This is a genomic window from Gordonia sp. KTR9 (genome assembly GCF_000143885.2).
GTDB lineage: Bacteria > Actinomycetota > Actinomycetes > Mycobacteriales > Mycobacteriaceae > Gordonia.
The window spans coordinates 3,736,379-3,794,049 of record NC_018581.1 but is presented as its reverse complement, the minus strand read 5'-3'; the positions used below and the strand labels follow the sequence as shown (position 1 = coordinate 3,794,049).

The following is a 57,671-nucleotide window of genomic DNA, read 5'->3' as shown; positions in this document are numbered from 1 at the left end:
TGAGCTCGCGACACAGCGTACTGCGCGGCAGTGTCCTTCGACACCATGAACGGCCAGTCCGACGACACGGTCAGCAGCGCCTCCCGCACGATCTGATCGGCCACGCGACTGCGCTCGCCGCCCCGGTGCCGCAGCTTGGCGACGGCGTCGAGGGCCGTCTCGGTGACCTCGGCGTTCAGGTCGACCAGGTGTTGCACGGCCGGGCCGTTCCACACCCGCCAGTCCTTGCCCGACCCCCACGACGACCGGGGAAGGTCGAACGGTGCACCGACGAACCCGGCTCGTGTCGCGCCCGCGAGTGTTCCGACGGTGACCCCGACCTCGGGCAGGCGGCGGAGCACGCGTTCGAGCCAGACCGGCCCCTCGTGCCACCAGTGGCCGAACAGCTCGGTGTCGAACGCCGCGACGACCAGCGCCGGGCGGCCGATCCGGTCGGACTCGTCGACGAGGCGGGTGCGCACGTGCGCGACGAAGTCCTCGACGTGCCGGTCGAGGACCGCGTCGACCCGTGCCGGGTCATAGGGCTTCTTGTCCTCGCCCGACACGGTCCGGCCGGTGACGCGGAACCGCTTGAGCCCGGTCTCGTGGTCGTACGTGTGGAAGTCGCGGTAGGCGGCGTGGCCCGGATAGCCCGACTTGGGTGACCAGACGCGGTAACTCACCGTCAGGTCACGCCCGTAGGCGATGACGGCGGCATCACCGACGGGGCGCCCGAGCGCGGTGTCGCCCTGCAATGCCGGTCCGTCGACCAGGAAGTGACGCACGCCCGCGCGGTCGTACTCGGTCTCCATCCCCGGCGCGAAGGCACATTCGGGCGCCCAGATGCCGGACGGGTCGAGACCCCAGCGCGCGTGCGCGTCCGCGAGCCCCTCATCGAGCGAGAAGCGGCGTAATCGCGGATCGAGCAGCGGCGCGAACGGGTGGGCGAGCGGACCGCCCAGGATCTCGGCGACGCCGCTCGAGGCCAGCCCGCGGATCAGCGGCGACGCACCGTGACGCCATCGGCTCGCGAAGGTGTCGAGAGCGCGCTGGGCGTCGAGGTACTCGCGGCGTCCGGCCGCCGCACGGTCGGCGTCCCGGGACATCGCGGCCTGGGTGGCCCGCAGTTGCCAGTCCGCGAGCCACTCGTACATCGACGACGCGCAGTGCGGGTCGTCGAGCTGCGCGGCCAGTACCGGCGTGATGCCCAGGGAGAGCTGATCGGTGAAGCCGTCGGCGGCCAGACGCTCGAGCATGTCGACCAACGGCAGATACGACGCCGCCCACGACTGATACAGCCACTCCTCGCCGACCGGCCAGCGGCCGTGATTGGCCAGCCACGGCAGATGCGAATGCAGGACCAGCGTGAACTGGCCGGGAACGGGCGCGGTACCGGTGGCCACCCCTCAGCCCCGCAACGCGACCGCGAACAGGTCGAGGGAGGCGTCGATGTCGCACTCGCCCGAGTCGACGACCTCGAAGTCCTCGGCGACCACGCCGGCGACATCCGCGGTCAGCTCGTCCGGCCACGGCTCGCCGGCGAGCGCGCGCTCGATCTGGGCGTCGATGAGTGAACCGCCCCACTTGGTGTCGAGCGCCCGCAGCCGCGGACCGTGCACGACGCCCAGCATCGCGTCGACCACGAAGTCCCCGCCGAGAAGCAGGTCGGTGAGTTCGGCCGCGTCGAGCTCACGGGTGTGGAACGGGTTGAGCGGTGTGTCGCGACCGGGGGAGAAGGTGATGCGGTTGGGCGTCGACATCAGCAACAGCCCGCCGGGGCGCAGCACGCGGTGGCACTCGGCGACGAAACGTGGCTGATCCCAGAGGTGCTCGATCACCTGGAAGTTGACCACCACGTCGACCGAGGCGTCGTCGAGCGGGAGGTCGACGAGATTGCCCTGGTGGACGACGAGTTCGGGGTAGCGGCGACGGGTGTGCTCGACCGCGACGGTGTCGTAGTCGACGCAGACCACCGACGACGCCCCGGCGTCGGCGATCATCGCGGCGCCGTAACCCTCGCCGGACCCGGCTTCGAGGACGTCACGGCCCGCGCACCGGTCGGCGATGTGGCGATAGGCGATCTCGTGGCGCCGGAACCAGTAGTTCTCGGCGGGGATCCCCGGGACCGTGCGCTCGCCGGTGAGCGCGAGCTGCTCGTCGGTGTCGAGCGCCTCGAGACCAGTGGTTGCCGTCCCGCGCGACGATCCGAGGTCTGCGTCAGTCATCTGAGAGAGACTAGGGCATGCCCCGCCGGTCACCGGGTCCGTCGTACCGAGCGAGCGAACGGTCGCCGCATTGTGTGAGGTAGTCGATGTTTAGTGAGAGGATAGGAGACGCTAAAGTGGTGGGGACCCATGGCCTTACCCGCCGGTAAGTTGCCGAACCCGATGCAGGAGGTCGACGAAGACCCATGACAAACATTGTCGTACTGATCAAGCAGGTTCCCGACACGTGGTCCGAGCGCAAGTTGTCCGACGACGACTACACCCTGGACCGTGAAGCCGCTGACGCCGTCCTGGACGAGATCAACGAGCGCGCCGTCGAGGAAGCGCTGAAGATCAAGGAGGCAGACGGCGGTGAAGTCACCATCCTGACTGCGGGACCCGAGCGCGCGACCGACGCCATCCGCAAGGCGCTGTCGATGGGTGCGGACAAGGCGATCCACATCAAGGACGACCTCATGCACGGCTCGGACGCGGTCCAGACCGCATACGTGCTCGCGCGGGCACTCGGCACGGTCGAGGGTGTCGAGCTGGTCATCGCCGGCAACGAGGCCACCGACGGTCGCGTCGGCGCCATCCCGGCCATGATCGCCGAGTACCTCGAGCTCCCGCACCTGACGCACCTGCGCAAGCTGACCCTCGAGGGCGAGACCCTCAAGGGCGAGCGCGAGACCGACGACGGCATCTTCCACGTCGAGGCCACCCTGCCGGCCATCGTCAGCGTCAACGAGAAGATCAACGAGCCGCGCTTCCCGTCCTTCAAGGGCATCATGGCCGCCAAGAAGAAGGAAGTCACCGTCCTCACCCTCGCCGAGATCGACGTCGAGGCGAGCGACGTGGGCCTGGAGAACGCCGGCTCGGTCGTGACGGCGAACACCCCGAAGCCGCCGAAGACCGCGGGTGAGCGCGTCACCGACGAAGGCGACGGCGGCACCAAGGTCGCCGAGTACCTGGTCGGCCAGAAGATCATCTGACCTTCTCGACGCAGACCACCGGCGAACCCCCAGACATTCAGGAGAGAACCACCATGTCAGAAGTACTCGTGCTCGTGGAGCAGGACGCCGAAGGCGCCCTGAAGAAGGTCACCAGCGAGCTCATCACCGCCGCCCGCGCTCTCGGCACCCCGTCGGCAGTCGTGGTCGGCAAGCCCGGCTCGGCCGACGGCATCCTCGACGGCCTCAAGGAGGCCGGCGCGGAAAAGGTCTACGTCGCCGAGTCCGACGACGCGGGCAACTACCTCATCACCCCGCAGGTCGACGTGCTGGCCTCGATCGCCGAGTCGGCCTCGCCGGCCGGGATCCTGGTCGCGGCGACCGCCGACGGCAAGGAGATCGCCGGCCGGTTGGCCGTGCGTCTCGGCTCCGGCGTCCTCGCCGACATCGTCGACGTCAAGGAGGGTGGCGTGGGCGTCCACTCCATCTTCGGTGGCGCCTTCACCGTCGACGCGCAGGCCAAGGGAGACGTGCCCGTCTTCTCGATCCGCCCCGGTGGTGTCGAGGCGGCTCCGCAGGCCGGCGCCGGCGAGCGTGTCGACGTCGAGGTCCCCGCTCAGGGCGAGGGTGCGGTCAAGATCACCAAGGTCGAGCCGAACGTCGGCGGCGACCGCCCGGAGCTGACCGAGGCGTCGATCGTCGTCTCGGGTGGCCGCGGTGTCGGCAGCGCCGAGAAGTTCTCGGTCGTCGAGGAACTCGCCGACGTGCTCGGTGCCGCTGTGGGCGCCTCGCGTGCGGCCGTCGACTCCGGCTACTACCCGGGCCAGTTCCAGGTCGGCCAGACCGGCAAGACCGTGTCGCCGCAGCTGTACGTCGCCCTGGGCATCTCGGGCGCCATCCAGCACCGCGCCGGCATGCAGACCTCGAAGACGATCGTCGCCGTCAACAAGGACGAAGAGGCTCCGATCTTCGAGATCGCCGACTACGGCATCGTCGGTGACCTGTTCAACGTCGCGCCGCAGCTGACCGAAGAGGTCAAGAAGCGCAAGTGATCATGCGCTGATCCGCTCAGAAACCCGGTGACCCCCGACCCCGCGTCGGGGGTCACCGTGCGTTCGGGGGTCGTTCACCCGCTCGTGGCCGTCGCGGGTCATGTTCACCCGGTGGCGGCCCGAGTTCACCGAACCCGCACCGACACGACACACTGCGGTGGTCCCGCCGATGCCCGGTCTGGCTTTCATTCGAGTCATGAACGCCATGCAGTCGCCAGTCCGCACCAGCCACGTCTCGCGCGCACCGTTCACGCGAGCCGAGCCGAGGACCCTGCTCACCGCGGGGCCCATCCGCGTCCTCGTGTCCGACGACCCCGCCGACATCGTCGCCGCACAAGAGTTGCGGTACCGCGTCTTCGCCGACGAACCCGGTTTCTCCGATCGCATCGGTGACTCGGCCACCGGTCGCGACGCCGACCGCTTCGACGCCTTCTGCGAGCACCTCATCGTCCGCCACACCGACGACGGTGTCGTCGGATGCGCGCGAGTCCTCGCCCCGGCCCGGGCCATCGCCGCCGGCGGGTGGTACTCGGCGACCGAGTTCGATCTTCGAGAGATGAACGACATCGTCTCCGCCACAGTCGAATTGGGGCGTGCCTGCGTGCATTCCGGGTACCGCGACGGCTCGGTGACCGCGCTGATGTGGGCGGCGCTGCTCCAGTACATGGACGACGCCGACCTGCGCTACCTGATGGGGTGCGTGTCGGTGCCGCTGCACAGTCCGGGGGAGTGGCTGCCGGGGTCGTCGCTGCGCGCCCTGCGGGATCGACTGCGCGACGAGCATCGGGATGCACTGCGTCAGGCCCACCCGCTCGTGCCGGCACGCGTGGGCGGACGCCTGCTCGACGACATCGTGCCCTCGGACACGGTCGCGATGCCGCCGCTGATGCGCGGATACCTGCGCCTCGGTGCCCGGATCTGCGGCGAACCGGCGGTCGACGACGTCTTCGACGTCGCGGACTTCCTCACCCTGCTCGACCGCGAGGGCGCGAACAAGCGCTACCTGGACCGGCTGCGATCGAGTGCCAGACGGCTCGGCTCGCCCCGCATGGATGCCGCGCCGGAGCCCGGGGGCGCGGCACGATGACCGCGCTGCTGGCCGGTCCGGTCTCACCGCGCACGGCTGGTCCGCGACGCGGCCACTCACAGTGTCCGCCGGCCCGCCCGTCCGGCGCGCTCACGCATCCGTGGTTCCCGATCAGCACCTGCGGCGAAGGATGCCTCGGCCCGACGGTGGCGCGGCGCTTCGACGCGATCGCCGACGCGACGATCGTCGGGTGGCGCCTGTGCCGGCTCGCGGCGGTCGCGATGTGGATCGTCTGGGCCGTCCTGACCGCTCGGGCGGTGGCGGGTCTGCGTCGACGACCGCCACGTTCGCTCCGCGCCCCTGCATCGAGTGCACTGTTGGCGGCCCTGGGGATCTCCGTCGACGTCGAGGACCGCCGAGCAGACCCTGCCCGAGCGGGGCTGGTGGTCGCCAATCACATCTCCTTCCTCGACGTGCTCGCACTCGCGCTGATCAGCCCCGCGCACGTGGTGGCCAAATCCGATGTCGTCGGGATGCCGGTGGTGTCCTCCCTTGCGCGCAGGTTCGGCGTCATCGCCGTCGACCGCGGCACACTCCGCGGGTTACCGGAGACGGTCGGCGAGGTCGCCGGACGCCTGCACCGCGACTCGTCGGTGATCGTGTTCCCCGAGGGCACCACCTACTGCGGTCGATCCGGCGGCGCGTTCCGCCCGGCGTTCTTCCAGGCCGCGATCGACGCGGATGTCCCGGTGGTGCCGGTGAAGCTGCGATTCGTCGGCACCGACGGGACCACCGCGACGGCGCCGAGTTTCATCGGCGCCGACACCCCGGCCGACACCCTCCGGCGGGTTCTGCGGGCACGTGGCCTGGCCGTCACGATGGTCATCCACCCACCCGAGGCGCCCGGCCGGGATCGTCGCGAGCTGGCGGGTCGATGCGAGCGCGTCGTGGCGGGCCTTCCCGCCGCCGCGGAAAGTGACATCACCCGTTCTCTCATATAGGTTTCACCGGTAGCCGTCCGCAGGTCTGTGGACGATAACCGCGTACCTCCAGGAGGCGACGATGACGTCCACCCGAACCCGAGAAGCCGCGCGCACCAAGTTCTTCGAACTCCGCGATGTCGACGGCCGGGTCGACGACGCCGATCTCGACACCGTCTGGGCCGGATTGTCGACGCTCCGGCCCGAGGAGATGCTCGGCGCCTGGAAGGGTGGCGAGTTCACCACCGGACACGCCATCAACGGCACGCTCGCCAAGGCCAACTGGTTCGGCAAGACCTTCACCTCGCGCAGCGACGTCCAGCCTCTGGTGTGCCGTGACGACAACGGCAACCTCTTCTCCAACACCAAGCTCGGCAAGGGCGAGGCGAGCCTGTGGGCGATCGAGTTCCGCGGCGAGATCACCGCGTCGATGGTCTACGACGGCCAGCCGGTCATCGACCACTTCAAGCGGGTCGACGACACCACGGTGATGGGGATCATGAACGGTAAGGGCGGCGTCATCGACGGCCGTCACCTGTACTTCTATCTCGAGCGGGTCTGACCGCGACCGGTCGCCGGAGTGGCCTCACACCTCCCGACGTGCGCGTTCGGCGTCGTGCGGCCGCTACCGGGTCGGCAGGCCGGCGATCGGCGGCCCGATCGCGGAATTTGTCGGCGACCTAAGCGCGTTTATCCTTGCTAGCGATGCCCGTGCCAAGCCGACCGCCCGTGAAGGCGCCTGTCTACCTCGATCACGCCGCTTCGACGCAGATGCTGCCCGAAGCCGTCGAGGCGATGACGGCCGTCTTCGCCCAACCGGGTAACGCCTCGTCGCTGCACGGATCCGGCCGCACCGCGCGCCGTCGGCTCGAGGAGGCGCGCGAGGCCATCGCCGCGGCTGTCGGCGCCCGGCCGTCCGAGGTCGTGTTCACCGGGGGCGGGACGGAGTCCGACAACCTGGCGGTCAAGGGCATCTACTGGTCCCGGCGGAACGCCGACCCGCGCCGTCGCCGGATCATCACCTCCGCGGTCGAACACCATGCCGTCCTCGACCCCGCTCAGTGGCTCGCCGACGAGGCCGGCGCCGATCTCGTACTGCTACCCGTCGACGCCGACGGTGTGATCTCGCCGGCCGACCTGCGTGCTGAGCTCGAGGCGCACGCGGACGAGACCGCTCTCATCTCGGTCATGTGGGCCAACAACGAGGTCGGCACGATCCAGCCGATCACCGAGATCGCCGCGCTCGGGTCCGAGTTCGGCATCCCCGTGCATTCCGACGCGATCCAGGCCGTCGGCCATCTGCCGGTCGATTTCGCGGCCAGCGGCCTCTCGGCGCTCAGCCTGGCCGCCCACAAGTTCGGCGGGCCGCAGGGTGTCGGCGCCCTGCTGCTCGGTCGGGACGTCGGGTGTGTGCCGCTGCTGCACGGCGGCGGCCACGAACGCGACGTCCGGTCGGGAACGCAGGACGTCGCCGGCGCGGTCGGCATGGCCGCCGCGCTGTCGTGGTGCGTGCAGAACCTGGACACCAACACCGCCCACCTGCGGGCGCTGCAGACCCGGTTGACCGAGGTCCTGCTCGGCGTGGACGGAGCGGTGCGCAACGGGGCCGACGGTGCCGGCCGCCTCCCGGGCAACGTGCACGTGTCGTTCGCCGGATGCGAGGGTGACTCGTTGCTGATGCTCCTCGACGCCAAGGGTGTCGAATGCTCGACCGGATCGGCCTGCACCGCCGGGGTGGCGCAGGCCAGTCATGTGCTCCTCGCGATGGGGCTGGACATGGCCGACGCACGGTCGTCGTTGCGGTTCTCCCTCGGCCACACCACCACCGACGCCGACATCGACGCGGTCGCCGCGGTCATCGACGGGGTCGTCGACCGGGCACGAGCCGCGGGCCTGGTATCGGTCCCCGGCGGAAGGATCTCCTGATGCGAGTACTGGCGGCGATGAGTGGCGGCGTCGACTCGGCGGTCGCCGCGGCACGAGCGGTCGAGGCCGGTCACGAGGTGGTCGGTGTTCATCTGGCGCTGTCAACGGCTCCGGGTGCGCTGCGCACGGGGTCGCGCGGATGCTGTTCACGTGAGGACGCCTCCGACGCCCGCCGGGCGGCCGATGTCCTCGGAATCCCGTTCTACGTCTGGGATTTCGCCGACCGCTTCAAAGACGATGTGATCGACGAGTTCGTCGAGGCCTACGCGGCCGGACGCACACCGAACCCGTGCCTGACGTGCAACGAGAAGATCAAGTTCGCGGCCCTCGCCGACAAGGCGGTCGCCCTCGGTTTCGACGCGCTGGCCACCGGCCACTATGCCCAGCTCGTCGACGGGGAGCTACGGCGTGCGGTCGACGCCGACAAGGACCAGTCGTATGTGCTCGCCGTCCTGACGCGTGATCAGTTGTCGCGGGCGATGTTCCCGATCGGCGACACCCCGAAGACCGAAATCCGAGCCGAGGCGGCCCGCCGCGGGCTGGCCATCGCGGACAAGCCGGACTCCCACGACATCTGCTTCATCCCGAGCGGCGACACCCGCGCGTTCCTCGGTGCCCGCATCGGTGTTCGGCCGGGGGCGATCGTGGACGCGGCGTCGGGTGAGCGTCTCGCCGAGCACGACGGAGTCCACGGTTTCACCATCGGTCAGCGCAAGGGCCTCGGGGTCGAGGCGCCCGCCGCCGACGGCAAGCCGCGCTATGTCACCGAGATCGATCCCGATTCGGGGACGGTCACCGTCGGGACGGCAGCCGACCTGCAGGTCTGGGGGATCACCGCCACCCGCGCGGTCTGGACCTCGGGTGTCACTCCCGGCGAGCCCTTCGACGCGATGGTGCAGGTCCGCGCCCACGGCGGACTCGCGCCGGTGCGCGCGACCGCGACCACGATCGACGGGGGACCAGGTATCGAGATCGTCCTGCAGGAGCCACTCACCGGCGTCGCCCGCGGTCAGGCCGCGGTGCTGTACCTGCCCGATGCCCGGCGCGGCGACCAGGTCGTCGGGTGCGGGCGGATCGCCACCACCTCGTCGCAGCCGACTGTCGTGCCGACTCCGTGACCGGATCATCGGCTCTGCCCACCGGTGTGGGCACCGGTGTGGGATCGATGCCGGGCACCGACGCGCGAGCCGCGGCCGAGGTGGTCAACGGCGAACTCGACCTCACACACCTCGTCGAACTCCCCGGCCGAGGTATCGGCTCGGATCTGATCGGCCGGATGGCGGCGATCCTCGTCGATCTGCCGATGGATACCGCGACGTGGGGATACCGTCTCGCGCAACGCCACTCCCGCCTGGCACGGCGTGCATCCGACCTCCTCGCCGAGGACCTCGACGTCGTCGAGGAGCTCTGGGAGACCGCGGGTTTCGTCGGCACCGGACGCCCGTTCAAGGTGCAGGTCGCCGGTCCGTTCACCACGTCGGCGTCGGTCGAGCTGGCAAACGGGCAGCGAGTCCTCAAGGATCATGGCGCGGTCCGCGACATCGTCGAGTCGACGGCCGAGGGCGTGCGCGCGCACGTCGCCGAGGTACAACGCCGGCTCGGCGCGCGCGTGGTGGTCCAGCTCGACGAGCCGATGATCGGTCAGGTCATCGACGGCACGGTGAAGCCGCTGACGCGCTTCGACCCCATCCGGGCGATACCGGTGGTCGAGGTGGCCCGTGCACTCACCGAACTCATCGACCATGTCGGCGCACCGGTGATCCTGCACGACTGCGGCAGACCGCGATGGGAACTGATCGAACACCTTCCCGGCGTCGGCTATTCGATCGACCTGACCAAGCCCTCCCCGGCCGATCTCGACGGCATCGGCATGCTCGTCGATCGCGGCGGCGTGCTGCTCGCGGGACGCGTGCCGTCGACCGCACCCGATCGCCCGTTGGCCGCCGAACACGTGGCGACCGAACTCGCCGCGCTCACCGATCGCATCGGTCTGAGCCGGAAAGTGTTGTCGGACAACATCATCGTGACCCCGACCTGCGGTCTGGCCGGCGCGTCGACGAGCTGGGCCAAGACGGCGCTTGCGGTCACCGCGAAAGCCGGTCAGCTACTCGGCAGCGATCCGTCGGCACTCTGAAACCCCTGCAGGCCCGACCTCGCAGACCTATCCTCGTCGGTATGCCGCACCCGATCATGTTCGACGACGCGGACCCCTACCTGGTCCGCGTACGGACGATCGCGCTCGCGCTGCCCGACGCGACCGAGGTCGTCGCGCACGGCCGCCCGACCTTCCGCTGCGGCAAGATGTTCGGCAACTACGGCGGCGGGGTCAAGGGCAGCAAGATCCGTCACGACCAGTCGATCCTGGTCCTCGCCGACGATTCCGAACGGCCCGCCCTGCTGGACGATCCGCGATTCTTCCTGCCCGCCTACCTCGGCCCCGCCGGCTGGGTGGGCCTGATCCTCGACGACGACACCGACTGGGACGAGGTCGCCGAACTCCTCGACACGAGCTACCGCCAGATCGCACCGAAGCGGTCGCTGGCCAAGCTCGATTCCTTGTGAAGCGGACAGTCCTCTCGATCAGCAAGAGCGATTCCTGAGATGGTGGAACAGTGGCGGCAACCTACCGGGACTTTCTGTGGTTCAACGATGAAGAGTTCGCCGGCTGGCGAGCGAACGGCCACGTTGTCAGCCTGATTCGCGATGCCACTGCTGACGGTGTCCTTGATGCTCTGTCCGCCTACAGCCGACGTCCCCACGGGGTCGGCTTGGAGGGGTTCGGTAAACGGTCGACGGAGTTCGAACTGTTGGGCCTGGCTCCCATGATGTCGCAGGCCGTGCAAACCGTGGGGGTTGCCGACATCGGCGGCGGGTGGGTGCTGCTGATTCAGCACAACAGTGAGTACCTCGGCGTCACAGATGACCTGTACAAGTCCGTCATCGACAACCATGAGATCGTCAGCCACTTCAGCAACGTCAACGCAAACTCACGCTTTGTGTGGTGGCGCGATGGGCGGCAACAGATTTCGTTTGAGCCGATGTTCCCTTCCCGGGATCTCGACCGGGCCAGGTCGATTACGACCACCGGATCGTCGTCAGTGTTCGACCTGATGTCCGAAGTCGGCGGATTCGAGCTCGAGGAGACCGACGAACCCCGAGACGAGTTCTTCCACATCGAGGCCAGTTTCGCACTTGCCGAGCGGCGCACCGGGATTGCTGTCACCAAGGAGCTGATCGAGTCCGCGGAGTTCACCGTCGCTCTGGTGCCCACCACCACGGAGCCTCAGGCGCCCTACGCCCACGAGATGCCGCCCCGAGTTCCGCTGCTGGGGGAGCGAGCGACCTGGAGCGAGGTGCACCAGCTGTATCGGTCGGCCGGCGAGTCGACCGTCCACGCGACCATGGTGCTCTCCGAGGATCAGGGCGGTAGCGAGGAGCGCCTCGAGGTGGAGTTCTGGTACTCGCCGTTCGAGGGAGTGAGGCAGGCCGACGACGACGGGTTGCTCTCGGTGAGCGATTCCTCGGGGCGCCTCTGGCACCGCGGGCCTTATGCACCCAGTACGTGGCCCGATCAGCTGGTCGCGATTCATCGTCGCTGGGATCAGTTGACCTCGTTTCGTTTGGTGATCGATCCCACCGGTCTTGGAACGGTCACCGAGGTAGGCGGGCGCCGAGCGTGGGAGTTCGTATTTCCTCCCTATATCTTCGGCCCGGTGGCGGTTGCGTTCGACGCCAACACCGGCATCCCGCTGCGAGCCGAGAGCAGCGGCCGTACCGAAGAGCTCAGAAACGTGATACTCAACGAGTCGTTCTCCGAGAACCTCTTCATAGTCCCGGATTGACCGGCACAGATGTCGGCACTCGGATTCGTACTCTGGGGGCTGCAGGCGTTCCTGGTTGCGCGGCTTCAGGGTGCCTTCGGCGGCAATGTGACTGGTGAGGTTTCAGTCCACCACAGTCCACCACGGTTCACCGCTGAGGCGTGAGTGATATCAATTGCAGCGCAGTCATATTGGTCGAAGCGGGGTTGTGGAGAAATCTCGTCGTCGAACGTTCTGGCGAGTACCTTGGGTGTCATGCCCTCGATCACCGAGTTCCGCGACACCCTCGTCTTCCTCGCTCCACCGCCCGAGGACGGGAGTGGTCGCGCGGTGTTCGACCGACTCGACGAACTGCGTGTGTTGCGCAACGTGCTGGATCATCAGATCGCTGTGCACGTAGCTCTTCTGGACGCGTCGGGTGCGGCGGCCCGTGCGGGATCGACGACACGGTCGTGGCTGATCGAGATGGGGATGCCACCATCGGTCGCCCACCGTGGTGTGCGGATCGCCGGCGGCCTGGCCTTGTTGCCGAAGGTCGCCGACTGCGCCGCCGACGGGTACCTGGCTGCCGAGTGCGTCGACGCGGTCGTTCGAGGGATCGCTCTCATCGACCGACGCGCTGCAGCAGCGCTTTCCGACGACGACCGTCGGGCGTTCGAGACCGAACTGCTCACGCTGGCGTTCTCCGGTGCCACTCCCGCGGAGATCGACACCCGCGCACGGGGTGTCGCGGTGCGTGTCGCAGACGCTGATCCCGACACGGTTCCGGCGGCTGATGATGCGTCGTTGAACACCGTGCACACCAGGGTGACCGAGGAGGGGCGGGTCGCGATCAGCGCGGATGTGAGTGCGGTGATCGGGGAGAAGTTTCTGTCGATGATCGACGAACGATCCGGTCCGCGTCCCGAACCCGACGGAGCCGAGGATCGTCGCAGTGTCGGAGAACGCCGCGCGGACGGGTTGGAGTTGCTGCTGGATCAGGCGGCGATCGGCGCGGCGATGACCACCGCCGGAGCACCACGCACCCAAGTGCTGGTCACCGTTCCAGCCGACGGCGTCGATCCGGCACGGTTGCCGTGGGTCGGGGCAATATCGGCCGCGTCAGCGCAGCGGTTGTCGTGTGACAGCGGAGTCGCCGAGATCATTCTCGACACCGAGGGCGTGCCGTTGCGGATGGGCACCACGAAGCGGTTGTTTCCGCACCATCTGCGGCAGGCGATCATCGTGCGGGACTTGTGCTGTGTGAAATGTGGTGCACCAGCAGCACATTCACAAGTACATCACCTGGTCCACTGGGCTGACGGTGGCCCGACCGATCTGGACAACGGGTGCCTGCTGTGTCAACGATGTCACACTCAGGTCCACCACCACGGGTGGCAAGTGGTGATGGGTCCCGACCGGCATCCCTGGCTGATCCCGCCGGCCGACGTCGACCCGCGACGCTCACCCCGCCCGGCCTATAACCGGCGCACCATGCGACTCGACGACGCGCCCGTCTGACCGCCCCCCCTCAGACCCTCCGGCATCGACTCCGACGCCACACGACCTTTGACAACTCCACAGTGTGCAATGGACGACCAGACCCCCAGGTGTCTCGTGACAACAGGCCTGTGACAGCTGGTGTTCTGATCCAGGACGCAGGGCGACAGGCTCAGCCTTACGGCCAGGATCAGCCTTGGCGCAGCTCGGTCGTCGCGTCAACGACGATGACATGTGTCAGTGCCACGAAGGACAGGACCTGTCCTAACGCTCCGATACCCTCGGAACGTGGCAGAAACAACGGAGTCGGGTCAGCCGGTCACCGAGCAGTCGGGGCCCGAGGGCGATCTGCGCGAGGAGTGGACCGCCCTCGCCGAGGAGATTCGCGAGCACCAGTTCCGCTACTACGTCAAGGACGCGCCGGTCATCACCGACGGCGAGTTCGATCTGCTCCTGCGGCGTCTGCAGTCACTCGAGGACGCGCACCCGGAACTCGCGACCGCCGACTCACCCACCAAGCTCGTCGGTGGCGGCTTCTCGACGGCGTTCTCCCCGGTCGACCACCTCGAGCGAATGATGTCCCTGGACAACGTCTTCGACCACGACGAGATGCGCACCTGGGTCGACCGGGTGTTCGCCGACGCCGGGGCCAGGGCGGACTTCCTGTGTGAACTCAAGATCGACGGGGTGGCCCTCGCGCTGGTCTACCGCAACGGAGTCCTCGAGCGGGGTGTCACCCGTGGCGACGGCCGGACCGGCGAGGACGTGTCCCTCAACGCGCGCACCATCGACGACATCCCGATGCGACTGACCGAGTCCGCGGAGTACCCGATCCCCGACGTCCTCGAGGTGCGTGGTGAGGTCTTCTTCCGCGTGGAGGACTTCGAGGCGCTGAACGCCTCGCTCGTGGCGGAGGGCAAGGCGCCGTTCGCGAATCCGCGCAACTCGGCCGCAGGATCGCTACGCCAGAAGAACCCGCAGATCACGGCCCGTCGCAGGCTGCGGATGATCTGCCACGGCATCGGGCACACCGAGGGCTGGCGCCCGGCATCCCTGCACGACGCCTACCTGGCGCTCGGCGCGTGGGGTCTGCCGGTGTCCACGCACACCACCAAGGTGTCCGGCGCCGAGGAGATCATCGACAAGATCACCTACTGGGGCGAGCACCGCCACGACGTCGAGCACGAGATCGACGGCATCGTGGTCAAGGTCGACGACTTCGGGGTGCAGCGACGCCTCGGTTCCACCTCGCGGGCGCCGCGGTGGGCGATCGCCTACAAGTACCCGCCCGAGGAAGCCACCACCAAGCTCTCCGACATCCAGGTCAACGTCGGGCGCACCGGCCGCGTCACCCCTTTCGCGGTCCTCGAACCCGTGCTCGTCGCCGGGTCCACGGTCTCGCGTGCGACCCTGCACAACGGTTCGGAGGTCAAGCGCAAGGGCGTGCTGATCGGCGACACCGTCACCATCCGCAAGGCGGGCGACGTGATCCCCGAGGTCCTCGGGCCCGTCGTCGATCTACGCGACGGCACCGAGGTCGAGTTCGAGATGCCGGAGCTGTGTCCGGCATGCCAGACGCCGCTGCGACCGGAGAAGGAGAGCGACGCAGACCTCCGCTGCCCGAACCAGGAGAGCTGCCCGGCTCAGCTGCGCGAGCGGCTCTTCCATCTCGCCGGCCGGGGCTCCTTCGACATCGAGGCGCTCGGTTACGAAGCCGCGTCGGCCCTGCTGTCGGCGGGTGTGCTCACCAACGAGGGTGATCTCTTCTCGCTGACCGCCGACGATCTGGTCCGCACCGACCTGTTCACCACCAAGGCGGGGGCGCTCTCGGCGAATGGCAAGAGGCTGCTGGCGAACCTCGACAAGGCCAAGGACGTGGCGTTGTGGCGCGTGCTGGTCGGGCTGTCGATCCGCCATGTCGGGCCCACCGCGGCCCGGGCCCTGGCCACCGAGTTCGGTTCGCTCGAGGCGATCGAGGCCGCCGACATCGACCAGCTCGCCGGCGTCGAAGGGCTGGGGATGACCCTCGCGCAGTCCATACACGACTGGTTCACCGTCGACTGGCATCGGGACATCGTCGAGAAGTGGCGCGCCGCAGGCGTTTCCATGGAAGACGAGCGGGACGAGTCGATCCCGCGGACCCTCGAGGGCAAGACGATCGTCGTGACCGGATCGCTGGTGGACTTCTCGCGCGACGGCGCCAAGGAGGCCATCCTGCAGCGCGGCGGCAAGGCGTCGGGTTCGGTGTCGAAGAAGACCGACTACGTGGTGGTGGGGGAGTCGCCGGGCACCAAGGCCGACAAGGCCGAACAGCTCGGCGTGCCGGTGCTGGACGAGGACGCGTTCAAGAAATTGCTGGAGACCGGCAGCCCGGAGTGACCGATCAGGCCAGTGCGGCCTCGAACGCTCGGTAGGCGCGCTGGTCGAAGAGGACGAACCGGACCTCCTCGATCGAGGTGTCCGGCACCGCGGCACGGACCGTGTCGACCGCCTTGCGGGCGCCGTCCTCCATCGGCCAGCCGTAGACGCCGGTCGAGATCGCCGGGAAGGCGATCGTGGTGGCCCCGAGTTCGGTTGCGACACGAAGTGATTCGCGGTAGCAGGAGACGAGGAGGGTGGAGCGGTCCTCGTCGTAGGAGTGGACCGGTCCGACGGTGTGGATGACCCAGCGCGCAGGCAGGTCTCCCGCGGTGGTGGCCACCGCCTCGCCGACCGGCAGTCCGCGGCGGTAGGCGCCCGCGCGTAGCTCCTTGCACTCCGCGAGGATCGCCGGGCCGCCGCGCCGGTGGATCGCGCCGTCGACCCCGCCGCCACCGAGCAGGGTGGAATTGGCGGCATTGACGATCGCGTCGACGGACTGCGTCGTGATGTCGCCCTGAACCAGCGTGATGGACGTCATATGTCCATGATGCCCGACGACCGTCGGGACTAACTCTCGGCGCGTAGGACGGTGCTGACGATCCCGGCGAGGTAACCGAGCCGGGCGACCTCCGACGGCCGGAAGTCCGGCCCGCCGATGCGTCCGAGCAGGATCGCCTTCGACTCCGAACCCAGCGGCGCCGCGGCAAGGCGGGTGTCCATCTCCTGCCACGCACCCGGAACCCAGTCACCCTCGGCGTCGAGCTCGGTGGCTCTCTCCAGAGGAAGCCAGTCGGCCCTGGTCAACGGGGTCTCCGGGGCTCCCGATGAGCCGAAGAGTTGCAGCACGCCGCCGCTGGCGGGGGTGATCACCATCGCCCACGAGACGCGCAGCACCCGAGGTGCGTTGTCCACCAGGACCTGTAGCCGGTCACGACCGGCGGTGGCCACCCGGTCGACCAGCTCGAGTTCGCGGTGGGTGTCCAGGACACCGGAGTAGGGCCGGATCGAGTCGACGCGGACACCGTTGACCTTCTCGGCCGCGGTGATCAGGCTGTCGGGAAGCGAACCGGGCGCCACCTCGACGACGAGATCGTCCACGGCGTAGCCGTTGCCGCGCTCGACGACCTCGAGTGACAGGATGTCTGCACCGACCGAGCCGAGCTGCACGGCGAGCACGCCGAGGCTGCCCGGCCGGTCTTCGAGGTAGACCCGCAACAGGTAGGACACGTGCGACATTCTCGCACCCGCGTGCGTGCCGCGCGCAGCGCCCGCGGCGCAACCGGTGGCTGGGGTGAGTCCCTCTCGTGGGTTCCCATAGTCTGGAGACGTTGTGCGAGCCGTGTCTACGACGCGATGAGGCGAGCACAGATGACGACAGACGAACGAACAGTGATGTGAGGAAGGACGCTGCAGTGGCTGGCGAACCGAAGTCCATATCGCGGGATGAGGTCGCGCATCTGGCGCGATTGTCACGACTGGCCCTGAGCGAGGACGAACTCGATGTCTACGCCGAGCAGCTGGACTCGATCCTGACTCACGTCGCGTCGGTGTCGGAGGTGGCAGCCGACGACGTGCCCGGTACCGCTCACCCGGCCGAACTCGCGAATGTGCTGCGTCCGGATGTCGTGGTCCCCGGGCTGACGACCGACGCCGCCCTGTCCGGTGCACCGGCGGTGGAGCAGGACCGTTTCGCCGTCCCGCAGATCCTGGGAGAAGAACAGTGAGTCCCGAGGCCAGTGCCGCAACCCCGCGTCCCGCTGGTGATCTGACCGGGTTGTCCGCCGCCGAACTCGCCACCAAGATCGGCGCGCGCGAGGTCAGCTCGGTGGAGGTCACCCAGGCCCACCTCGACCGCATCGCCGAGATCGACGACCAGCTCGGCGCGTTCCTGCATGTGAGCGGTGCCGAAGCGCTGGTCGCCGCCAAGGCGGCCGACGATGCGATCGCCGCCGGCGAGACCCCATCGGCGCTCGCGGGTGTGCCCATCGCACTCAAGGACGTCTTCACCACCACCGACGCGCCGACGACCTGCGGCTCCAAGATCCTCGAGGGATGGGTTCCGCCCTACGACGCAGCGGTCACCGAACGTCTTCGCGCCGCGGGCATCCCGATCCTGGGCAAGACCAACATGGACGAGTTCGCCATGGGCAGCTCGACCGAGAACTCGGCGTACCAGTTGACCCGGAACCCGTGGGATCTCACCAAGATCCCGGGCGGCTCGGGTGGCGGTAGCGCGGCGGCACTGGCGTCGTACGAGGCCCCGCTGGCGATCGGTACCGACACCGGCGGCTCCATCCGCCAGCCGGCCGCGGTCACCGCGACCGTCGGCGTCAAGCCGACCTACGGCACCGTCTCGCGCTACGGCCTCGTCGCCTGCGCGTCGTCGCTCGACCAGGGCGGCCCGTGTGGCCGCACGGTTCTCGACACCGCGATGCTGCACGAGGTCATCGCCGGGCACGACCCGCGCGACTCGACGTCGATCAACGTCCCGGTCCCCAACGTCGTCGCGGCCGCCCGCGAGGGCGCCGAGCAGGACCTCAAGGGCGTGAAGATCGGTGTCGTCACCGAACTGCAGGGCGAGGGTTACCAGTCGGGCGTACTCGACTCCTTCCACCAGGCGGTGAAGTTGCTCACCGAGCGTGGCGCCGAGGTCATCGAGGTGAGCTGCCCGCACTTCACCTACGCGCTCGGCGCGTACTATCTGATCCTTCCGTCGGAGGTGTCGTCGAACCTCGCACGGTTCGACGCGATGCGCTACGGGTTGCGTGTCGGCGACGACGGTTCGCATTCCGCCGACGAGGTCATGGCGCTGTCCCGCGAAGCCGGTTTCGGCCCAGAGGTCAAGCGCCGCATCATGATCGGCACCTACGCCTTGTCGTCGGGTTACTACGACGCGTACTACGGTCAGGCGCAGAAGGTCCGCACCCTGATCTCGCGCGACTTCGCCACGGCCTTCGAGAAGGTGGACGTGCTGATCTCGCCGACCACGCCGACCACCGCGTTCCCGATCGGGGAGAAGGTCGACGATCCGCTCGCGATGTACCTGTTCGACCTGTGCACGCTGCCGGTGAACCTCGCCGGCATCGGCTCGATGTCGGTGCCCTCGGGCCTGTCGGTCGATGACGGGATGCCCGTCGGTCTGCAGATCATGGCTCCCGCCCTCGCCGACGACCGCCTGTACCGGGTCGGCGCCTCCTACGAAGCGGCTCGCGGCCCGATCGTCTGACCGGCACTGCACGGCTCATCGGTGTGCCGGCCGGCGGACCGTCAGCCGCGCAACGGATGTGGCGGCCCGGCCTGTTCCGACCCGTATCGGTGGCCGACGCCGGCCGCCCCGTCGAGCGCGCCGAGCAGGTCGATGCTCGTCTGCACGAAGCTGACCACGGGTAGCCACGGTGCGTCGGGCACCCGCGGACCACGGATGTGGGTGTCGCCGGTCGCCCGGTGCGGTCGCCACAGTTCGGCGAACGACCAGCGCACGACCGGATCGCTGGAATTGGCGAGGACCGCTCGCGGGGTACGGGACACCGCGGCGACGGTGCCCGCCGGCGGCGCGACCAGCACGGTCTCGTCGAGCAGCGCGGGATGTTCGTTCTCCAGCCACACCCGGGCGGCGTCGGCACCCACGGCGCCGAGACTCTGCCCGTAGAGAACCACTCGCGGACGTTCGTGCTCGGGCACACGATCCAGTACGGTCGCCAGCGCCGACACCACGGCGATCGCCGATTCCGCGGCCCTGGTCCGGTCGGACAGGAAGGCCTGCCAGGACGGCACCTGGGCGTACGGGAGGGTGAGAACCCGGACATCGTCGGCGAAACGGCTGGCGTAACCGTCGACGGCTGCGGAATCGACCCACCCCGATCCGGTCGGCACCGCGACCACGACCGCGCGCGCCGAGGGTCCGTCCGACACCGCCCACGTCCGCGTCAGTTCCGCTGCGGCATCGTCGAATCGGCCGTCCCTGAGCTCGCCGCGCAGCACGATACCCGAATCCTGCTGCGCCGACGACGAGACCGGCAACGGCTGCCCGTCGGCCCCGGCGTCGGCGGGCGCCAGCAATCCGGCCGTGAGTGCGAGGCCACCGGCAGCGGCCATCGCGGTGATCCGCGGGACGGCCACGATCGCCGCCACGATCAGCGCGGACGGCAACGCCGCCGCAGCGCACCACCCGAGACCCGCGGGTGCGGCGTCGACCGCCGACCGGATGAGGTTCTGCCACCAGAGCGCTACGCCGACCGCGCATCCGAGGATCACCACGCACGAGCCGAAGACGACGCGTCGGGCCTGTTCCTCCGGCTGCCGACGGGTACGCCGCGCGAGAATCATGCCGGTGCACGCTCCCAAAGCGCTGAGCACAACGGTCAGGATCGCCGTCGTCGTCGCGTCGCGTGGCAGTGTGCCCGGGTAGAGCGCGACGAGGTGACCGAGCGTGGCGGTGACACTGACGGCCGGGTGCGGCCACGATCGGAAAGTGCTGTCGCGCAACCACCGCGCGTCCCGGTGCGACGTCATCGCCGCACCTCGTACTCGTCGGGGTCGACCAGGGCGCGCTCGATGGTCGTGCCGACCAGCGCGGGCAGCGACTCGCCCCGGGCCGGGGGACCGCCGTACTGACGCCAGGTGTTCCACGCCAGCCCGATGCGGGCCCCGTGCGCGGCGATCGTGCAGGCGGGCGAGCCGCAGGAGGCGTACATCCGGTCGATCAGCATGCGGTCCAGCGCGATCCGGGCCCACGCGCCGAGCGGTGCACCGTCTCGCTCGGCCACCCGCAGCAGGTCGTAGCCGAGATCATGGGTGCGACACAGGGATGTGAACTGCGCCGGCAGGGGGACCGGTGACGAGCAGTCCCCGTCCGGGTCGACCGGGTATCCGTCGACGATCCGGGGCGAGTATCCCTGCGCCACGACGAAGGTCGGAGGAAGGAGCGTCACCGCGGTGGCCGGGTGCGGTCCCACGAGGGCGACGACCACGGCCGCGTAGGGGTTGTGCGCATCGTCCGATGGCGCCGCCACCGACGTGCTCGTCGCTCTGAGAAGCGGACCCGCCACGGCGTGCGCGGTCGAGACCCACTGCCCGGCGAGGAGCGCGGTGAGGGTGAGCATCGCGGCCCACCAGTGCGAGCGCCGCCGGCGGCCCGGTGCGAAGGAATCGAGGGAACCGTGGAAGCCGTTGTCCGAAGGTGGTTTTCGGAAGTCCTGTGATCCGGTCATGGTCATCGACGCTATGAGGTCGGACCCGACCGGCACATCGCTCCGCGGAGCCGTCCGAGGTCGTCCCCAGGCCGGTCCGCCGGCGCCGGACCCGTACGCCGGTATCGGGTCGTCTCCCTCGAAAGTATGAGGTCTTCGGGTGGTCGACGGGCCTAGGGTGAGTGCATGTTCGGATACCGTAAGAAGCTCCGCGCGGTGGGGGCGTCCTCACTGGAATGGGTGTCGACCGCACCCGTGGCCCAGGACCCCGCGGTGCGGCACTACTTCTCGTCGCGCCTGAACTGGTTCTTCCTGTTCGTGGCGCTCGTCATGTACTCGGTCGCCTGGCCGACACTGCCCATCACCCACTCCATGCCGGTGTTCGTGCTCCCCGTGGTCGCCGCCTTCGCCGCCCTGCCGATCGCCCTCGCGTGGTCGGCCCCGCTGCTGGGATGGGCGATCTCGGTGGTCTCCGCGCAACTGATCGGCATCGTCGTCCCGGTTCGGGGTACGTGGGAGCTGACGATCCAGGTGACCCATCTCATCGAACTGCTGGTCCTCACGTTCATGGCCTTTCTCAAGTGCCCGCTGCGGTGGATTCCGGTGGTCTGGGTCTCGACCTCCATCGTCATCGCGTTCGCCGTGCAGCCGACCGCGCGCGTCGGGTGGGTCTTCGGGATCTCCGTGCTCGCGGTCGTGGTCGCGTTGTTGCGCGGCCTGATGGCCTCCCGCCGGCAGCTGGCGGTTCGCACCGAGCAGACCGAGGCCGCCGAAGCAGAGGCAGCCGTTCTCCAGGAGCGGGCACGCATCGCCCGGGACCTGCACGACGTGGTCGCTCACCGGATGTCGATGGTGGTGGTGATGTCGCAGACCGCGAGATATCGCCTGCCGGATGTGAGTCCCTCGGCCGCAGCGGAATTCGACGCGATCGCCGACGCGGCACGTACGTCCCTCGATGAGGTCCGGCAACTGCTCGGGGTCCTGCGCGTCGAGGGTACGGACGCCTCGCCGGCACCGAATCCGGGCCTGGGCGAACTCGATTCGCTGGTCGCCGAGACACGACGCGCCGGCGCCGAGGTCGCGCTCGTACTCGACGTCGACGCGGACGAGGTCGGTGAATCGGCTGCCCTGGTGATCTATCGAATCGTGCAGGAGTCGCTGGCCAACGCGACCCGACACGCCCCCGGCGGACGCGTGGACGTCGAGGTGTCGCGGACCGACGACGGCCTCGTCGACGTCGCCGTCGTCAACACTGCCGCGACCGCCGAGCCGCTGCAGATCGGTGGGAGCGGTGTGGGTATCCCCGGGATGATCGATCGTGCTCAGGCAGTGGGCGGTTCGCTCATCGCCTCGCCGACCCCGGCCGGGGGATTCGAGGTACGCGCCCGAATCCCGGCGTCGCCGCGACGTGAGGTCGTCGTTCCCGAGCCGATCGTGACCTCGTCGGGTTCCGGTGAGCCGCGGTCGCGACGACGGTAGCGTAACGGCGTGCCGATCACCGTAGTCATCGCAGATGACCAGGCCATGGTGCGTCAGGGCTTTTCGGCTCTGCTCGCCGCGCAGCCCGATCTCTCGGTCCTCGGCGACGCCGCCGACGGGGTCGAGGCCGTCGAGGTGTGTCGCCGCGTCCGTCCCGACGTCGTCCTGATGGATGTGCGCATGCCGCGCAAGGACGGTTTGTGGGCGGCCGAACAGATCCTCGCGTCGTCGTCGGAACCGCCCACGCGTGTGCTGATGCTCACGACCTTCGACATCGACGACTACGTGTACGAAGCCCTGCGGATCGGTGCCTCGGGCTTCCTGCTCAAGGACGCACCCGCCGACGAGCTGGTGCGGGCGGTGCGGGTGGTGGCCGCGGGCGAGGCTTTGCTGGCGCCGTCGATCACGCGGCGCCTGATCACCGAGGTCACCGCCAACCGTCGTCGACCGTCGCGGGACGACAAGCTCGACACCCTGACCCCGAGGGAACGCGAGGTCCTCGATCTGGTGGCGGACGGCAAGTCCAACGCAGAGATCGGTGCCGACCTGTTCGTCACCGAACAGACGGTCAAGACGCACGTGAGCAGCCTCCTGAACAAACTCCGACTCCGGGACCGAGCCCAGGCGGTCGTGTTCGCCTACGAGAACGGCATCAAGTGATTTCGCGGCCAGCGCCCGGCTCACCGGGGCACTAGATTGGGGATGTTCGTGCCGCGTGCTCGGCACCGGCCGTGTCCCGGAGATGACGTCAAGGCTCCGGAGATGATGCAGGTTCGACGGATGACGACAGGGAGGGTGGTCTCACCAGATGGCCAAGAGGTTCGGCATTCTGACGTCCGGGGGAGACTGCCCCGGACTGAACGCGGTGATCCGCGGCGCAGTGCTCAAAGGTGAGACCGTGTACGGCCACGAGTTCGTCGGGTTCCGGGACGGCTGGGCCGGACTCGTCTACGGCGACATCGTCGAACTGAACCGGTCGACGGTACGCGGCCTGTCCAACCAGGGCGGCACCATCCTGGGCACGAGCCGGTTCGGTCCCTACTCCGAACCCGACGGCGGACCCGAGAACATCAAGAAGGTGCTGAAGAACCTCGAGATCGACGGCGTGATCGCGATCGGCGGCGAGGGCACAGCGGCGGCGTCGAAGAGACTGTTCGACGACGGCATCAACATCGTCGGGGTTCCCAAGACCATCGACAACGACATCGCCGCCACCGACTACACGTTCGGGTTCAACACGGCCGTGGAGATCGCCACCGAGGCCATCGACCGGCTTCGCACCACCGGCAATTCGCACAAGCGGTGCATGGTGCTCGAGGTGATGGGCCGCCACGCCGGCTGGATCGCCCTGCACTCCGGGATCGCGGGCGGCGCGCACGTGATCCTGATCCCGGAGAATCCGGAGAGCCTCGACCAGATCTGCGCCTGGGTCACCAGCGTCAAGTCGCGCGGCCGTTCACCGATGGTCGTCGTCGCCGAGGGCTTCACCCTCCCGGAGATGAAGGAGGCCCACTCCACCAAGGGCCTCGACGGCTTCAACCGCCCCCGGCTCGGCGGTGTGGCCGAGGTGCTCGCCCCGCTCATCGAGGAGCGGACCGGCATCGAGACCCGCGCCACCGTTCTCGGGCACATCCAGCGCGGCGGGGTGCCGTCGGCCTACGACCGGGTCCTGGCGACACGGATGGGGATGGCGACCGCCGACCTCGTCGCCGAGAAGGGCTGGGGGCAGATGGTCGCCCTGCACGGCACCGAGATCGCGCGGATCACCTTCGACGAGGCGCTCGGCGAACTCAAGACCGTGCCGCTGGATCAGTACAAGGAGATCCGGGTCATCTTCGGTTGAGCTCGGTGGCCGCGTCAGGCGACGGGCGCGGCCGTCGCGGCGGGCTCGCGCGGGATGATGATCCAGAGTGCCAGGTAGAGCAGCACCTGGGGTCCCGGCAGCAGCATCGACAGGATGAACAGGACGCGGACGAGCGTCGGGTCCCAGCCCCAGCGTTCGGCGATGCCGCCGCACACACCGCCCAGCCAGGAATTGGTGCGTGAACGCATCAGGCGTGGGCCCGTGTAGGCGGGTTGTGGGGTGGTCATCTCGTCCTCCTGGGTGGGCGTCCGTTGCGACGTTGTCCGTCGATGTCGTCGACGCTACGAGCGGGCGCACCTTTCCGGCATCGGTGATCACCCTGAACGTGCCCCTGGGATATCGCCGCATAAACTGACTGCCATGACTTCCGCAGCCGTCGACCTGTTGGACTACGACGACGTCCTCGCCGGTTTCGATCCGGTGATGGGCCTCGAGGTGCACGTCGAGCTGGGCACCGCGACCAAGATGTTCTGCGGGTGCCCCACCGAGTTCGGCGCCGACCCCAACACCCAGGTCTGCCCGGTGTGCATCGGCCTCCCCGGCTCGCTCCCGGTCGCCAACGCCAAGGCCATCGAGTCCGCGATCCGCATCGGCCTGGCACTCAACTGCGCCATCCGGCCGTCGAGTGTGTTCGCGCGGAAGAACTACTTCTACCCGGATCAGCCGAAGAACTACCAGATCTCGCAGTACGACGAGCCGATTGCCTACGACGGTTTCCTCGACGTCGTGCTCGGTGACGGCACCACATGGCGGGTGGAGATCGAGCGCGCCCACATGGAGGAGGACACCGGAAAGTCTCTGCACATCGGCGGGTCCACGGGCCGGATCCACGGGGCCAGTCACTCGCTGCTCGACTACAACCGCGCCGGCGTGCCGCTCGTCGAGATCGTCACGCGGCCCATCGAGGGTGCCGGGGAACGTGCGCCGGAGGTCGCCAGGGCGTATGTGTCGGCGTTGCGTGATCTGCTCAAATCGCTGGACGTGTCGGACGTGCGCATGGACCAGGGGTCGATGCGCTGTGACGTCAATCTGTCGCTGAAGACGAAGGACGCCACCGAATTCGGCACCCGCACCGAGACCAAGAACGTCAACTCGCTCAAGAGCGTCGAAGTGGCCGTCCGTTACGAGATGCGCCGCCAGGGCGCCATCCTGCGGGCCGGGGGTGAGATCGTCCAGGAGACGCGGCACTTCCACGAGACCGACGGCACCACCTCGGCCGGCCGTCGCAAGGAGACCGCGGAGGACTACCGCTACTTCCCGGAGCCGGATCTGCCGCCGGTGCAGCCGGACTCGGCGTGGATCGAGGAACTCCGAGCGACCCTGCCGGAACTGCCGTGGCTGCGTCGTGCCCGCATCCAGGAGGAGTGGGGAGTGTCCGACGAGGTGATGCGTGACCTCGTCAACGTCGGCGCGGTCGACCTCATCATCGCCACCGTCGACGCCGGGGCATCACCCGAGGCCGCACGCGGATGGTGGGTGTCCTTCCTTGCGCAGCAAGCGAACTCGCGTGGAGTCGAACTCGCCGACCTGCCCATCACGCCCGGCCAGGTCGCCGAGATCATCGGGATGGTCGACGAGGGCAAGCTCACCACCAAGCTCGCGCAGCAGGTCGCGACCGCCGTCCTCGACGGTGCGGGTGAACCCGCACAGATCGTCGCCGACCGCGGTCTCGAGGTGGTTCGCGACGACTCCGCTCTCCAGAAGGCCGTCGACGACGCCCTCGCCGCGAACCCCGACATCGCCGAGAAGATCCGCGGCGGAAAAGTCCAGGCCGCCGGCAAGATCGTCGGCGATGTCATGAAAGCGACTCGCGGACAAGCAGACCCGGCTCGCGTGAAAGAACTGGTCATCGCGGCCTGTTCCTGACGGCTGACCGCGGAACTCCCGCTCCCTGAGGAGCGAGCTTCGCCCCGCTCCCTGATCCGAATGGGCAATAAGTCCATTGCTCCCTGATTCGAGTGAGCTGCAGGTCCTTTGCTCCCTGATTCGAGTGAGCTGCAGGTCCTTTGCTCCCTTCAGTGTCAGGGTTGTGGAGCCACGTGAGTGGTGATTGGGTTTCGTCCACCAGGTGTTTGGCTCTCTTGCTCCCTGCCACCCCTGCTGGGTTGGTGTTGCCTCATCGTGCCGACATCTGGTGTGACGGACCGGCCGGCGTGACTTGATAGGAGCGTGGCAGCGCCCCTCCACTGAAGTATGTCCACCGACCGGCCCGACTGTCCGCCCACCCTGTGACAGGAAGGCAAGCTCCATGATCGTCATCGGTGCTGATGTTCACAAGCGCTCCCACACCTTTGTCGCCGTCGATGACGTCGGCCGCAAACTCGGATCCACGGTCGTACCCACAACGACCGCCGGTCATCACACAGCACTGCGCTGGGCCAACGAGACGTTCGGTCACGAACTGCTCTGGGCCATCGAGGACTGTCGCAACATGTCCGCCCGCCTCGAACGCGACCTACTCGGCGCAAAGCAGAAGGTCGTGCGGGTCACCCCGCGGTTGATGGCCGAACACCGCCGTACCGGGCGTGAACGTGGTAAGTCCGATCCCATCGACGCGTTGGCTGTGGCGCGGGCCGCCGCCCGTGAACCTGATCTGCCGGTGGCCTCCCACGATGAGGTGTCGTATGAGGCCAAGGCGTTGGTGGACTATCGGGAAACCCTTGTGCGGGAACGCACGTCGAAGATCAACCGGGTGTTGTGGCGGGTGCATCAACTCGACCCCGAATACCACATTCCTCGGGGCGGGTTGACGCTGAACAAACACCAGAACAACCTCGCGGCGTGGCTGGTCGACCGCCCCGGGATCGATGCCCGACTGGCCCGCCACGAGGTCGCCGCGATCATCGCGTTGACCGCTGAGATCAAACAGGTCACCCGCGAGATCACCACCCTGGCGCGCGACGCCGTGCCGACGTTGATGGCGATGCCCGGTTGCGCGGAACTGACCGCGGCGAAACTACTCGGCGAATCCGCCGGCATCACTCGCTTCGGTACCGAGGCGCAGTTCGCCCGGAACGCCGGTGTCGCACCCGTGCCGGTGTGGTCAGCCAACCCCGGCCGCCACCGCCTGACCCGCTCAGGGAACAGACAGCTCAACGCCGCCCTGCACCGGATCGCTTTGACTCAAGCCCGCATGCCCGAGTCCCTCGGCCACACCTACTACCAACGCAAACGCGACGAAGGCAAAACCAAACGCGAAGCCATGCGCTGCCTCAAACGACGTCTGGCCCGCGTCGTCTACAACAACCTCACCCTCGACCACCACAACCGCACAACCCCACAACAAGACGCCGCTTGACATAGGAGCTATGAGGTGCGAGGAGCGATAGCGACGAGCCACGAAGGGCTTGGTGACGCAGGTTTCGGAGCCCTTCGCGGCTCGCTTCGCTCGCACCTCAGGGAGCAGAAGGTGGCCGCTTCGCTCGCACCTCAGGGAGCAATGGGGCGCTTCGCTCGCACCTCAGGGAGCGGTTGGGGCCGCTATAGCTCCTCGCACCTCGGGGACAGAGGGTGTGCGGGTCCGCGGTAACTGAGAGCAGAGCTCACGTCCGGTCGTTGCCGCCCCCGGCGGGCAGGAAGCGGAACACGCGGTCGTCGGTGGGCTTCGGTGTCCCCACTTCTTTGTTGACGGTCGCCACCTGCAGCAACCCGTTGGGCAGCGCGGCCATCCGGCCGAGTGCGCCGTACCGGCGCTCGAGCACGACGGCCGGTGCGGTGATCGTCGGCTCCTCACGCGTCGGCTCGTTGATGGCCTCGATGCGCTGCGTCCGCGTCGTCGACACGAAGATGCTGCCGGCGGCGACACCGCACCCGGCGATCTGTGGCCGGTCGGGCCAGGTCCACAGCACCTTGGGTCCACCTTCTTCGAGCACCTGCACGCGATCCTCGGTGGCCGTCTGGTCGGCGACGTAGACGGTCCCGGTGGAAGCGTTGGGGCACAACGACACCGTGGACCCGAAACCGGACGCGAGGATCGCCGGACGGGGACTCGCGCCCGAGGTGAACGAGGTGACCAGCAGCACCTTGCCGGCAAGCGAAGACGGATCGTCGGCGGCCGCGGGATTCCCGGCATTGCCAGTGGCGACCACGAGTTCGGTCGGCGACCGGAAGTACATCGCGCCCATGTTCCCGGTGGCGCCCTTCGGGATGCCGGTGAGGATCGGCTTGGGCACGTCACCCGGCGCCAGGCGGACGATCCGATTGTCCGACGGGGTCGTGATGTAGGCGTAGATCAACCGGTCCTGGGAGTAGGTGGGGGAGAAGGCGAAATCGATCAGACCGCCGTCACCGGACGCGTCGACCGGCGCCTCGCCCAGGGTCCGGGCAGGACCGTAGCGCTTGGTGGTGAGGATCTTTCCGGTCGTGCGTTCGGCGACGACCGTCACCTCGCCCTGCTCGTCGCCGGGCATCACACCGCCGGTCGACGCGAGGCAGGTGGCGATGACCGCGGGGTCGGGGTCGACGCACGGACCGGTCGGCGGCGGCTGTGTCTCCCGAGGGGTCTCGGGGGGCGGAGTCGGCTCGGGCTGGCCGCTCGGCCGGTTGTTGGGGCTGAACGCGCCGGCCTCGCGCTGGTTGTCCTGCGCGGTGAAATCCGCACAGCCGCCGACCAGGACGACCACCGCGGTCAGCACCGTCAGCAGGGTGCGCCAGCGAACCCGTACCCGTCGATCCGCCGAGGCGGGTGAACTCGGCCGGCCGGCATGACCGCGCGTGCCCGTCGGGCGCCCCTTCCACATGGCGTCCACAGTAGTGGTGCCCCGGCTCGTGGTGCCCGAGCGTGGTGCCCCGACTCACCCCGCCGGGGTGCGAGGGCCGCGGTGCGCGAGCCTCTAGAGTCGGGCGTGTGAGCGAACGCGACACGTCGGGCACCAGCGGGCGCGACACACCGGCGACGAGTCCCTACGACGAACCGACCGGACAGATTCCGGTCCCGGGTGCCGGGGGTGGAGTGCCCGGCGCGGGAACCGGCCCGGGGGCCGCGCGTCCCGAGGCCGGTCCGCCGACACCACCGGCGGTGACCGACCGCGACGACTTCTACAACCGGCACGCCCGTCGGTCGCCGGCACCTTATTCGCGAGTGGACGACCTCGACGACCTCGATCCCGGCGACGTGGAGACCCGCCCCGCCGCCGCGGGGCCGCCGACGACCTCGAGGCCTGCCGCAACGCCCCCACGCTCCGCCGCACCGGCCCCGGGCCCCGCAGCGCCGGCGGACGACGATTTCGAGACCGTCCAGTTCGCGACGCCTCCCGGACCCGCACGTGTACAGCCCGCGGACGACGCGGTCACCACCCCTGAGCCCGCACTCCCGCCGGCCGGCACCGCGCGCTACGACTTCCTCGATGACGACGACGATGCGTCATCCCGCACCCGTGCCCGCGACGAGTCGGCGGCCACCGAGGTAGTGGACGACGAGCCTCGCGCGCGACGTCGGTTCGGCCGTCGCCGAACCGACGACGACACCGACGTCCGGCCGGACGCGGCGGCCGACGACGACCTGGAGGAAGCCCTCGCGAAGTCGCGGCGCGGCACGATCGACCTGGGTCTGCTGGTACTGCGCGTCGCGCTCGGCGGTCTGGTCGGCGCCCACGGGCTGCAGAAGCTCTTCGGACTGTGGAACGGCCCGCGACTCAGCGGATTCGAGTCGATGCTCGTCGACGCCGGGTTCACCGCCGACTATGCGCAGATCCTCGCGATCGTCGGCGCCCTGTCGGAGACGATCGGCGGACTCATGGTGATCCTCGGCCTCCTGACGCCGATCGGGGCGTCGGCGATCCTCGGCACGATGCTCGTCGCCGCGGCCTTCAAGATGTCGATGGCGGACGGCTTCTCGTTCTTCGCCGCTGCCGGCGGAGTCGAGTTCGAGCTCTTCCTCGCGGTGGCCGCGGCGGTCGTCATCCTGACCGGACCGGGTCTGTACTCGCTCGACTATCCCCGAGGCTGGGCGCGGCGGCCGTTCGTCGGCTCGTTCCTCTGGCTCATCGTCGGCGCGGCCGCGGCCGTCGCGGTCTGGGTGCTCGCGAACGGCAGCAATCCACTGGTGTGACCCGAGCGGACAACGAATGCGGGGTACGTGTCGGAATCCGACACGTACCCCGCATTCTGTGGTGAGGGGTCAGTCGACCTGACGCACCGCGCCCCGGTCGGCCGACGTCGCGAGCTTGGCATAGGCGCGCAGCGCGGTGGTGACCGTGCGCTGGCGGTCCTTCGGCTGCCACGGACGTTCGGAGGCCTCCATCTTGGCGCGGCGCTCGGCGAGCACGTCGTCGTCGACGAGGACCTCGAGACGGCGGGTCTTGACATCGATGAGGATCCGGTCGCCGTCCTCGACGAGCCCGATGGCACCACCCGACGCGGCTTCGGGAGACATGTGGCCGACCGACAGACCCGACGATCCGCCGGAGAACCGGCCGTCGGTGATGAGGGCGCACTTCTTGCCCATCCCGGTGCCCTTCATGAAGGCCGTCGGGTGGAGCATCTCCTGCATTCCGGGGCCGCCCGCGGGACCCTCGTAACGCACCACGAGGACCTCGCCGGCCTGGATGGTCTTGGACAGGATGACCTGGACGGCGTCCTCCTGGCTCTCGACGACGCGGGCCGGGCCCTCGAAGTGCCAGAGGTCCTCGTCGATGCCCGCGGTCTTCAGGACCGCCCCGTCGGGCGCGAGGTTGCCGCGGAGCACGCACAACCCGCCCTCGACGGTGTAGGCGTGCTCGAGGTCTCGGATGCATCCGCCCTCGGCGTCGGTGTCGAGCGAACTCCACCGGTTGGCCGTCGAGAACGGGGTGGTGGTGCGGACGCCGCCCGGTGCTGCGTGGAAGAGTTCGACGGCCTCGTCGATCGCCTTGCCGCCGCGGATGTCCCAGTCGTCGAGCGCCTGGGCCATCGTCGGGGTGTGGACGGTCGAGGCGGTGTCGTCGAGCAGACCCGCGCGCCGCAATTCGCCGAGGATGGCCGGGATTCCGCCTGCCCGGTGGACGTCCTCCATGTGGTAGTCGGAGTTCGGCGAGACCTTCGAGAGGCACGGGACGTTCCGGCTGATCTCGTCGATGACCGTGAGGTCGAAGTCGGCGACCTCGCCCTCCTGCGCGGCGGCGAGGATGTGCAGAACGGTGTTGGTCGAGCCGCCCATCGCGACGTCGAGTGCCATGGCGTTACGGAAGGCGGTCGGCGTCGCGATGTTCCTCGGGAGCACCGACGCGTCGTCGTCGCGGTACCAGCGCGTCGCGGCGTCGACGACGACGGTGCCGGCGCGCCGGAACAGGGCGCGACGTGCCTCGTGCGTGGCCAGGGTCGAGCCGTTGCCGGGCAGGGCGAGCCCGAGCGCCTCGGTCAAGCAGTTCATCGAGTTGGCGGTGAACATGCCCGAACACGATCCGCAGGTCGGGCATGCCGCCGCCTCGACCTCGCTCAGGCCCGCATCGTCGACGTCGCTGTTGGCCGACGCGGAGATGGTGGTGATCAGATCCGACGACGGGTGCGCGACATCGCCGACGACGACGGCCTTGCCGGCCTCCATCGGTCCGCCCGAGACGAACACGGTCGGGATGTTCAGGCGCATCGCGGCATTGAGCATGCCCGGGGTGATCTTGTCGCAGTTCGAGATACACACGAGCGCGTCCGCGGTGTGGGCGTTGACCATGTATTCGACAGAGTCGGCGATGATCTCGCGACTGGGCAGCGAGTAGAGCATGCCGCCGTGACCCATCGCGATGCCGTCGTCGACGGCGATGGTGTGGAACTCGCGAGGCACGCCACCGGCAGCCCGCACGGCCTCGGCCACGATGTCGCCGACATCCTTCAGATGCACGTGCCCCGGCACGAACTGGGTGTAGGAGTTGGCGATCGCCACGATCGGCTTGCCGAAATCGTCGTCGGTCATCCCGGTGGCGCGCCACAGGGAGCGGGCGCCGGCGGCTTCACGGCCGACGGTGGTGGTGCGTGACCTCAGGGCAGGCATGGCTTCCTCGAATCGATCGTCTGGCTCGGGTGGGCCCGGCGCGATCGGACGTGCGATGACGGACCGGCGCCGGACTCTTCGGCTCAACACCGCGACCCCGGGTGTTGTTTCCCACGGGCTGTGGCCGGGACGAGGCTGTGTTGACGGGCGCCGCCTCGCTGAGGGTGGGCGTGGGGGAGCGCCGAGAAGTCAGGCTACTCCGCCGTGACATGGGGGAACAAAACGATTCGGACGTGCCCGGCACGACCTCGCCGGCGCCGCGTCGCGGCGGTGTCAGATCCCCAGCACCGCTTTGGCGATCGAGAAGTAGACGAGGAGCCCGGTGGCGTCGCAGAACGTGGAGATGAACGGGGTGGAGAAGACCGCGGGATCGACGCGGATGGACTTCGCGACCAGCGGCATCACGCCGCCCACGGTCGCGGCCAGCGCGCACACCGACAGGATCGTCAAACCGATGACCACACCGATGTCGAGGCCGTATACGAGTGCGGCGACGGTGAAGCCGGCCAGTCCGAGCAGTGCGCCCATGGTCAGTCCGACGCGGACCTCCTTGGCGGCGACGCGGGCGACGTCGCGTGGGGCGACCTCCTCGGTGGCGAGTGCGCGGGTCACGGTCGTCGCCGCCTGCGAACCGGTGTTGCCGCCGATCCCGGTGAGCAGGGGGATGAACAGGGCCAGCGCGACCCGCTGTTCGAGGGTGCCCTCGAAGATCTCCAGGACGTTGACGGTGAGGATGGCCGACACCGCGAGGACGAACAGCCACACGATCCGGGCTCGGGTGATCGACAGGATGGAGGCGAACAGGTAGGGATCGCGGAGCGGTTCGCGCGCGCCGGCCCGAGCCTCGTCGGTGTCGCGGGCCTGCTCGACGACTTCGACGGCGTCGTCGATGGTCAGGACTCCGACCAGGCGCCGGTCGTTGTCGACGACCGGCATCGCGAGAATTCCGCGGTCCACGCACCGCTGCGCGGTGGCCTCGGCATCGTCGTCGGCATGCGCGAACATCGGTTTGTTCATCAGGTCGCGGACGGAGTCGGCGGGATCGGCCAGGAGGAGATCGCGCAGGCTGACCACACCGCACAGGGAACGGGAACCGTCGAGGACGGGGACGGTGTAGATCGTCTCCGCGGCGTGTCCGCGTTCGCGCACGCGAGCCAGGGCGTCGCCGGCCGATTCGTCCTCGCGCGCGTGGACGAACTCGGGACTCATCCGGCGCCCCACCGAACCTCTCGGATAGCCGAGGACGACGGCGGTCATGTCGCGTTCGGCGGGGGAGAGTTGCTGGATCAGCGACTTGGCGACTCCCGCGGGCAGCTCGTCCAGCAACTCGGCGCGGTCGTCGGGGTCGAGACGGTCGAAGGCGGCGGCCACCTCGGCGGTTCCGAGATCGTCGATGAGGCGGCGCTGCGAGCCGGCGGACAGGTCGTCGGACACCTCGACCGCGAGTTCCTTGGCCAGCAGGCGGAACGCGACCCCGCGGGATTTGTGGGGGAGCCGGTCGAGCAGGGCGGCGATGTCGCCCGCCGGCAGCGTTGACAGCATCGTCCCGGCGTCTGCGAGGCGTCCTGCCGAGATCAGTTCGTCGAGTTCACCGGCGTCGAGTGTTCGGGCGTGCTCCACGGCCGCACTCTATCGCCGCCACGCCGGGCGACGAGATGAGGGAACGAGATCAGAAGAAGGCGCGGCGGTGCTCTCCGATCGCGCGTGCCGCCGACGACTATTCGGCGGAACGGGCCGCCTCGAAGGGGTCCGGGATTCGACCGCCGCTGACGATCGACAACGCCGGGAGATCACGGAAACCGATGGCGGGCAGACGGACTCGACTGCCGTCGGTCAGCACCGCCCGCACCGAACTCCATTTCGGGAACTGCAGCCCCGCGACCTCCGGCCAGGCGATCTCGGTCGTGGAGAACATCCGGACGGCGCGCAGGCCGTCCTCGGTGACCACGGTCCGCAGCCGGTGGATCCACAGCCACAGCACCACCGGCACGACCAGGGCGAAGGTGAACCACGGAGAGGCGCCGACCAGCAGCACGACCACCAGGGCGACCATCGGGACCGTGAAGTAGGCGATCCGATTGATACGGAACGTCACCGGGTAGTCGAACGTGACGTCGTCGTCGGCCGGGGCCGTGCTGGTCTTCGGGTCTGTCGTGGCGGTCTTCGGGTCTGCGGGGTCGGTGGAATCTGTCGGCACCCGTCCATTGTGCCAACCTCGTCGGAGTCTCCCTGTCGACGGGTTCGTCGCGCCGGACCCGATGGGCACTGCGGAAGCGACCGGCACGACCTGTGCGTTCCCACAGTGTGGGACGGCATGGTCCGGAGTTTGACTCAGAACCGAACACAGTCCTACCGTGAACGCGTGATGCAGAACGGGATCCTCGTAGTAATCGGCTGGCGCGTCTTCGCCTGACCGGTCACCTCGCAGACCCCCAACCGGCATCGACGCGCCACCCTCGAACAGCGGAAGCTGTCGGGGGTTTTTTCATGCCAGGTACTTCCATCACCGATATCGGATTCCACAACCAAGATGAGGATCGTGCAGTGAGCGCACCAACAGCACGCACCGACGCCGGCCGCACCGAGCCGTCGCGTAACGCAGGACTGCGGCAGCAGTCTCCGGCGGCGGGCAACCTCCGTGCGGTAAACCAGCACACCGTTGCGCCCGAGCGCGTCAGCGGCGCCCAGTCTGTGGTTCGTTCCCTCGAGGAACTCGGTGTCGAGGTCGTCTTCGGCATTCCGGGTGGCGCGGTCCTGCCGGTCTACGACCCGCTCCTGGACTCACAGAAGGTCCGGCACGTCCTCGTCCGTCACGAGCAGGGCGCCGGCCACGCCGCGACCGGGTACGCCCAGGTCGCCGGACGCGCAGGCGTCATGATGGCCACGTCCGGTCCCGGTGCCACCAACCTGGTGACCCCGCTTGCCGACGCCCAGATGGATTCGGTGCCCGTCGTCGCGATCACCGGCCAGGTCGGACGCGCGCTGATCGGCACCGACGCGTTCCAGGAAGCCGACATCTCCGGTATCACCATGCCGGTCACCAAGCACAACTTCCTGGTCAGTCGGGCGATCGACATCCCGAAGACCATCGCGGAGGCGTTCCACATCGCCGAGAGCGGTCGTCCCGGCGCGGTCCTGGTCGACATCCCCAAGGACATCCTGCAGGCGCAGACCACGTTCTCGTGGCCGCCGCAGATCGACCTGCCCGGCTACCGTCCGGTCACCAAGCCGCACGGCAAGCAGGTTCGCGAGGCGGCCCGCCTGATCAACGCCGCGACGTCGCCGGTGCTCTACGTCGGCGGCGGTGTCATCAAGGCGAACGCGTCGGCGGAACTGCTCGAACTGGCCGAGCTCACCGGTATCCCGGTGGTCACGACTCTGATGGCGCGCGGCGCGTTCCCCGACAGTCACCAGCAGCACCTGGGCATGCCGGGCATGCACGGCACGGTGGCGGCGGTCGCGGGTCTGCAGCGCAGCGACCTGCTGATCACCCTGGGAGCGCGCTTCGACGACCGGGTCACCGGCCAGCTGTCGTCGTTCGCGCCGAACGCGAAGGTCATCCACGCCGACATCGACCCTGCGGAGATCGGCAAGAACCGGCCGGTCGACGTGCCGATCGTCGGTGACTGCAAGGCGGTCATCGAGGAGCTCACCGAGGCCCTGCGCGACGAGCGGGCGACCAGCGGCTCGACTCCTGACATCTCGCAGTGGTGGTCCTACCTCGACAACCTGCGACGGACCTACCCGCTGAGCTACGACCGTCAGACCGACGGTTCGATGTCGCCGGAGTTCGTCATCCAGGCCCTCGGCAAGGCCGCCGGACCGGACGCGGTGTACTGCGCGGGCGTCGGCCAGCACCAGATGTGGGCCGCGCAGTTCATCTCCTACGAGAAGCCGCGCACGTGGCTCAACTCCGGCGGTCTGGGCACGATGGGCTACGCGGTGCCCGCCGCCATGGGCGCCAAGGCCGCCGACCCCGACGCCGAGGTGTGGGCGATCGACGGTGACGGCTGCTTCCAGATGACCAATCAGGAACTCGCGACCTGCGCGATCGAGGGAATCCCGATCAAGGTGGCGCTGATCAACAACGGCAACCTGGGCATGGTTCGTCAGTGGCAGACGCTCTTCTACGAGGAGCGGTACTCGAACACCGATCTGTCGACCCACTCGCGGATGATCCCGGACTTCGTCAAGCTCTCGGAGGCGCTGGGCTGCGTGGCATTCCGCGTCGAACGGGAAGAAGACGTCGACGAGGTGATCGCGAAGGCCCGGGAGATCAACGACCGTCCGGTGGTCATCGACTTCATCGTCGGCAAGGACGCCCAGGTCTGGCCGATGGTCGCCGCCGGTACCGGCAACGACGAGATCATGGCCGCACGCAACATCCGGCCGCTGTTCGACGACGAGGAGTCGGCGTCGGGTCCGGTGGAGATCCACCAGACGATGGACGGCCATCAGACGGTCGAGAACGCACCGGCCGACCGCGCAACCGAGAAGGACGAGCAGTGAGCACCACCCATACCCTCAGCGTCCTGGTCGAAGACCGGCCCGGCGTCCTGGCGCGCATCTCGGCGTTGTTCTCGCGGCGCGGGTTCAACATCGAGTCGCTCGCTGTCGGCCCCACCGAACTCAAGGGCATCTCCCGGATGACGATCATGGTCTCCGTGGAGGACTTCCCGCTCGAGCAGGTCACCAAGCAGCTCAACAAGCTGATCAACGTGATCAAGATCGTCGAGCAGGACCCGGGGAGTTCGGTCTCGCGCGAGCTGATGATGGTCAAGGTGCGCTCGGACTCGACGGTGCGCACCGAGGTCATCGAGGTCGTGAATCTGTTCCGCGCCAAGGTCATCGACGTCTCGCCCGAGTCGCTCACCATCGAGGCCACGGGTACGTCGGAAAAGCTCGAAGCACTTCTGCGGATGCTCGATCCGTATGGAATCCGGGAGATCGCGCAATCAGGTGCGGTGACCCTCGGTCGAGGACCGAAGAGCATGTCGGCCAACCGCTGACAGAGAATCCCGCTGTCGTGGTGCGCATCTGAGCACCGGCGATGAGCGACAAGAGAATTACGTCCCCGGCGGATTCCGAAATCCACCGAGGACACCACATATCGAAGGGAAACATAGTGGCCATCGAACTGTTCTACGACGACGACGCGGATCTGTCGATCATCCAGGGTCGCAAGGTCGCGGTGATCGGCTACGGCAGCCAGGGCCATGCGCATTCGCTGTCGCTGCGCGATTCCGGCGTCGATGTCGTGATCGGCCTGCGCGAGGGCTCCAAGTCCAAGGCCAAGGCCGAGGAGCAGGGCCTCAAGGTGCTCACCGCCTCCGAAGCCGCCGCATGGGCCGACGTGATCATGGTCCTGGCGCCCGACACCTCGCAGGCCTCGATCTTCACCGAGGACATCGAGCCGAACCTGCAGGACGGCAACGCGCTGTTCTTCGGCCACGGCCTCAACATCCACTTCGGCCTCATCAAGGCGCCGGAGAACGTGACCGTCGCGATGGTCGCCCCCAAGGGCCCCGGCCACCTCGTGCGTCGCCAGTTCGTCGACGGCAAGGGCGTTCCCGCGCTCATCGCCGTCCACCAGGATCCCAAGGGCGAGGGTCAGGCACTCGCTTTGAGCTACGCCAGCGCCATCGGCGGCGGTCGTGCCGGAATCATCAAGACCACCTTCAAGGAAGAAACCGAGACCGACCTCTTCGGCGAGCAGGCCGTGCTGTGCGGCGGCACCGAGGAACTGGTCAAGACCGGCTTCGAGGTCATGGTCGAGGCGGGTTACGCCCCGGAGATGGCCTACTTCGAGGTGCTGCACGAGCTCAAGCTCATCGTCGACCTCATGTACGAGGGTGGCATCGCCCGCATGAACTACTCGGTCTCCGACACCGCCGAGTTCGGCGGATACGTGTCGGGCCCGCGGGTCATCGACGCCGACACCAAGGAGCGCATGCGCGGCATCCTCACCGACATCCAGGACGGCACCTTCGTCAAGCGCCTCGTCGCCAACGTCGAGGGCGGCAACAAGGAGCTCGAGGGTCTGCGCAAGGAGAACGCCGAGCACCCGATCGAGGTCACCGGCAAGAAGCTGCGCGACCTGATGAGCTGGGTGGATCGCCCGATCACCGAGACCGCCTGAGTCGCAACGACGAGCGGGCCCGCACCGGAAGGTGCGGGCCCGCTTTCGTTTCCACAAACCCACCCCTTTTCGTCAAACCCACCGGGATTTCGGGGGGAGGAAATACCGAAAAAGGGTGGATCTGGCTAGCGGTCAGTTGGCGCTGGGAGTCCCTCCCCGGCGCAGGCTTTGGTCGGCGGCGTCGTCAACGACCGGGATCGGCTGTGGATGGCCTGCGACGTGGCGTGGCGGGGACTGCTACGGTCGCCTACGAACATCAATGGGGGTGTGATGCGGGTAGATCCAGACGTGCTCCGTTCGCTTGCGAACCAAGCCGACGACGCTGCTTCGGCTCTTGTGACAGCTGATCTCGGAGGTAAGGCCCAACGTGCTGCCGACTGTGTCGACGGATCGTCGACACAGTGGGCCGCACGACTCGTCGCAATGGAACTCCGCTCGCGGGCGGAGTCGATCTCCGAGAGCATTACCGCCATCGGCGCCGCAGTTCGGGGTGCCGGCAACACCTTTGAGGTCGAGGACGAGGCACTCGCCGGGACATTCGAAAGACTCGAGTTCGGTCCCGGGGGAAAGTGACATGCTGCCAACTCGGCCGCAATTGACCGGCTGGAATCCTGGGTCACTCTCCGGGGGTGGCGAGTTGGTTGCCGCAGCGGGAACGTCGGTCGAGTCCGACGTGGGGTCGGTATACACAGCGTGTCAGAGTCTGCCCTCGCTGAGGGCGTGGACCGGCGAGAGCCACGATGCCGGGACGGCAGCGTTCCGACGGGCCGGCAACTCAGCCACCGCCCTGGCGTCATTTGCGGCATCGGTGGGTTCGGCGCTTTCGGAGGGCGCATACACGCTTGGGAAAGCGCGAACAGACCTCCTTTCCAAGGCTGATGCCGTCGACGCGAGCAAACTGTGGGTCACGGACGCGTGGGTGGTTCTGATCGATCCCATCGCGCTGACTCTCGAGGAAGCCGACCGTCTCGCTGAAGAAGCGAACAGGCAGCAGGGGGAGGTCAACCGCCTCCTGCTTGCAGTCGATGCAGCTGATGACTCGGTCGCACAAGCGATCCAATCCGCGGCGGGCAAGCATGGGTGGACGAATCCGACTGCGAACACTTTCGTCCCCATCCCCGGGCTTGTGGCCCCTACTGATCAAGTGCCCAACCCGGGCACACTCTTCGGCCTCCGGCAACAGTTGATGGTGCGTGCCGAGGACATGGCGATGACGGTACGAGCAACCGAAAAATTCGAGGACGATCAAGGTCGGCACAAGGTCCTCTACATGCAGGACGGCACTCGTCAGGTGATCACTGAATGGAATCCGTATCGGGCGTCGATGCCATCGATGAAGCTCTCTGAAACGACTGTGAAGCATTACGGGCGAGATGGAGAGGTGATCTCGACTGCGCACTCGTGGGAAGACCTCAGCGGCACCAAGAGGCTTTCGACCACATGGGCAGACGGAACGACGGCCTATGTGGAGGAGTGGGCGGACGGATACAAGAGCGGTCGGGTCACAACGCCGGACGGCCGCACAGGAGACATTCCGGCCAGCAGCCCGTTTTTCACGCATCCGATCGAGACGACCATCGGGGGCGCCCTCAGCGGGGTCGACAAGTACGCAGCCGACGGTCACAGTATTCCGCGTGTTTCGGCCGCCGCTGTCGAAAACATTGGTGTCGGTGCCAAGTACGGTGGTCCCGCCTTGGCGATCGGCGTCGGCATCTACGACGTGGTGGTGGCCGAGGACAAGTGCGTTGCCAGTATCTCGGCGGCGCTCGGAGTCGCCGGCGGATACGCAGGCGGTGTCGCCGGCGGCGGATTTTCCTCCGCGGGAGGTCCGCTCGCAGTGGGCGGTGCGGCGGTCGGTTCGATGGCCGGCAGCTGGATATTCGGGTTGGTTGGAACCAAGGTCGGCGAAGCGGTGTGCCCGTCACCAACATCGTGACTCAGCCACACGAACCCGCTTGGGCGCGGCATCCGTATCTCGCACTTACGATAAAGGACGTCATGACAAACATTCCCAGACCCGCTGAGTGGCGAGGTGGCCGTGTCACCGGTGTTTTGTTCGTCGCGCTGATGGCACCGGCGGTGGTCGCTTTGTTGGTGACGGCGTTTCGGTCGCAGGATGCGCCGACGGTGTTTGTCGCCGTGACCTTTGCGCTCGCGGTGTGCGCATTATTGGCCGGAGGGCTGCGAACGCGTGTCTTCGAACAGGTGAAACCGAATGCCGACACGTCCGTCGGACTTATCACGCTGAGATACGATCGTATCTTCGATCGTCTATCCCGTGTGGCGCTCGCTCTGGGGGCCGCAGGCGGCCTCGTGTTCGTGGCACTCGTCCCGATCGGGAAGCTCGCCCTGTCGCTGACACCCGGTCAGCGGACTTTCTTTCCAGTGGCTGTCGGCGTCATCGTCATTGCCGCGATCTATGGCGAGTATGCGCGCCACAAACATGGGCCGCCGAGGATCACATTCGACATGAATGCCTTGGAAATCAATCGAACTTCGTCGCAAACGTCGTTTCGTTGGGACGACATCACTCGCATCGACGCCGAAAGGATCGGCTCATGGCCGAAGCGCGATGTGGTGCTCATCGAAACGACGGAAACGTCCAGACCCTACGCGCTGGGTGACGCGCCCTGCTACACGCCGGGCGGCACGGCGCTGTATTCGATGTTGCGCTTCTACTGGATGAATGCCGGGTCGCGAATCGAGCTGGCGGACGGTCGTGCTGTCCAACGGCTCGACGACGAGAAGTTCGTCGACAGCGGTCCCTAGGTGTACTGACCTGAGAGGTTGGGTACGCGGCTGGCTGGTGGTTGTCCTCCGAGTGCTGTGTGACCGCGGTGGTGATTGTAACCGCGGTGGTGATTGTAGTGGTGCAGCCAGATCGGGAACTGTGCGCAGCGTTCGGTGTCGCTGGTGTAGAGCCGGTCGTAGGCCCATTCGTCGGCCAGGGTGCGGTGAAACCGTTCGACCTTGCCGTTGGTTTGCGGCCGATACGGCCGGGTTCGGCGGTGGATGATCGATGGCCCGAGCGCATCGGCGAATGCATGCGACTTGTAGCAAGAACCGTTGTCAGTCAACACTTTCCGAACCTCGATACCGCGCTCGGCAAACCAGTGCTGGGCACGCAGCCAGAACTCGGCGGCGGTCTCTTTGCGTTCATCAGCCAGAATCTCCGAGTACGCCAACCGTGAGTGGGCATCGATGGCGGTGTGCAGGAAGTGATAACCGCGCACGGGGTTGCGGTACTTGTTCTGCTTCCCGCTGCTCTTGTCGGCGCGACTGTTACGGCGGCCGGCGGTGCGGCCGAGTTTGCGCCAGCCACCGCCGGCGGGGATCTTGCCGAGTTTCTTGACGTCGACATGCACCAGTTCACCTGGGGTTGCCGACTTCATCCGACGGATAACCCGCCCGGTGGGGCGATCCAGCCAGCGCAAACGAGCCAGGCCGTAGCGAGACAGCACTCGGTGCACAGTCGAGGGGTTAAGGCCGAGCAGGTAGGCGATGCGTGCGGGTCCCCAGCGGCGCAGGACACGGACTTTGATGATGCGGCGTTCAGTGCGGGTCGGTGTGCGGTTGGGGCTGACATGCGGGCGGCTGCTGCGATCGACCATCCCGGCCGGCCCGTGGCCGCGGTAGCGGCGGGCCCAGCGTTGGGCGGTCGTCGGGGCGACCTGAAAGCGTTCAGCGGCACGGCGGATCGACCAACCGTCCTCAACGATGCACTTGGCCAGACGCAGACGACCTGTTTCGGTCAGCGGGGCGTTACGGTGGGACACGAAGACCTCCGGTTGAGCGGGTGCGTTACCTAGGCAGTTCGCACTCTCACTCGGAGGTCTTCGTCATGTCATCCCGCCACGCCGTACCTAACGTCCGTGGTTAGTACACCTAGGCCGCCCGCCGGCGATGGGCGGCGCAGCGCGGCCGGCCATGCCGAGGATTGCGACCTACCGCCATCCCCCGAACGGTTGGATGTGTGCCGGGGTGCCGCGCCGGGCCTGCTGTCCAGACACTATCGGCCGAGTCCGGACAAATCGGTGATCTCGGCTGCCGCTCCGGGTTCGAGGATTCGGTCACCAGCACCCCCGCGTCCGGCGGTCTCGGGCCATCGACTGCGACTTGGCGATGACACTCGGCTTCGCCGACTCGCAATATCAACTGAGACAACGCCTTTGATGGCAAGCCAGGTGACTACATCGATAATGCGGCCATCGAGATCCCGGGCGACCATATCGTCTATTCGTGCTCCGACCCGGCCGGCGGTCGTGCCGCCGTCGAGCAGCTGTCCCGGCCTGTCTTCGCGACAAATGACTTCGCTGCGATCGGAGCTGGGCGGGAACGCGGGATCCGAGTCACCGACGTCGTCGCACTCGTCGGTACAACGACGCGCCCATCGCCGCGGGCGGCGCCGTCCCGCTCACGACGATCCACTCACGGATGCACGAGATCCGCCCCAGAACACGACGACGCCCCGGAGGAGAATCATCCGGGGCGTCGGTGGGGGTGGGACTCGGAGTCGTCAGGCGACCCGGAAGCCCCGGTAGGCGTCGAGCGAAGCGATCCGCTTGAGGATCGGCTGGATGTTGGTACCGGTCTCGGGGCCGAGGCAGCCGAGGAAGTAGTAGGCGTTGACCATTCCGACGAGGCGATCGCCGACGACGACCGGGCTGCCGGAGTCACCTTCGATCACGCACATCTGGCTGACGTGGACGTCGCCATCGGAGAACCAGGCGATACCGCAGGTGTTGCCGGTGGTCCGGCCTTCTTTGCAGGCGATCGTCGGGAAGGCGAGGGGCTTCGGGTCGACCGAGCGGATCGTCACGCCGCGCACGGTACGCAGCGGCACGACGCGCGAGGCGTCGAATTCGATGATCGCCATGTCGAGATCGGGAGCGGTGTACGTGATGGTGCCCGCCTGGCCGCGATCCTGGAAGGTCTCGGAGTAGACCTTCTGACCGGGTGTGCCGCAATGTCCCGCGGTGACGCCGATGAGCTTGTTGGTCTTCGAGCGGCCGATGGTGGTCATCGTGCAGGCCGCCGCCGAATTGCCGCCCTTGAGCACCAGGATCCCGGAGCCACCTCCAAGGAAGATCTTCGCCGGTGCGGCGACCGCGACGCCCCCTCCCCAGCCGGCCAGCACCGTCGCAGCCAAAACCGCCAACAGCACTGTCAGCTTCTTCGTCATCCGCACTCCACTTCTCGGGTCCAACCAGTTCTCGGTCACGGGCATTCGGCCACCCGTCGGGACTTCGAAACTGGCGGCAAGCACACCGTACCGGTCCCCCCGGGCGCTCACGGCTGCGTGGGATCGACCCGCGGTCGGTTTGCAACACTTCCGTGATGCTCCATGCAAGGTAACCGTAATGCGGGTCACACTCTACCCATGCAGGAGGACAGGACTCCGAATTCGGGGTAGGCCACGTGCTCGGCGGCACCTACCACACCTTTAAGCTGTCGTACGGAGTCGTCACCGACACTCCGCATCGCCGATCGTGAAACCGCACTCCCCGAATCTGGAGAAATGACTGTGAGCTCTGCTGGCCGCCCGGTTGTACTCATCGCCGACAAGCTGGCGCCGTCCACCGTGGAAGCACTCGGTGACGGTGTCGAGGTGCGATGGGTCGACGGTCCGGATCGTCCCAAGTTGCTCGAGGCGGTCGTCGACGCCGACGCCATCCTGGTCCGCTCCGCGACGACCGTGGACGCCGAGGTCCTCGACGCGGGCAAGAAGCTGAAGATCATCGCCCGGGCGGGTGTCGGTCTGGACAACGTGGACGTCCCCGCGGCCACCGAGCGCGGCGTCATGGTCGTCAACGCCCCGACCTCGAACATCCACACTGCCGCCGAACACGCCATCGCGCTGCTGATGTCGGCGTCGCGTGAGATCCCCGCTGCTGACGCAACCCTGCGTGAGAAGACCTGGAAGCGTTCGTCGTTCAACGGCGTCGAGATCTTCGACAAGACCGTCGGCGTCGTCGGGCTCGGCCGGATCGGTCAGCTCGTGGCTGCCCGGCTGGCCGCTTTCGAGACCCACATCATCGCCTACGACCCCTATGTGTCGCCCGCCCGCGCGGCCCAGCTGGGCATCGAGCTGGTCAGCCTCGACGAACTGCTCGAGCGCGCCGACTTCATCACCGTGCACCTGCCGAAGACGCCGGAGACCCTGGGTCTCATCGGCGCCGAGCAGCTCGCCCGGACCAAGAAGGGCGTGGTCATCGTCAACGCCGCCCGCGGTGGCCTGATCGACGAACAGGCCCTCGCCGACGCGATCACCTCCGGTCAGGTCCGCGCCGCCGGACTCGACGTCTTCGCCACCGAGCCCTGCACCGACTCGCCGCTGTTCGAGCTCCCGCAGGTCGTCGTGACCCCGCACCTCGGTGCGTCGACCAGCGAGGCGCAGGACCGCGCCGGCACCGACGTCGCCAAGAGCGTGCGGCTCGCGCTGGCCGGACACTTCGTCCCCGACGCGGTCAACATCACCGGCGGCGCCGTCGACGAAGAGGTCGCGCCGTGGCTCGAGGTCGCCCGCAAGGCCGGCGTCCTCGTCGGTGCCATCAGCAAGGAACCGCCGACGTCGCTGGTCGTCGATGTCCGCGGCGAACTGGCCGCGAAGAACGTCGAGGTGCTCGGTCTGTCGGCGCTGCGTGGCCTGTTCTCCGCCGTGCTCGACGAGCCCGTCACGTTCGTCAACGCCCCGGCCGTCGCCGAGAGCCGTGGCGTCACCAGCGAGGTGACCACCGCACCGGACAGCCCCAACCACCGCAGTGTCGTCGACGTGAAGGCCGTCTTCGCCGACGGTTCGGTGCACAACGTGTCGGGCACCCTCACCGAGCCGCGTCTCGTCGAGAAGATCGTCAACATCAACGGCCGCAACTTCGACCTCCGCGCCGAAGGCCACAACCTCATCGTCAGTTACGCCGACCAGCCGGGTTCGCTGGGCAAGATCGGCACGCTGCTCGGCAACGCCGGCGTCGACATCCTCGCCGCCGGCCTGTCGCAGGACGCAGAGGGCGGCGGCGCCACGATGATGCTGCGCGTGAGCAGTGTCGTCGACGACGACGTCGTCGCCGCGATCGGTGACGCGGTCTCGGCAACCCTCATCGAACAGGTCGACCTCGCATGAGACTCGCAGTCATCGCCGGCGACGGCATCGGACCCGAGGTCATCGGGGAGGCGCTCGGCGTCCTCGAGGCGGTCGTTCCGTCGGTCAGCACCACCGAGTTCGATCTCGGAGCGCGCCGCTACCACCGCAACGGCGAACTGCTGACCGAGGACGACCTCGAGTCCCTCCGCCGTCACGACGCAATCCTGTTGGGCGCCATCGGAGATCCATCGGTGCCGTCGGGTGTGCTGGAGCGCGGGCTGCTCCTCACCATGCGATTCGCCCTCGACCACCACGTCAACCTGCGCCCGTCGCGTCGTTTCCCCGGTGTCTCCTCGCCGCTCGCCGGTGACCCCGACATCGACTTCGTGGTGGTCCGGGAGGGGACCGAGGGTCCCTACACGGGCAATGGCGGTGCCATCCGGGTCGGCACCCCGAACGAGGTCGCCACCGAAGTCAGCGTCAACACCCGCTTCGGCGTCGAGCGCGTGGTGCGCAACGCTTTCCAGCGCGCGCAGCAACGTCGCAAGAAGCTGACGCTGGTCCACAAGACCAACGTCCTGACCTTCGCCGGGTCGATGTGGAGTCGCGCGGTCGACGAGGTCGGCGCCGAGTTCCCGGACGTGACGACCGACTACTGCCATGTGGACGCGGCGACCATCTATCTGGTCACCGATCCCGGGCGATTCGACGTCATCGTCACCGACAACCTGTTCGGCGACATCATCACCGACATCGCCGCTGCGGTGAGCGGCGGCATCGGACTGGCCGCATCGGGCAACATCGACGCCACCGGTGCCAACCCGTCGATGTTCGAGCCCGTCCACGGGTCGGCTCCCGACATTGCCGGTCAGGGCAAGGCCGATCCGACCGCCGCGATCCTGTCGGTCGCACTCCTGCTCCAGCATCTCGGCGACCTCGACGCCGCCGCCCGGATCGAGAAGGCCGTCGCCGACGACCTCGCCGATCGCAGCGGCACGTTCGGCACCGCTGAGATCGGGGCACGCATCCGCGAGCGGCTGTAGTTCCGGCCCCCGCGCCGACCACTCTCGCGACCGACAGACCTCAACTCGACTGGTGGACTTCGATCGAAGTCCACCAGTCGAGATGAGGTTCATCGGTCGGGTTGGTATTCAGCACAGGACGTTCGCGCATCCCGTTCTGTCAGAACAGCTCTGCATTCACGCGTCCACCAAGTCGTCGGCTCCCGGCGACCGATCGCGGGGGACCAGCGGTGTCGCGACGAGCGGCGCGAGGGCGGTCGCCGCGAACGCGATGGGGAAGCCGACCGCCGCGATCAGTGCCCCCAGTAGCGGTGTGGTGGCCGCGGTGACCAGATACTGCCCGGTGTTCTGGACGGCGAGGCCGCGCCCGCTCCATTCCGGTCCCACGTATTCGGCGATGGCGGTGAACGCCAAGCCGTTGTCGGCGACGGAGATGATGCTCGCCACCGCCATGAGGGCGGGTGCCAGCGGACTGTCGAACCAGTCGGCGATCGCCAGCGCGGACATGGCGGCGACACCGGCGACCGCGATCACCCGTACGGGTCGCATCCGCGACAACCAGGCATCCGACCATCGTCCGGCGACTATCCGGCCCAGCGCACCGATGACCTGGGTCACCGTGATCAGCGTGCCGGCGCCGGCCGGTGACCATCCGTGCGCGACGATGAGCCAGGTGGGTACGAAGGTCCACAGCATCGACTGCGGGATGACGAGCAGCATGCTGACGATGTGGACACGCGCGAGGAAAGAGTTGCCGCGGTAGGGATTCGCACGCGCGGGAGAGTCGTCGACCACCGCGGCGGGAGTGGTGCGGCGCGGTGGGTCGGTGATGCCGATGATCACCGCGACCAGGCCTGCGGCAGTCACGATCGCTGGGATCGCCAGTGCCGCAGCAGGTCCCGAGCTCGCCGCGACGACCGGCATGGTGAGTGCGCACACGCCGATTCCCAGCGGCTGGGCCATCTGTCGGATGCCCATCGCGGTCCCGCGCTGATGGGCGGGGAACCAGCCGACGACGATGCGGCCGCTGGCCCCGTTGGCAGCTCCCGAACCGAGACCGCCCACGAAGAGTGCGGCGCCCACGACGAGGTACGACGCGTCGGCCGCCGCGGCGACCGCGGCCGCGATCGCGCCGCTGAGGGAGATCGACAGCGACAGCAACAGGATGCGGCGTTCGCCGTAGCGGTCCAACAGGATCCCCCAAGGGATCGTCGCGGCCATCAGGCCGATGGTCGGGATCGCGGCGAGCGTCGACGCCTCGGTCAATGAGAGTCCGGCGTCGGTGTGGAGCGCCGGGATCAGGTAGGCGACACCGCTGACCACGCACGTCGTGGTGAGTGCGGCGAGGAGCGAGCAGCCGAGGATGACCCACCTTCTGGCAGTGGTGATGTCGTCGACATGGGTCATGTTCTGCTCACCTCGCAGTCTGATCAGACGGACGCCCGTGGTGCGGATCTCAATATATGAAACTCTGCGTCCACATTCTAAAACCGGCTCGGAGGTCTGCCAACTCGGCTCCCAACGTGTGGGATCGACGGTGCGATAAGGTCTGGGACATGCGCTTAGGTCGAATTGCGAGTCCTGACGGCGTGGCATTCGTGTCCGTCGAGGGCGATGGTGACGACGCCGTGATGAAGGAGATCGCTGAGCACCCCTTCGGCACGCCGACGTTCACCGGCCGCTCGTGGAAGGCGGCAGATGTGCGGATTCTGGCACCGATCCTGGCCAGCAAGGTGATCTGCATCGGGAAGAACTACGCCGCGCACGCCGCGGAGATGGGTGGCGAGGCGCCCGCCGATCCGGTGATCTTCCTCAAGCCCAACACCTCGATCATCGGGCCCGAGCTGCCCATCGTGCGCCCGCCGTCGTCGGAACGCGTGGACTACGAAGGTGAACTGGCGATCGTCATCGGACGTGCGTGCAAGGACGTGAAGGCCGCGCAGGCCAAGGACGTGATCCTCGGTTACACGGTCGCCAACGACGTGACCGCCCGCGACCACCAGCAGGCCGACGGGCAGTGGACCCGGGGGAAGAGCTACGACTCCTTCTGTCCGCTCGGTCCGTGGATCGACACCGCGTTCGACCCGGCCGATGTCGAACTCGTGACCGAACTCGACGGCGAGGTCAAGCAGCGGACCCGGACGTCGTTGATGCTCCACGACGTCGGTGAGATCGTGGAGTGGATCTCCCGCGTCATGACCCTGCTGCCGGGTGACGTGATCCTCACGGGCACCCCGGAAGGTGTGGGGCCGATGGTCGCCGGCCAGCGCGTCTCGGTGACCGTCGAAGGAATCGGTACGCTCTCCAACCCGGTGGTGGACAAGTGACAGCTCCCAGCACGGCACGAGTCAACGGCATCGACATCTCCTACAGCGTGGCCGGTTCGGGCCCGCTGGTCGTCATGGTGATGGGGACCGGTAGCCCCGGACGCGTGTGGAAGGCCCACCAGGAACCGGCGTTGGTCAAGGCCGGATTCACCGTGGTGACCTTCGACAACCGCGGTGTCGCCCCGTCATCGGAGTGTGCCGAGGGATTCACGCTCGACGACATGGTCGCCGACACAGCCGCCCTGATCGAGCACCTCGGTCGCGGTCCGGCGATCGTGATCGGTACCTCGCTCGGCGCCCGGATCACCCAGGAGCTGGCGCTGGCGCGGCCGGATGTGGTCAAAGCGGCGGTGATGGTCGCGACCTATGGCCGCAACACTCCACTGCAGGAGGCGATCTCGGCCGGGGAGCGGGCGCTCTACGACAACAAGATCAAGCTGCCGCCCGAGTACGAGGCCGCGATCACCGCCCATCTGAACCTGTCGCCACACACGCTCGACGACGACCGCACCGCGCGCGACTGGCTCGACATCATCGGGTTCTCCCCGCAGACGATCACCCCGGGTGTGCGTGCGCAGCTCGAACTCCACAACAAGGAGTCCAACCGCCTCGCGGCCTACCGCGGCATCACCCGGCCCGCCCTGGTCGTCGGTTTCGCCGACGATCGGACGCTGCCGGCGAAGCTGGCGCGCGAAGTCGCCGAGGCCATTCCGGGCGCGCAATACGTCGAGATCGAACGAGCCGGTCATTTCGGGTATCTCGAACAGCCGGCCGAGGTGAATCGGGTCCTCGTCGAGTTCTGCGAGGCGCACCGGGCCTGACGGCGGGCATGTCCGGGGCGTGGCACGGCTTCGATACCCTGAGCCAATGACCAGTACTGAGGGTGTGCGCGTCCGATTCTGTCCGTCTCCGACGGGGACGCCGCACGTGGGGCTCGTGCGGACCGCGCTGTTCAACTTTGCCCAGGCCCGCCACGACGCCGGCACTTTCGTCTTCCGCATCGAGGACACCGATGCCGCGCGCGACAGCGAGGAGTCCTACGCGGCGATCCTCGACGCGCTGCGCTGGCTGGGACTCGACTGGGACGAGGGGCCCGAGGTGGGGGGACCCTACGGGCCCTACCGGCAGTCGGAGCGTCGGGAACTCCATGCCGACGTCGTCGCCCGGCTGCTCGCAGCGGGCGAGGCCTATGAGGCCTTCTCCACACCCGAGGAAGTCGAGGCCCGTCATCGCGCCGTCGGCCGTGACCCGAAACTGGGTTACGACAACTTCGACCGCGACCTGACTCCCGATCAGCGCGCTGCGTACGTGGCCGAGGGGCGCAAACCCGTTGTCCGACTGCGCATGCCGGACACCGACATCTCGTGGGACGATCTCGTGCGCGGTACGACGACCATCAAGGCCGGGACCGTGCCGGACTTCGCCCTCACGCGCGCCTCGGGCGATCCGCTCTACACCCTGGTCAATCCGGTCGACGACGCCATGATGAAGATCACGCATGTGCTGCGCGGCGAGGACCTCTTCTCGTCGACCCCGCGCCAGCTCGCACTGTACGACGCGCTGATCCGCATCGGCGTCGCCGATTCGGTTCCGTCCTTCGGCCACCTTCCGTTCGTCATGGGGGAGGGCAACAAGAAGCTCTCCAAGCGCGACCCGCAGTCGAATCTGTTCCACCACCGCGACCGCGGGTTCATCCCCGAAGGCCTGCTCAACTACCTCGCGCTGCTCGGCTGGGGTTACAAGAGTGATGTCGACGTCTTCAGCCTCGACGAGATGATCGCGGCTTTCGATGTGCGGCAGGTCAATTCCAACCCCGCGCGCTTCGACCAGAAGAAGGCCGACGCCATCAACGCCGAGCACATCCGCCGGTTGGACCTCGGCGACTTCACCGCCCGGCTCAAGTCGTATCTCGTCGCGCAGGGCAAGCTCGCCGAGACCGCCGACGACGAGACCTTCGCAGCTCTGGCCGAACTGGTGCAGACGCGCATCCAGGTCCTGGGTGACGCCTGGGATCTCATCCGGTTCGTCTACGTCTCGGACGCCGACTTCACGATCGACGAGAAGGCGGCGAGCAAGAACCTGGGTGCCGACGCCGTGCCGGTTCTGGACGCCACCATCGCCGCGATCGAGTCGCTGGATTCCTTCACCACGACCGCGCTGCAGGACGCGCTGAACGCCGCCCTGGTGGACGATCTGGGACTCAAACCGCGCAAGGCGTTCGGTCCGGTGCGCGTGGCCGTGACCGGTTCGCAGATCAGTCCTCCGCTGTTCGAGTCGATGGAGATCCTGGGTCGCGACAAGACGCTCGCGAGGCTGGCCTCGGCCCGGCGGATTGCAGCCGAATAAGGGGTCTGAGCTGCACGTTTGTGGACTTCCGGCAACCCTTTGATACTCTCTTTCTCGGCAGTTTTCCGCAAGGAGAACCACGCCAATGGGGTATGGTGTAATTGGCAACACAGCGGTTTCTGGTACCGCCATTCTAGGTTCGAGTCCTGGTACCCCAGCGGACAGAAGGAGATCGAGACCGTGCTAAGGTCTTGATCGCCGGAAGTTCCCATGGCCCCGTCGTCTAGCGGCCTAGGACGCCGCCCTCTCAAGGCGGTAGCGCGGGTTCGAATCCCGTCGGGGCTACGAGAAACACCCTCCCTCTGCACTGCAGGGGGAGGGTGTTTTGCTATGCGCCACAGGCCATCTCGTCTGAGTCACGCTGATCACAGCGCGACGCGGACGGAGCTGGGTCGGCGTCTGTCACCGTCGTCGGGTCACAGGAACTCGGCGGTGCTCCCGGAGGCGGGCATCTCGGGGATGCCGAGCTTGCGGTGATCCCAGGAACGAGTGCGGGACGGTCTGATCCGGACGGCCACGCGCTTGTTCATCATCTGCTCCACGAAGGGCCGCGATTCCTCGGTGTAGGGCGCGGTGTAGCGCTCCCAGACGCTGATGCCGACCTTCAGGCACGAGTCGGGGTCGTCGAGGATCTCCGCGTTGCCCTCGAACGCGACGCCCCGGAGGGTGTCGTAGGTGTCGCCGTCTTCGATCATCACCGAGCACCGGCTGTTGCGGCGGATGTTGACGGCCTTCTGCGACTTGGATTTCGTCTCGAACCAGATGTCGCCGTCGACGATCCCGTACCACATCGCCACCAGGTGGATGTTCCCGTCGGGTCCGGTCGTGGCGAGGGTGGCGGTCCGGCTGCGCGCGACGAACTCGGTGATCTCGGCCTCGGACATGACGATCTGACTGCGTTGATTGACTCCCATTCCCCGACGCTAGCCCACCGACGGGTGCATCGGAACGGCACCGGGTGCAACGGCTCTGGGTCAGGGGCGTGCCGCCTGGAGGCGTTTGTGGATGGCGTCCGCGGCGGCGAGCAGATCGGCGGCCCAGCGCGCACCCGGCCGGCGGCCCATGCGGTCGATCGGCCCGGACACCGAGATCGCGGCGACGACGTCACCGTTGCCGTCGCGCACGGGAGCCGACACACTCGCCACTCCGGCGGCGCGTTCGCCTGCGCTCTGCGCCCACCCGCGGCGGCGGATCTCGTGGAGCGCGCGCTCGCTGAAGATGCTGTCCGGCAAGAGCGCACGTTGGGTCGCGGGATCGGCCCAGGCGAGCAGGACCTTCGCCGCCGACCCCGCGCTCATCGGGAAGCGGGTGCCCACCGGCACGGTGTCGCGCAGTCCGGTCGGTGGTTCCATCGCGGCGACGCAGACGCGTTCGGCTCCTTCGCGGCGATAGACCTGGACCGATTCGCCGGTGATGTCGCGGAGCCGGGGGAGGACCATCAGGGCCGACTCGGTGATGGGATCGTGTGCCGAGGAGGCGAGTTCGCCGAGGACGGGGCCGGGCTGCCAGCGCCCGGTGACGTCCCTGGTGAGGAAGCGGTGGGTCTCGAGCCCGACCGCGAGCCGGTGCGCCGTCGCCCGCGGCAGGCCGGTTCGTTCGCAGAGCTCCGACAGGTTGCACGGGGCCTCGGCGATCGCGTGCAGCACCGCCACGGACTTGTCGAGCACGCCGATTCCGCTGCTGACCGCAGATGCGGTATCCTTTCCCATAGGACGATACTAGCTGTCCAAATAGTGAGATGCACGTTCGAAAGCCAGCCAGAACGTCGAGACCGCGTGCAGAGTCCGAAGAACCCGAGACAGATAACGAGTGCAGCCATGAGCAACAGCCCAGCCCAGCCGCTAACTCTCGCCGAGAAGGTGTGGCGCGATCACGTCGTGGTCCCCGGTGGCGCCGACGCGTCGGGCACCAACGATCCCGACCTGATCTACATCGACCTCCACCTCGTACACGAGGTCACCAGTCCGCAGGCCTTCGAGGGCCTGCGTCTCGCCGGGCGACCGGTCCGGCGACCGGACCTGACGATCGCGACCGAGGACCACAACGTCCCGACGATGGACATCGACAAGCCCATCGCCGACCCGGTCTCGCGCACTCAGGTCGACACACTTCGCAGCAACTGCGAGGAGTTCGGCATCCGCCTGCATCCGATGGGTGATGCCGAGCAGGGCATCGTCCACGTCGTCGGGCCGCAGCTGGGCCTGACCCAGCCCGGCATGACCGTCGTCTGCGGCGACAGCCACACGTCGACACACGGCGCCTTCGGAGCGATCGCGATGGGAATCGGCACCAGCGAGGTCGAGCACGTGCTCGCGACACAGACCCTGTCTCTGCGGCCGTTCAAGACGATGGCCATCAACGTCGACGGCGAGCTGCCGCCCGGTGTGACGAGCAAGGACCTGATCCTCGCGATCATCGCGAAGATCGGCACCGGCGGCGGACAGGGCTACGTGCTGGAGTACCGCGGCGAGGCCATCCGGAAGCTGTCCATGGAAGCCCGGATGACGGTGTGCAACATGTCGATCGAGGCAGGGGCCCGGGCGGGGATGATCGCGCCCGACGAGACCACCTATGAGTTCTTGAAGGGGCGCCCGCATGCCCCGGCCGGTGCCGATTGGGATGCCGCGGTTGCCTATTGGGACAGCCTGCGCACCGATCCCGACGCCACCTTCGACGCCGAGGTGCACATCGACGCCTCCACGCTGACCCCCTTCGTCACGTGGGGAACCAACCCGGGCCAGGGCGCGCCGCTCGGCGCCGCGGTACCGGACCCGGCCGATTACGGCGACGAGGTCAAGGCAGGCGCCGCGGCGAAGGCGCTGGAGTACATGGGCCTGGAGCCCGGAACGCCGCTGCGCGACATCAAGGTCGACACGGTCTTCGTCGGCTCGTGCACGAACGGCCGGATCGAGGATCTGCGCGAGGTCGCCGACATCCTGAAGGGGCGCAAGGTCGCGGACGGCATGCGGATGCTGATCGTCCCCGGCTCGATGCGCGTACGCGCGCAGGCCGAGGAAGAAGGACTGGGTGAGATCTTCGTCGCCGCCGGCGCCGAGTGGCGGCAGGCCGGGTGCTCGATGTGCCTGGGCATGAACCCGGATCAGCTCGCCCCGGGTGAGCGGTGCGCGTCGACCTCGAACCGCAATTTCGAAGGGCGCCAGGGCAAGGGTGGTCGAACCCACCTCGTGTCACCGGCAGTGGCGGCGGCCACCGCCCTGCGCGGCACCTTGTCCGCGCCCGCCGATCTGGACTCACTGCCGGCGACCGCCGATCTCGGTTGAGTCACGGTCCGAACCACATCCCGGCCACATCATTCGAACAGGGGCATTCTCATGGAACCGTTCACCGAACACACCGGCATCGGCGTCCCGCTGCGCCACAGCAACGTCGACACCGACCAGATCATCCCGGCCGTCTATCTGAAGCGGGTGACGCGCACCGGCTTTGAAGACGGTCTCTTCGCCGGCTGGCGAACCGATCCCGACTTCATCCTCAACAACGAGCCCTGGAGCCGCGGGTCGGTCCTGGTCGCCGGCCCCGACTTCGGCACCGGCTCCTCGCGTGAGCACGCGGTCTGGGCCCTGTCCGATTTCGGCTTCCGCGTGGTGATCTCGTCCCGCTTCGCCGACATCTTCCGCGGCAACTCGGGCAAGGCGGGTCTGGTGGCCGCCCAGGTCGAGCAGTCCGATGTCGAGCTGCTGTGGAAGCGGCTCGAGGAGACTCCGGGCCTCGAACTGACGGTGAGCCTTGTCGATAAGACGGTCACCGCTGGAGACCTCGTGGTGCCGTTGGCAATTGATGACTACACGCGGTGGCGTCTGATGGAGGGTCTCGACGACATCGGCCTCACGTTGCGCCAGGTAGACGCGATTTCCGAGTACGAGTCGACGCGGCCTGGCTTCAAGCCGCGCACCCTGGCGGGCTGATTTCTCGCTGCCGCGGCGGGGCGATCCCGTCGCGGCGGCACCGTCGTGAGCTGCCATGCCATTTCGCAACACGGCATCCTAATTGGCGTGGAAGATGGACGTTTTCACATCCGACGTTTACCGTGTGTTGGTAGCTGGCCGAAACTCGGTCAGATCAGCTTGCGGAGGTACTCATGAACAAGGCGGAGCTCATTGATGAGCTGACCAAGAAGCTCGACGCGGATCGCAAGACTGCGACAGAAGCGGTCGAGCTCGTCGTCGACACGATCGTGCGCGCAGTCAACAAGGGCGAGAGCGTGACGATCACCGGCTTCGGCGTATTCGAAAAGCGGAAGCGCGCACCGCGCGTCGCCCGCAACCCGCGGACCGGCGAGACCGTGAAGGTCCGCGCAACATCTGTTCCGGCATTCCGTCCGGGAGCTCAGTTCAAAGCCGTTGTGGCCGGCAAGCAGAAGCTGTCCGCCACCGGTCCGGCTGTGAAGCGCGGCAGCGGAACCACCACCACGGCAGCCAAGAAGGCTGCGCCGGCGAAGAAGACCGCCGCCAAGAAGGCGACCACCGCGGCCAAGAAGACCACCGCGGCCAAGAAGGCTCCGGCCAAGACCACGGCGGCCAAGAAGACTACCGCGGCCAAGAAGGCTCCGGCCAAGACCACGGCGGCCAAGAAGACCACGACGGCCGCGAAGAAGGCTCCGGCCAAGAAGGCCGCGCCGGCAAAGAAGGCCACGGCCGCGAAGAAGGCTCCGGCCAAGAAGGCTCCTGCAAAGAAGACCGCAGCCAAGAAGACCACCCGTCGCTGACCCGCGGACTACCGCGGTCGACAACCACAGTTCAGCCCCCGGCGTACTTCCCCCGCCGGGGGCTGAGCTGTGTTCGGACGATCACCGGAGGCGGTGTCGTCCGCGTGCCGACTCCGACTCAGGTTGCGGGAAGCGGTCCGGCGATGTGGTCGGCCGCCACGAGGCGGCCGTCGTACAGGGACAGAACCCATACGCTCCCCTTGCGATTGGACGCCTTGGGAAGCGAGATCGAGTCCCGGTCGGCCCACCACTCCATGAGGGGCGGAATCACCTTGCCCTGGCTGCAGACCGCCAGGGTCGACGTCGTGTCGGCCGCGAGTCGAAGGATCCGGTGTTGCGCCGCTGCCGGATTCGTCCGGTACGTCTCCTCCGAAAGGTCCGGCTCGGCATGCAGCTCGACGCCGAGGCGGTCGCGCAACGGTTCCAGGGTCTGCTCGCATCGCACGCGATCAGCCGAGTGGATGCGGCCCGCCCCGAACGCCAGCAGCAACGGGACGAGGGCGGCGGCCTGCGCCCGGCCCAGCTTGTCGAGGGGGCGCAACCGGTCGTCGCCCTTGTACGTCGAGCGCCGGCCGGCCTTGGCGTGCCGGACCAACAAAAACGTGTGCAGGTCCGCGGGTAGTCGCACGAACTCCTCCAGGATCGTGCGGTCGAGCGGGTAGCTCAAGGCCTCCCGGGCCCTGTCGACCGAGAGCCAGTGCAGATCGTCGACCTCGCTGCCGGCGACGAAAGCCCCGTCGATGGCCCGCGCCGACCAGTAGCGCACATGCTTGCGCGCGCCACCGAGGTCGTAGTGGACGTCGTCGAGGTGCCTGCCGAGGACGACGTGTTGTCCGGTCTCCTCGGCGATCTCGCGCACCGCGGTGTCGATGAGCGTCTCGCCCGGCTCGGCCTTTCCCTTGGGCAGCGTCCAGTCGTCGTACTTCGGGCGGTGGACGACCGCGATCTCGACACCGTCGGTCTCGGCGGAACCGGAGACCCCCGGCCGCCAGACCACGCCGCCCGCGGCCCACACCTCATTCGTCTTCTTCGCCATATCGGTGGTGATGGTAGAGGCCGAAGGTTACGCGTCGGTGCCGGTCACGAACTGGTCTCCGGCCGACGTCGATTGCGCCGCATCATCTGTCGCTGATGGTCGCGCACCTCCTCGCCCTCGGCGGGTGAGGCGACCCAGCTCCCGTCGGAATGCAGAACCCAGCAGCGGGTTCGGGGGTCGAGCGCGGAGGCGAAGATGTCGCCGAGTTCGCCGGCCAGACGTTCATCACGGACGTTCACCATCACCTCGACGCGCCGATCCAGATTGCGATGCATCATGTCCGCGCTGCCGAACCAGTACTGGTTCTGCGCACCGAAGTACAGGATTCGCGAGTGCTCGAGGAACTGCCCCAGGATCGACCGCACGTGGATGTTGTCGCTGTAACCCTCGACCCCGGGCCGCAGGGCGCTGATGCCCCGGACGACGACATCGACCGGTACCCCGCTCTGGGAGGCTCGGTAGAGCGCATCGATCACCTGCTCGTCGACAAGGGCATTCGCCTTGAGCTGGATCCGCGCTCGAGTGTCCCCCTCGCGGAAGAGCTCGATCTCGCGGTGGATCCGCTTGATGATGCCGGCCCGGATGCCGTGCGGCGCAACGAGGATGTTGCGGTACTCCTGCTTGCGTGAATAACCGGTCAGGGTGTTGAACAGGTCGGTCAGATCGGCGCCGATGTCGGGTGCGGCGGTCAGCAGGCCCACGTCCTCGTAGAGCCGTGCT

52 protein-coding genes and 2 tRNA genes (2 of these 54 running past the window's edge) are annotated in these 57,671 nt (G+C 67.8%); 36 read left to right on the top strand and 18 right to left on the bottom strand.

Annotated features, from left to right (window positions below):
• Positions 1-1,382: the 5' portion of a 1,4-alpha-glucan branching protein domain-containing protein gene (locus KTR9_RS17820; protein WP_014927522.1), read on the bottom strand. It extends 253 nt beyond the left edge of the window; 1,382 of the gene's 1,635 nt are visible here — the first part of the coding sequence; it begins with the start codon at positions 1,380-1,382; its stop codon lies off the left edge, out of view.
• Between the two features lie 3 nt (positions 1,383-1,385).
• On the bottom strand, positions 1,386-2,204 hold the full coding sequence (locus KTR9_RS17815; RefSeq protein WP_014927521.1) for a class I SAM-dependent methyltransferase: 819 nt from the start codon (positions 2,202-2,204) through the stop codon (positions 1,386-1,388).
• Positions 2,205-2,389: 185 nt separating this feature from the next.
• Between KTR9_RS17815 and KTR9_RS17810 the strand changes: the two genes are divergently transcribed.
• The 12 genes from KTR9_RS17810 to ligA all read left to right on the top strand — a co-directional run bounded on the left by KTR9_RS17810 (position 2,390) and on the right by ligA (position 15,797).
• A complete protein-coding gene (locus KTR9_RS17810) occupies positions 2,390-3,175 on the top strand; it encodes an electron transfer flavoprotein subunit beta/FixA family protein (RefSeq protein ID WP_010841353.1) in 786 nt (261 codons plus the stop codon).
• Positions 3,176-3,228: 53 nt separating this feature from the next.
• Positions 3,229-4,185, top strand: coding sequence for an electron transfer flavoprotein subunit alpha/FixB family protein (locus KTR9_RS17805; protein ID WP_010841352.1), 957 nt, complete (start codon positions 3,229-3,231; stop codon positions 4,183-4,185).
• Between the two features lie 100 nt (positions 4,186-4,285).
• Entirely contained in the window at positions 4,286-5,272 is a 987-nt protein-coding gene (locus KTR9_RS17800; protein ID WP_014927520.1) for a GNAT family N-acetyltransferase, read from the top strand.
• Positions 5,269-6,213, top strand: coding sequence for a lysophospholipid acyltransferase family protein (locus tag KTR9_RS17795; protein ID WP_014927519.1), 945 nt, complete (start codon positions 5,269-5,271; stop codon positions 6,211-6,213). The genes KTR9_RS17800 and KTR9_RS17795 overlap by 4 nt, the downstream gene beginning before the upstream one ends.
• 61 nt (positions 6,214-6,274) lie before the next feature.
• The gene (locus tag KTR9_RS17790; protein ID WP_010841349.1) at positions 6,275-6,754 is read left to right on the top strand and encodes a DUF4334 domain-containing protein; all 480 of its coding nucleotides are present in this window, start codon (positions 6,275-6,277) and stop codon (positions 6,752-6,754) included.
• Positions 6,755-6,897: 143 nt separating this feature from the next.
• Positions 6,898-8,118: a cysteine desulfurase family protein gene (locus KTR9_RS17785; protein ID WP_014927518.1), complete on the top strand. Its 1,221-nt coding sequence runs from the start codon at positions 6,898-6,900 to the stop codon at positions 8,116-8,118.
• Entirely contained in the window at positions 8,118-9,236 is a 1,119-nt protein-coding gene (gene mnmA / locus KTR9_RS17780) for a tRNA 2-thiouridine(34) synthase MnmA (protein WP_014927517.1), read from the top strand. The genes KTR9_RS17785 and mnmA overlap by 1 nt, the downstream gene beginning before the upstream one ends.
• Positions 9,233-10,252 (top strand): methionine synthase, B12 independent, encoded by a 1,020-nt coding sequence (locus KTR9_RS17775; protein ID WP_014927516.1) that lies wholly within the window; start codon positions 9,233-9,235, stop codon positions 10,250-10,252. The genes mnmA and KTR9_RS17775 overlap by 4 nt, the downstream gene beginning before the upstream one ends.
• 41 nt (positions 10,253-10,293) lie before the next feature.
• Positions 10,294-10,680, top strand: coding sequence for an MmcQ/YjbR family DNA-binding protein (locus KTR9_RS17770; protein WP_014927515.1), 387 nt, complete (start codon positions 10,294-10,296; stop codon positions 10,678-10,680).
• Positions 10,681-10,730: 50 nt separating this feature from the next.
• Positions 10,731-11,960, top strand: coding sequence for a DUF6461 domain-containing protein (locus KTR9_RS27005; RefSeq protein ID WP_083888982.1), 1,230 nt, complete (start codon positions 10,731-10,733; stop codon positions 11,958-11,960).
• Positions 11,961-12,194: 234 nt separating this feature from the next.
• Entirely contained in the window at positions 12,195-13,439 is a 1,245-nt protein-coding gene (locus tag KTR9_RS17760; RefSeq protein WP_014927513.1) for an HNH endonuclease signature motif containing protein, read from the top strand.
• Between the two features lie 267 nt (positions 13,440-13,706).
• A complete protein-coding gene (gene ligA / locus KTR9_RS17755; RefSeq protein WP_014927512.1) occupies positions 13,707-15,797 on the top strand; it encodes an NAD-dependent DNA ligase LigA in 2,091 nt (696 codons plus the stop codon).
• A gap of 4 nt (positions 15,798-15,801) precedes the next feature.
• On the opposite strand, the gene KTR9_RS17750 is transcribed toward ligA, so the two are convergent.
• Both KTR9_RS17750 and KTR9_RS17745 read right to left on the bottom strand, forming a co-directional pair.
• Positions 15,802-16,317, bottom strand: a complete 516-nt coding sequence (locus tag KTR9_RS17750; protein WP_014927511.1) for an O-acetyl-ADP-ribose deacetylase — start codon at positions 16,315-16,317, stop codon at positions 15,802-15,804.
• Between the two features lie 29 nt (positions 16,318-16,346).
• Positions 16,347-17,015, bottom strand: coding sequence for an amino acid-binding protein (locus KTR9_RS17745; protein WP_035717011.1), 669 nt, complete (start codon positions 17,013-17,015; stop codon positions 16,347-16,349).
• Positions 17,016-17,191: 176 nt separating this feature from the next.
• Here KTR9_RS17745 and gatC point away from each other — a divergent pair, with 176 nt between their 5' ends.
• Positions 17,192-17,503, top strand: coding sequence for an Asp-tRNA(Asn)/Glu-tRNA(Gln) amidotransferase subunit GatC (gatC, locus tag KTR9_RS17740; protein ID WP_010841341.1), 312 nt, complete (start codon positions 17,192-17,194; stop codon positions 17,501-17,503).
• Positions 17,500-19,005: an Asp-tRNA(Asn)/Glu-tRNA(Gln) amidotransferase subunit GatA gene (gatA, locus tag KTR9_RS17735; RefSeq protein ID WP_014927509.1), complete on the top strand. Its 1,506-nt coding sequence runs from the start codon at positions 17,500-17,502 to the stop codon at positions 19,003-19,005. Before gatC ends, gatA begins: the two co-directional genes overlap by 4 nt.
• A gap of 41 nt (positions 19,006-19,046) precedes the next feature.
• Here gatA and KTR9_RS17730 read toward each other — a convergent pair whose 3' ends face one another.
• Both KTR9_RS17730 and KTR9_RS17725 read right to left on the bottom strand, forming a co-directional pair.
• Complete coding sequence (locus KTR9_RS17730; RefSeq protein ID WP_014927508.1) at positions 19,047-20,291, bottom strand: alpha/beta-hydrolase family protein; 1,245 nt, start codon at positions 20,289-20,291, stop codon at positions 19,047-19,049.
• The gene (locus tag KTR9_RS17725) at positions 20,288-20,989 is read right to left on the bottom strand and encodes a hypothetical protein (RefSeq protein ID WP_238553920.1); all 702 of its coding nucleotides are present in this window, start codon (positions 20,987-20,989) and stop codon (positions 20,288-20,290) included. Before KTR9_RS17725 ends, KTR9_RS17730 begins: the two co-directional genes overlap by 4 nt.
• Before the next feature lie 165 nt (positions 20,990-21,154).
• On the opposite strand from KTR9_RS17725, the gene KTR9_RS17720 reads away from it, so the two are divergent.
• The 3 genes from KTR9_RS17720 (at position 21,155) to KTR9_RS17710 (ending at position 24,290) form a co-directional block, all read left to right on the top strand.
• On the top strand, positions 21,155-22,447 hold the full coding sequence (locus KTR9_RS17720; protein ID WP_010841337.1) for a sensor histidine kinase: 1,293 nt from the start codon (positions 21,155-21,157) through the stop codon (positions 22,445-22,447).
• 9 nt (positions 22,448-22,456) lie between these two features.
• Positions 22,457-23,107: a response regulator gene (locus KTR9_RS17715; protein ID WP_014927506.1), complete on the top strand. Its 651-nt coding sequence runs from the start codon at positions 22,457-22,459 to the stop codon at positions 23,105-23,107.
• A gap of 148 nt (positions 23,108-23,255) precedes the next feature.
• Entirely contained in the window at positions 23,256-24,290 is a 1,035-nt protein-coding gene (locus KTR9_RS17710; protein WP_014927505.1) for a 6-phosphofructokinase, read from the top strand.
• A gap of 14 nt (positions 24,291-24,304) precedes the next feature.
• Here the strand turns inward: KTR9_RS17710 and KTR9_RS17705 are convergent, their stop codons facing one another.
• On the bottom strand, positions 24,305-24,538 hold the full coding sequence (locus KTR9_RS17705) for a PspC domain-containing protein (protein ID WP_010841334.1): 234 nt from the start codon (positions 24,536-24,538) through the stop codon (positions 24,305-24,307).
• Positions 24,539-24,671: 133 nt separating this feature from the next.
• On the opposite strand from KTR9_RS17705, the gene gatB reads away from it, so the two are divergent.
• Positions 24,672-26,177: an Asp-tRNA(Asn)/Glu-tRNA(Gln) amidotransferase subunit GatB gene (gene gatB / locus KTR9_RS17700; RefSeq protein ID WP_010841333.1), complete on the top strand. Its 1,506-nt coding sequence runs from the start codon at positions 24,672-24,674 to the stop codon at positions 26,175-26,177.
• Positions 26,178-26,559: 382 nt separating this feature from the next.
• Entirely contained in the window at positions 26,560-27,609 is a 1,050-nt protein-coding gene (locus KTR9_RS17695) for an IS110 family transposase (RefSeq protein ID WP_014927480.1), read from the top strand.
• Positions 27,610-27,853: 244 nt separating this feature from the next.
• On the opposite strand, the gene KTR9_RS17690 is transcribed toward KTR9_RS17695, so the two are convergent.
• On the bottom strand, positions 27,854-29,050 hold the full coding sequence (locus KTR9_RS17690) for a PQQ-dependent sugar dehydrogenase (protein WP_231632676.1): 1,197 nt from the start codon (positions 29,048-29,050) through the stop codon (positions 27,854-27,856).
• A 107-nt stretch (positions 29,051-29,157) separates the two neighbouring features.
• Between KTR9_RS17690 and KTR9_RS17685 the strand changes: the two genes are divergently transcribed.
• On the top strand, positions 29,158-30,360 hold the full coding sequence (locus tag KTR9_RS17685; protein ID WP_014927503.1) for a DoxX family protein: 1,203 nt from the start codon (positions 29,158-29,160) through the stop codon (positions 30,358-30,360).
• Positions 30,361-30,429: 69 nt separating this feature from the next.
• Here KTR9_RS17685 and ilvD read toward each other — a convergent pair whose 3' ends face one another.
• The 3 genes from ilvD to KTR9_RS17670 form a co-directional block, all read right to left on the bottom strand.
• Positions 30,430-32,274 carry a dihydroxy-acid dehydratase gene (gene ilvD / locus KTR9_RS17680; protein WP_014927502.1) on the bottom strand — a complete coding sequence of 615 codons (1,845 nt, stop codon included), beginning with the start codon at positions 32,272-32,274 and terminating at the stop codon, positions 30,430-30,432.
• A gap of 273 nt (positions 32,275-32,547) precedes the next feature.
• Positions 32,548-33,894 (bottom strand): magnesium transporter, encoded by a 1,347-nt coding sequence (mgtE, locus tag KTR9_RS17675; RefSeq protein ID WP_014927501.1) that lies wholly within the window; start codon positions 33,892-33,894, stop codon positions 32,548-32,550.
• Positions 33,895-33,991: 97 nt separating this feature from the next.
• Positions 33,992-34,471, bottom strand: a complete 480-nt coding sequence (locus KTR9_RS17670) for a PH domain-containing protein (protein WP_010841328.1) — start codon at positions 34,469-34,471, stop codon at positions 33,992-33,994.
• A 347-nt stretch (positions 34,472-34,818) separates the two neighbouring features.
• Between KTR9_RS17670 and KTR9_RS17665 the strand changes: the two genes are divergently transcribed.
• The 6 genes from KTR9_RS17665 (at position 34,819) to KTR9_RS17640 (ending at position 41,182) form a co-directional block, all read left to right on the top strand.
• Positions 34,819-36,783: an acetolactate synthase large subunit gene (locus tag KTR9_RS17665; RefSeq protein ID WP_044506995.1), complete on the top strand. Its 1,965-nt coding sequence runs from the start codon at positions 34,819-34,821 to the stop codon at positions 36,781-36,783.
• A complete protein-coding gene (gene ilvN, locus KTR9_RS17660; protein WP_004019305.1) occupies positions 36,780-37,283 on the top strand; it encodes an acetolactate synthase small subunit in 504 nt (167 codons plus the stop codon). The genes KTR9_RS17665 and ilvN overlap by 4 nt, the downstream gene beginning before the upstream one ends.
• A 116-nt stretch (positions 37,284-37,399) precedes the next feature.
• A complete protein-coding gene (gene ilvC, locus KTR9_RS17655) occupies positions 37,400-38,413 on the top strand; it encodes a ketol-acid reductoisomerase (protein ID WP_010841326.1) in 1,014 nt (337 codons plus the stop codon).
• A 168-nt stretch (positions 38,414-38,581) separates the two neighbouring features.
• The gene (locus KTR9_RS27370) at positions 38,582-38,986 is read left to right on the top strand and encodes a hypothetical protein (RefSeq protein ID WP_238553918.1); all 405 of its coding nucleotides are present in this window, start codon (positions 38,582-38,584) and stop codon (positions 38,984-38,986) included.
• 346 nt (positions 38,987-39,332) lie between these two features.
• Positions 39,333-40,349, top strand: a complete 1,017-nt coding sequence (locus KTR9_RS17645) for a hypothetical protein (RefSeq protein ID WP_238553916.1) — start codon at positions 39,333-39,335, stop codon at positions 40,347-40,349.
• A gap of 62 nt (positions 40,350-40,411) precedes the next feature.
• Positions 40,412-41,182 (top strand): hypothetical protein, encoded by a 771-nt coding sequence (locus KTR9_RS17640; RefSeq protein WP_014927497.1) that lies wholly within the window; start codon positions 40,412-40,414, stop codon positions 41,180-41,182.
• On the opposite strand, the gene KTR9_RS17635 is transcribed toward KTR9_RS17640, so the two are convergent.
• On the bottom strand, positions 41,179-42,189 hold the full coding sequence (locus KTR9_RS17635) for an IS481 family transposase (protein WP_014927496.1): 1,011 nt from the start codon (positions 42,187-42,189) through the stop codon (positions 41,179-41,181). The two genes, KTR9_RS17640 and KTR9_RS17635, sit on opposite strands and share 4 nt — an antisense overlap.
• 740 nt (positions 42,190-42,929) lie before the next feature.
• A complete protein-coding gene (locus KTR9_RS17630) occupies positions 42,930-43,595 on the bottom strand; it encodes a trypsin-like peptidase domain-containing protein (protein WP_010841325.1) in 666 nt (221 codons plus the stop codon).
• Positions 43,596-43,937: 342 nt separating this feature from the next.
• Between KTR9_RS17630 and serA the strand changes: the two genes are divergently transcribed.
• Together serA and KTR9_RS17620 are read left to right on the top strand one after the other, a co-directional pair.
• Positions 43,938-45,533, top strand: a complete 1,596-nt coding sequence (serA, locus tag KTR9_RS17625; RefSeq protein WP_044508049.1) for a phosphoglycerate dehydrogenase — start codon at positions 43,938-43,940, stop codon at positions 45,531-45,533.
• Positions 45,530-46,537, top strand: coding sequence for a 3-isopropylmalate dehydrogenase (locus KTR9_RS17620; protein ID WP_014927493.1), 1,008 nt, complete (start codon positions 45,530-45,532; stop codon positions 46,535-46,537). Before serA ends, KTR9_RS17620 begins: the two co-directional genes overlap by 4 nt.
• Before the next feature lie 156 nt (positions 46,538-46,693).
• Here the strand turns inward: KTR9_RS17620 and KTR9_RS17615 are convergent, their stop codons facing one another.
• The gene (locus KTR9_RS17615; protein WP_014927492.1) at positions 46,694-47,923 is read right to left on the bottom strand and encodes an MFS transporter; all 1,230 of its coding nucleotides are present in this window, start codon (positions 47,921-47,923) and stop codon (positions 46,694-46,696) included.
• Positions 47,924-48,072: 149 nt separating this feature from the next.
• On the opposite strand from KTR9_RS17615, the gene KTR9_RS17610 reads away from it, so the two are divergent.
• The 5 genes from KTR9_RS17610 (at position 48,073) to KTR9_RS17590 (ending at position 51,474) form a co-directional block, all read left to right on the top strand.
• Positions 48,073-48,843, top strand: a complete 771-nt coding sequence (locus KTR9_RS17610) for a fumarylacetoacetate hydrolase family protein (RefSeq protein WP_010841321.1) — start codon at positions 48,073-48,075, stop codon at positions 48,841-48,843.
• Positions 48,840-49,664 (top strand): alpha/beta fold hydrolase, encoded by an 825-nt coding sequence (locus KTR9_RS17605; RefSeq protein WP_014927491.1) that lies wholly within the window; start codon positions 48,840-48,842, stop codon positions 49,662-49,664. Before KTR9_RS17610 ends, KTR9_RS17605 begins: the two co-directional genes overlap by 4 nt.
• Before the next feature lie 46 nt (positions 49,665-49,710).
• Positions 49,711-51,189, top strand: coding sequence for a glutamate--tRNA ligase (gene gltX, locus KTR9_RS17600; protein WP_044506988.1), 1,479 nt, complete (start codon positions 49,711-49,713; stop codon positions 51,187-51,189).
• Positions 51,190-51,275: 86 nt separating this feature from the next.
• A tRNA-Gln gene (locus KTR9_RS17595) sits at positions 51,276-51,347 on the top strand.
• Positions 51,348-51,401: 54 nt separating this feature from the next.
• Positions 51,402-51,474: transfer RNA gene (locus KTR9_RS17590), tRNA-Glu, on the top strand.
• A 131-nt stretch (positions 51,475-51,605) separates the two neighbouring features.
• Here KTR9_RS17590 and KTR9_RS17585 read toward each other — a convergent pair.
• Both KTR9_RS17585 and KTR9_RS17580 read right to left on the bottom strand, forming a co-directional pair.
• Positions 51,606-52,103 (bottom strand): PPOX class F420-dependent oxidoreductase, encoded by a 498-nt coding sequence (locus KTR9_RS17585; protein WP_010841318.1) that lies wholly within the window; start codon positions 52,101-52,103, stop codon positions 51,606-51,608.
• A gap of 60 nt (positions 52,104-52,163) precedes the next feature.
• Positions 52,164-52,898 (bottom strand): IclR family transcriptional regulator, encoded by a 735-nt coding sequence (locus tag KTR9_RS17580; RefSeq protein ID WP_014927489.1) that lies wholly within the window; start codon positions 52,896-52,898, stop codon positions 52,164-52,166.
• A gap of 108 nt (positions 52,899-53,006) precedes the next feature.
• Between KTR9_RS17580 and leuC the strand changes: the two genes are divergently transcribed.
• From leuC to KTR9_RS17565, 3 genes are all read left to right on the top strand, one after another.
• Positions 53,007-54,470, top strand: coding sequence for a 3-isopropylmalate dehydratase large subunit (gene leuC / locus KTR9_RS17575; RefSeq protein WP_010841316.1), 1,464 nt, complete (start codon positions 53,007-53,009; stop codon positions 54,468-54,470).
• 51 nt (positions 54,471-54,521) lie between these two features.
• Positions 54,522-55,115: a 3-isopropylmalate dehydratase small subunit gene (gene leuD, locus KTR9_RS17570; RefSeq protein ID WP_010841315.1), complete on the top strand. Its 594-nt coding sequence runs from the start codon at positions 54,522-54,524 to the stop codon at positions 55,113-55,115.
• Positions 55,116-55,288: 173 nt separating this feature from the next.
• Complete coding sequence (locus tag KTR9_RS17565) at positions 55,289-55,915, top strand: HU family DNA-binding protein (protein ID WP_014927487.1); 627 nt, start codon at positions 55,289-55,291, stop codon at positions 55,913-55,915.
• A 118-nt stretch (positions 55,916-56,033) separates the two neighbouring features.
• Here KTR9_RS17565 and KTR9_RS17560 read toward each other — a convergent pair whose 3' ends face one another.
• Together KTR9_RS17560 and KTR9_RS17555 are read right to left on the bottom strand one after the other, a co-directional pair.
• Complete coding sequence (locus tag KTR9_RS17560; protein ID WP_014927486.1) at positions 56,034-56,951, bottom strand: NUDIX hydrolase; 918 nt, start codon at positions 56,949-56,951, stop codon at positions 56,034-56,036.
• Between the two features lie 44 nt (positions 56,952-56,995).
• Positions 56,996-57,671, bottom strand: partial view of an RNA degradosome polyphosphate kinase gene (locus tag KTR9_RS17555; RefSeq protein WP_035717008.1) — the 3' end only. The gene runs 1,523 nt beyond the window's last position; 676 of the gene's 2,199 nt are visible here — the last part of the coding sequence; the start codon falls outside the window, past its right edge; the stop codon is at positions 56,996-56,998.

Excerpts from the sequence above, each read along its gene's own strand:
- KTR9_RS17815 (WP_014927521.1), bottom strand. The coding sequence starts at position 2,204 with ATGACTGACGCAGACCTCGGATCGTCGCGCGGGACGGCAACCACTGGT.
- KTR9_RS17810 (WP_010841353.1), top strand. The coding sequence starts at position 2,390 with ATGACAAACATTGTCGTACTGATCAAGCAGGTTCCCGACACGTGGTCC.
- KTR9_RS17805 (WP_010841352.1), top strand. The coding sequence starts at position 3,229 with ATGTCAGAAGTACTCGTGCTCGTGGAGCAGGACGCCGAAGGCGCCCTG.
- KTR9_RS17800 (WP_014927520.1), top strand. The coding sequence starts at position 4,286 with ATGTTCACCCGGTGGCGGCCCGAGTTCACCGAACCCGCACCGACACGA.
- KTR9_RS17795 (WP_014927519.1), top strand. The coding sequence starts at position 5,269 with ATGACCGCGCTGCTGGCCGGTCCGGTCTCACCGCGCACGGCTGGTCCG.
- KTR9_RS17790 (WP_010841349.1), top strand. The coding sequence starts at position 6,275 with ATGACGTCCACCCGAACCCGAGAAGCCGCGCGCACCAAGTTCTTCGAA.
- KTR9_RS17785 (WP_014927518.1), top strand. The coding sequence starts at position 6,898 with ATGCCCGTGCCAAGCCGACCGCCCGTGAAGGCGCCTGTCTACCTCGAT.
- mnmA (WP_014927517.1), top strand. The coding sequence starts at position 8,118 with ATGCGAGTACTGGCGGCGATGAGTGGCGGCGTCGACTCGGCGGTCGCC.
- KTR9_RS17770 (WP_014927515.1), top strand. The coding sequence starts at position 10,294 with ATGCCGCACCCGATCATGTTCGACGACGCGGACCCCTACCTGGTCCGC.
- KTR9_RS17760 (WP_014927513.1), top strand. The coding sequence starts at position 12,195 with ATGCCCTCGATCACCGAGTTCCGCGACACCCTCGTCTTCCTCGCTCCA.
- KTR9_RS17750 (WP_014927511.1), bottom strand. The coding sequence starts at position 16,317 with ATGACGTCCATCACGCTGGTTCAGGGCGACATCACGACGCAGTCCGTC.
- KTR9_RS17745 (WP_035717011.1), bottom strand. The coding sequence starts at position 17,015 with ATGTCGCACGTGTCCTACCTGTTGCGGGTCTACCTCGAAGACCGGCCG.
- KTR9_RS17730 (WP_014927508.1), bottom strand. The coding sequence starts at position 20,291 with ATGACGTCGCACCGGGACGCGCGGTGGTTGCGCGACAGCACTTTCCGA.
- KTR9_RS17725 (WP_238553920.1), bottom strand. The coding sequence starts at position 20,989 with ATGACCGGATCACAGGACTTCCGAAAACCACCTTCGGACAACGGCTTC.
- KTR9_RS17720 (WP_010841337.1), top strand. The coding sequence starts at position 21,155 with ATGTTCGGATACCGTAAGAAGCTCCGCGCGGTGGGGGCGTCCTCACTG.
- KTR9_RS17710 (WP_014927505.1), top strand. The coding sequence starts at position 23,256 with ATGGCCAAGAGGTTCGGCATTCTGACGTCCGGGGGAGACTGCCCCGGA.
- KTR9_RS17705 (WP_010841334.1), bottom strand. The coding sequence starts at position 24,538 with ATGACCACCCCACAACCCGCCTACACGGGCCCACGCCTGATGCGTTCA.
- gatB (WP_010841333.1), top strand. The coding sequence starts at position 24,672 with ATGACTTCCGCAGCCGTCGACCTGTTGGACTACGACGACGTCCTCGCC.
- KTR9_RS17695 (WP_014927480.1), top strand. The coding sequence starts at position 26,560 with ATGATCGTCATCGGTGCTGATGTTCACAAGCGCTCCCACACCTTTGTC.
- KTR9_RS17690 (WP_231632676.1), bottom strand. The coding sequence starts at position 29,050 with ATGTGGAAGGGGCGCCCGACGGGCACGCGCGGTCATGCCGGCCGGCCG.
- ilvD (WP_014927502.1), bottom strand. The coding sequence starts at position 32,274 with ATGCCTGCCCTGAGGTCACGCACCACCACCGTCGGCCGTGAAGCCGCC.
- KTR9_RS17640 (WP_014927497.1), top strand. The coding sequence starts at position 40,412 with ATGACAAACATTCCCAGACCCGCTGAGTGGCGAGGTGGCCGTGTCACC.
- KTR9_RS17630 (WP_010841325.1), bottom strand. The coding sequence starts at position 43,595 with ATGACGAAGAAGCTGACAGTGCTGTTGGCGGTTTTGGCTGCGACGGTG.
- KTR9_RS17620 (WP_014927493.1), top strand. The coding sequence starts at position 45,530 with ATGAGACTCGCAGTCATCGCCGGCGACGGCATCGGACCCGAGGTCATC.
- KTR9_RS17615 (WP_014927492.1), bottom strand. The coding sequence starts at position 47,923 with ATGACCCATGTCGACGACATCACCACTGCCAGAAGGTGGGTCATCCTC.
- KTR9_RS17610 (WP_010841321.1), top strand. The coding sequence starts at position 48,073 with ATGCGCTTAGGTCGAATTGCGAGTCCTGACGGCGTGGCATTCGTGTCC.
- gltX (WP_044506988.1), top strand. The coding sequence starts at position 49,711 with ATGACCAGTACTGAGGGTGTGCGCGTCCGATTCTGTCCGTCTCCGACG.
- KTR9_RS17585 (WP_010841318.1), bottom strand. The coding sequence starts at position 52,103 with ATGGGAGTCAATCAACGCAGTCAGATCGTCATGTCCGAGGCCGAGATC.
- KTR9_RS17580 (WP_014927489.1), bottom strand. The coding sequence starts at position 52,898 with ATGGGAAAGGATACCGCATCTGCGGTCAGCAGCGGAATCGGCGTGCTC.
- leuC (WP_010841316.1), top strand. The coding sequence starts at position 53,007 with ATGAGCAACAGCCCAGCCCAGCCGCTAACTCTCGCCGAGAAGGTGTGG.
- leuD (WP_010841315.1), top strand. The coding sequence starts at position 54,522 with ATGGAACCGTTCACCGAACACACCGGCATCGGCGTCCCGCTGCGCCAC.
- KTR9_RS17565 (WP_014927487.1), top strand. The coding sequence starts at position 55,289 with ATGAACAAGGCGGAGCTCATTGATGAGCTGACCAAGAAGCTCGACGCG.
- KTR9_RS17560 (WP_014927486.1), bottom strand. The coding sequence starts at position 56,951 with ATGGCGAAGAAGACGAATGAGGTGTGGGCCGCGGGCGGCGTGGTCTGG.